Raw genomic sequence first — 56,428 nt, 5'->3', positions numbered from 1 at the left:
AGGCACTGCCATGACGGCCGCGGCTTCGATCCAGATCAAGATCCAGTACGTGTACTTCGTGTACGAGGAGGCTCGCTAAATGGCACGGCGATACGACACCAACGACGCCACGGACCGCACCACCGGTCTGCGTGAGGCCGCGTCCGCCGTCCGCCGTGGCGAGCTGGTCGTGCTGCCCACCGACACCGTGTACGGCATCGGGGCCGACGCGTTCAGCGCTGAGGCGGTCGCCGATCTGCTGGAGGCCAAGGGGCGTGGACGCAACATGCCCACGCCCGTCCTCATCGGCTCCCCGAACACCCTCCACGGGCTCGTCACCGACTTCTCGGAGAAGGCGTGGGAGCTCGTCGACGCCTTCTGGCCGGGCGCGCTGACGCTGGTCGCCAAGCACCAGCCGTCGCTCCAGTGGGACCTGGGTGACACCCGTGGCACCGTCGCCGTGCGCATGCCGCTGCACCCGGTCGCCATCGAGCTGCTGACGGAGGTCGGCCCCATGGCCGTGTCGTCGGCGAATCTCACCGGTCATCCGGCCCCCGAGGACTGCGACGCCGCGCAGGAGATGCTCGGCGACTCCGTCTCCGTGTACCTGGACGGCGGTCCGACGCCCGGCAACGTGCCGTCGTCGATCGTCGACGTGACGGGTGAGGTGCCGGTGCTGCTGCGTGCGGGTGCGCTGGACGCCGACGAGCTCCGCAAGGTCGTACCCGACCTCGAGGTGGCCAATTGACAGCCCCTGACGCGGGGCGTGGCATAGGCACGGGGGTCTTCGGGGACGGGGACACATTCCGCATCCTCCACGTCAGCACCGGCAACGTGTGCCGCTCGCCGATCACCGAGCGGCTGACCCGCCATGCCCTGGCGGTCCGGCTCGGTGACCGTCTGGCGGGCGGTCTCATCGTGGAGAGCGCGGGCACCTGGGGCCACGAGGGTGCGCCGATGGAGACCAACGCGGAGGCGGTCCTCGCGGAGTTCGGCGCGGACGCCAGCGGGTTCGTGGGGCGTGAGCTCCTCGACGACCACGTCATCCGGGCCGACCTCGTGCTGACCGCAACGCGCGACCACCGGGCGCAGGTCATCTCGATGGGGCACTCGGCGGGGCTGCGCACCTTCACGCTCAAGGAGTTCACGCGGCTCGTGCAGGCCATAGACCCCGCGACGCTGCCCGACCCGGACGAGGGCGTGGTCGCGCGTGCGCGGGCGCTGGTGCGGGCTGCCGCGGCTCTACGCGGGTGGCTTCTGGCGCCGAGTGTCGAGGCGGACGAGGTGTACGACCCTTATGGGGCGCCGTTGCCGTTCTTCCGGTCTGTCGGGGACGAGATTCATCAGGCGCTGGAGCCGGTGGTTACCGCCCTGACGGGCGTGCCGGCCCGCACGTAGCGCTGCGCTGGCTCCGCTGTGGGCATGCGTTCCGCCAGGGGCGGAACGGGTGGGCAGAGCGGAACCCGGCGACGCCGGTACCGCCTCGCTACACCCGGGCACCCCCGTACCTGGGTGCCCTGCCCCCGTAGTCCCGGGCACCCACCCATGAAGCGCACCCGCCGTCGTGGGCTGTGCCCACCCTCCCCCAGCTACCGCTGGGAGGTGCCCCCAGCCCTGCGGAACGATTGCCCACAGCGGTAGCGGCGGCCCACCCGCAGCGGTGGCGGCGTGTCCGCCCGCAGCGGTGGCGGCGTGCCCGCCCCACAGCGGTAGCAGCGTGCGTGCCCGCCCGCAGCGGTAGGGCGACGCGCGCCCCGCGGCGGGGGCAGCGCAGCGCACGGCGCGGGTGCGAACGGAGCGCGGGGTGGCGAGCCCCGCCCTACATTGGACGTAGCCCGCCGTCGAGGTCCGGAGCGTGCCATGTCGGTGACCGAAGCATCAGGGGTGTCAGGCGTCGTACGGCCCGTGGGGCCCGACTTCGAGGCGCTGCGGCGTCAGGACCCGGAGCTCGCCGAGGTGCTCCTGGGGGAGCAGGCACGCCAGTGCTCGGCGCTCCAGCTCATCGCCGCCGAGAACTTCACCTCGCCCGCCGTCCTCGCGGCCCTCGGCTCCCCGCTCGCCAACAAGTACGCCGAGGGATACCCCGGCGCCCGCCACCACGGGGGCTGCGAGCTCGTCGACGTCGCCGAGCGCCTCGCCATCGAGCGCGCGAAGGCCCTCTTCGGCGCCGACCACGCCAACGTCCAGCCGCACTCCGGCTCCTCGGCCGTTCTCGCCGCGTACGCGGCCCTGCTGCGGCCGGGCGACACCGTACTGGCCCTGGGCCTCCCGTACGGCGGGCACCTCACGCACGGGTCGCCCGCCAACTTCTCGGGCCGCTGGTTCGACTTCGTCGGCTACGGCGTCGATCCCGAATCGGGCCTCATCGACTATGACCAGGTGGACGCGCTGGCCCGCAAGCACCGGCCCAAGGCGCTTGTCTGCGGATCCATCTCGTACCCGCGGCACATCGACTACGCCGCCTTCCGGGAGATCGCCGACGAGGTCGGGGCCTATCTGATCGCCGATGCCGCCCACCCCATGGGACTCGTGGCCGGGGGAGCGGCGCCCAGCCCCGTGCCGTACGCGGACGTCGTCTGCGCGACCACGCACAAGGTGCTGCGCGGGCCGCGCGGCGGCATGGTCCTGTGCGGAGCCGGGCTCGCGGAACGGATCGACCGGGCCGTCTTCCCGTTCACGCAGGGCGGAGCGCAGATGCACACCATCGCGGCGAAGGCCGTCGCGTTCGGCGAGGCGGCCACGCCGGCGTTCGCGGCGTACGCCCGCCAGGTCGTCGCCAACGCGCGCGTGCTCGCCGACGGGCTGGCGGCCGAGGGGCTCGCCGTCACGACGGGCGGCACGGACACGCATCTGATCTGCGCGGATCCGGCCCCGCTCGGCCTTGAGGGGCGTGCGGCGCGCGGCCGCCTCGCCGCGGCCGGGATCGTGCTCGACACCTGCGCGCTGCCCCACGGGGATGCCCGGGGCCTTCGCCTGGGGACCGCGGCCGTCACCACACAGGGCATGGGGGAGGCGGAGATGATGCGGATCGGGGCGCTGCTCGCGGCGGTGCTGCGGGAGGAGGTCGACAACCGGCAGGCGCGCGAGGAGGTGCGCGAACTCACGCAGGCTTTCCCGCCGTACCGGAGCTGAGGACGCGCACCGCCCGCTGACCAGGGGCGGGCTCATCGCAGCCGCGTCGGCCGGTCCGCCGCGTCGGCCCGGAGATTCCGCCCGTATCGGCGCCGAAGACGGGTAGGCGCCCACGCGTGACCCGTCACTCGTGCAACCATTCTCGCTACCCGGAGGTCCTCCACCGTATGCGGGCGAAGCTAGGGTGTGGGGCTGTGATGGCCAGCGATACCTGTGGGGAAGCCTGTGCGTGAATACCTGCTGACGCTCTGTATCACGGCTGCGGTGACCTACCTGCTGACCGGCCCGGTGCGGAAGTTCGCCATCGTGGCCGGGGCGATGCCGGAGATCCGCGCCCGTGACGTGCACCGCGAACCGACGCCGAGGCTCGGCGGGATCGCGATGTTCTTCGGGCTCTGCGCAGGTCTGCTGGTCGCCGACCACCTGACGAACCTCAGCACGGTCTTCGAGAACTCCAACGAGCCGCGGGCGCTGCTCTCCGGCGCCGCGCTGATCTGGATCATCGGCGTCCTCGACGACAAGTTCGAGATCGATGCGCTGATCAAGCTCGGCGCGCAGATGATCGCCGCGGGCGTCATGGTCATGCAGGGCCTGACGATCCTGTGGCTGCCCGTTCCGGGCGTCGGCTCGGTCTCGCTGACCCAGTGGCAGGGCACCCTGCTGACCGTCGCTCTCGTGGTCATCACCATCAACGCCGTGAACTTCGTCGACGGCCTCGACGGCCTCGCCGCCGGCATGGTCTGCATCGCGTCCGCGGCGTTCTTCATGTACGCGTACCGCATCTGGTACGGCTACGGCCTCGAGGCCGCGGCCCCCGCGACGCTGTTCGCCGCGATCCTGATGGGCATGTGCCTGGGCTTCCTGCCGCACAACATGCACCCGGCCCGGATCTTCATGGGCGACTCCGGCTCGATGCTCATCGGGCTCGTGCTGGCCGCGGGTGCCATCTCCATCACGGGCCAGGTCGACCCGGACGCGCTCAAGCTGTTCGCCGGATCCGAGAAGGCGGCCGTGCACCAGACAGTGCCGGTCTACATCCCGCTCCTGATGCCGCTGACCATCATCGCGATCCCCGCCGCCGACCTGGTGCTGGCGATCGTGCGCCGCACCTGGCGGGGCCAGTCGCCGTTCGCCGCGGACCGCGGCCATCTGCACCACCGGCTCCTGGAGATCGGGCACTCCCACAGCCGCGCGGTCCTCATCATGTACTTCTGGTCCGCGCTGATCGCGTTCGGGGCTCTGGCGTACTCCGTGAACTCGGCGTCCATGTGGATCGTGCTCGTCATCGTGTTCCTCAGCGCGATCGGCCTGGTGCTCCTGCTGCTGCCCCGCTTCACGCCCCGCGCCCCGCGCTGGGCGGAGCGCTTCGTGCCGCCCCGCTACCGCCGCTCGTCGGTCGCCGACGCGGCGGCCGAGCCCGCCGTGGTCTGTGCGGTCGCGGCAGCCGCGAAGGCAGGTGCCGCAACCGGCGAGGCGGTGCCCGGCAGGCCTCTGGCGGACGAGCGCGTGGTGGCCGCAGGGAGCGCCGCCGGGAATTCCGCTGCGGGCGAAGCAGCCGTGGGTGCGGGGGACCACCGGACACCCGTGGCCGCAGGGCTCAACGGCGTCAACGGAGCGACGGCCATCGGCGCCCGTTCCCGCTTCCTGGACCGCCGTAAGGCGGAAACGCACCGCTGACCTGGGACGTTGAACGCACCGCAGACCACCCCGATACCAGACAAGCGGCCGCAATTTCTGCACAGACGCGCGGCATCCCACTCACGTGTGATGGTCTGCACACTTCCAAGGTAAAGACCTCATCAAATAGATTGTGATACCGTTCACGAGACCCGGGGATAGAGCCGAAGGACCGTGGTGCGACGGTCCATTGGCCCGAGATCTCTCGACCCGGGATGATGTTTCAAGCTCGTCCATGACGACACCTGCCCCCACCCGCGAGCGGAGTCGCCTCCATGCCGTCCAATGACGCCCGGATCGTCCTTCAGGCCGCTGTGCCCACAGCCGGCGTCGGCGCCGTTGCCGCCGTCGTCAGCGGTGTGGTCGCGGGCGGCAAGGGAGCGATCGGAGCGATCGTCGCGACGCTGGTCGTGATCCTGTTCATGGGGATCGGGATGGTCGTTCTGCAGCGCACTGCCAAATCGCTTCCGCACCTGTTCCAGGCGATGGGCCTCCTGCTCTATGCGACGCAGGTCCTGCTGCTGTTCGTCTTCGTGGCGGTGTTCAAGGACACCACCCTGTTCCACCCCAAGGCCTTCGCTCTCACGCTCCTCGTGGCCACCCTCGTGTGGATCGCGGCCCAGACGCGTGCACACATGAAGTCCAAGATCCTCTACGTCGAACCGGACTCCTCGACGGGCAGCAAGCCCGAAAAGACGGGGCCGTCGTCGTGAAGGGTAGGGCCGGGATAAAGACGCGGGTGAGAGCCTGCTATCGTCCGGTGCCAACTGCGGCACTGCGGGCGCGGGCATCTGAGCTGACGCCTGCTCTAGCGCGAGGCTTGATGCCGAACCGCCGCCCCCACATCCGTAACACCAGTCCAGTGCCGAACCGCGGCTGCGCGCCGCGCCGACACAACGAGGTTGCCGTACCTATGCGCCACGCTGAAGGAGCCCGCGGTGAGTGCTGACCCGACGCAGGTGCTCGCCTTCGAGACCGATTGCCACATCTTCGACGGTTGTGGATTCCCGGCTCCCGGCCTGCACTCGTTCCTGTTCGAGCCCCTGTGGGGCAACGCGGACAGCAACCTGTACTTCAACAAGACAATGCTGCTGGCGCTGCTCGGTTCGATCATCGTCGTCGGCTTCTTCTGGGCCGCTTTCAGCAAGCCGAAGGTTGTCCCGGGCAAGCTCCAGATGGTCGCCGAGGCCGGCTACGACTTCATCCGGCGCGGTGTCGTCTACGAGACGCTCGGCAAGCGCGAGGGCGAGAAGTACGTCCCGCTGGTCGTCGCGCTGTTCTTCTTCGTCTGGATGATGAACCTCTGGTCGATCATTCCGGTCGCCCAGTTCCCGGTGACGGCGATCATCGCGTACCCCGCGGTTCTCGCGCTGATCGTCTACATCCTGTGGGTCTCGCTGACCTTCAAGCGGCACGGTTTCGTCGGCGCCTTCAAGAACTTCACCGGCTACGACAAGTCGCTCGGCGCGGTGCTGCCGCTGTCGATGACGATCGAGTTCTTCTCGAACCTGCTCGTCCGGCCCTTCACCCACGCCGTGCGACTCTTCGCGAACATGTTCGCGGGCCACACGCTGCTGCTGCTCTTCACGATCGCCAGCTGGTACCTGCTGAACGGCATCGGGATCGCCTACGCCGGTGTCTCTTTCATCATGGTCATCGTGATGACGGCCTTCGAGCTCTTCATCCAGGCGCTGCAGGCGTACGTGTTCGTGCTCCTGACCTGCACCTTCATCCAGGGCGCGCTCGCCGAGCACCACTGAGCCAACCGCCCCAGCACCACCCCCCAGATCGTCCGGTGGCCAACCCCCGCCGGTCCGTACAGAGAAGGAAGAATCAGCATGGCTGCCACTGAGACCCTCGCCGCCGTCTCCGGCTCCCTCGGCTCCATCGGCTACGGCCTCGCCGCGATCGGCCCCGGCGTGGGCGTCGGCATCATCTTCGGTAACGGCACCCAGGCCCTGGCCCGTCAGCCCGAGGCTGCCGGTCTCATCCGTGCCAACCAGATTCTCGGCTTCGCCTTCTGTGAGGCGCTCGCCCTCATCGGCCTGGTCATGCCGTTCGTCTACGGCGTGTGATCACTGATCCACGACCAGTCCACTAGACGAAAGGCACTGATATGAGCCCACTGCTCAATATCGCGGCTGAGGAGATCCAGAGCCCCCTCATCCCGCCGATTCCCGAGCTCGTCATCGGCCTGATCGCCTTCGTCATCGTCTTCGGTGCTCTCGCCAAGAAGCTCCTCCCGAACATCAACAAGGTTCTGGAAGAGCGCCGCGAGGCCATCGAGGGTGGTATCGAAAAGGCCGAGGCCGCTCAGACCGAGGCCCAGAGCGTGCTCGAGCAGTACAAGGCTCAGCTCGCCGAGGCCCGGCACGAGGCCGCGCGCCTGCGCCAGGAGGCACAGGAGCAGGGCGCCACGCTCATCGCCGAGATGCGCGCGGAGGGCCAGCGGCAGCGCGAGGAGATCATCGCCGCCGGTCACGCGCAGATCGAGGCCGACCGCAAGGCCGCCGCGCTCACGCTGCGCCAGGACGTCGGCACGCTCGCCGTCACCCTGGCCGGCAAGCTCGTCGGTGAGTCCCTCGAGGACCACGCTCGGCAGAGCCGCACCATCGACCGCTTCCTCGACGAGCTCGAAGAGAAGGCCGAGGCAAGTCGATGACTGCGCACGGAGCGAGCCGCGAGGCCCTGGCTGCCGCACGTGAGCGTCTCGACGCGCTGACGGACAGCACGTCCGTCGACGCGGCCCGGCTCGCCGACGAGCTGGCCGCGGTCACCGCGCTGCTCGACCGCGAGGTGTCGCTGCGTCGGGTCCTCACCGACCCGGCGCAGTCCGGCGACGCCAAGGCGGAGCTGGCGGGGCGCCTGCTGTCCGGACAGGTGGGCGGCGAGACCGTCGACCTGGTCTCCGGCATGGTGCGCTCCCGCTGGTCGCAGCCGCGCGACCTGGTGGACGTGCTCGAGGAGCTGGCGAGCATCGCCGACCTCACCGCCGCGCAGAAGGCGGGCACGCTCGACAACGTCGAGGACGAGCTGTTCCGGTTCGGACGGATCGTCTCCTCGAACACGGAGCTGCGCGCCGCGCTGACCGATCGCGCCGCAGGCGCCCAGGCCAAGCGCGACCTGCTGCACAGGCTGCTCGGCGGCCGCGCCGAGGCCGTGACCGAGCGGCTGGTGGAGCGTCTTGTGGCCCAGCCCCGGGGACGTAGCCTGGAAGCGGGACTCGAGTCCCTCTCCAAGCTCGCCGCGGAGCGTCGGGACCGCCTGGTCGCCGTCGTCACCTCGGCCGTGCCGCTGTCGGACCGGCAGAAGCAGCGTCTGGGCGCAGCCCTGGCGAAGCTCTACGGCCGGCAGATGCACCTCAACCTCGACGTGGACCCCGAGGTCCTCGGCGGGATCCGGGTGCAGGTGGGCGACGAGATCATCAACGGCGGCATCGCGGACCGCCTCGAGGACGCGAACCGCCGGATGGCCGGCTGACCGCCGCCACCAACTCAACAAGCAGTGTTTTTACGGCCCGAGTTGGGCCGTGCAGAGAATGCAGAGTTTCTGGGGGGAGCCCCCAGAGCCCCCCAAAGAAACTTCGGGCCCAACAAGGAGAGCAGGGAACCCAGATGGCGGAGCTCACGATCCGGCCGGAGGAGATCCGGGACGCGCTGGAGAACTTTGTCCAGTCGTACAAGCCGGACGCGGCCTCGCGCGAGGAGGTCGGTACGGTCACCCTTGCCGGCGACGGCATCGCGAAGGTCGAGGGCCTGCCCTCGGCCATGGCCAACGAACTGCTGAAGTTCGAGGACGGCACCCTCGGCCTCGCCCTCAACCTCGAGGAGCGCGAGATCGGTGCCATCGTCCTCGGTGAGTTCAGCGGCATCGAGGAGGGTCAGCAGGTCACCCGTACCGGCGAGGTCCTGTCCGTCGCCGTGGGCGAGGGCTACCTCGGCCGCGTCGTCGACCCGCTCGGCAACCCGATCGACGGCCTCGGCGAGATCGCGACCACCGGCCGCCGCGCCCTCGAGCTGCAGGCCCCCACGGTCATGCAGCGCAAGTCGGTGCACGAGCCGATGGAGACCGGCTACAAGGCCGTCGACGCGATGACCCCGATCGGCCGCGGTCAGCGTCAGCTGATCATCGGCGACCGCCAGACCGGCAAGACCGCCCTGGCCGTCGACACGATCATCAACCAGCGGGAGAACTGGCGCTCGGGCGACCCGAAGAAGCAGGTCCGCTGCATCTACGTCGCCATCGGCCAGAAGGGCTCCACCATCGCGTCCGTGCGCGGCGCGCTGGAGGAGGCCGGTGCCCTCGAGTACACGACGATCGTCGCGGCCCCGGCGTCCGACCCGGCCGGCTTCAAGTACCTCGCCCCCTACACCGGCTCGGCCATCGGCCAGCACTGGATGTACGAGGGCAAGCACGTCCTGATCATCTTCGACGACCTGTCGAAGCAGGCCGACGCCTACCGCGCCGTGTCTCTGCTGCTGCGCCGTCCGCCGGGCCGCGAGGCCTACCCGGGCGACGTCTTCTACCTGCACTCCCGTCTGCTGGAGCGCTGCGCGAAGCTGTCGGACGAGATGGGCGCCGGCTCGATGACGGGTCTGCCGATCGTCGAGACCAAGGCGAACGACGTGTCGGCGTTCATCCCGACCAACGTCATCTCCATCACCGACGGCCAGTGCTTCCTGGAGTCCGACCTGTTCAACGCCGGTCAGCGTCCGGCCCTGAACGTCGGTATCTCGGTCTCCCGTGTCGGTGGCTCTGCCCAGCACAAGGCCATGAAGCAGGTCTCCGGCCGTCTCCGCGTGGACCTCGCCCAGTTCCGTGAGCTGGAGGCGTTCGCCGCCTTCGGTTCCGACCTGGACGCCGCGTCCAAGGCCCAGCTGGGCCGCGGTCAGCGCATGGTCGAGCTGCTGAAGCAGGCGCAGTACCAGCCGATGGCCACCGAGGACCAGGTCGTCTCCGTCTGGGCCGGCACCACCGGCAAGATGGACGACGTGCCGGTCGAGGACATCCGCCGCTTCGAGCGCGAGATGCTCGACTACCTGCACCGCAAGGAGCAGGGCCTCATGACCTCCATCAAGGAGGGCGGCAAGATGTCGGACGACACCCTGCAGGCCGTCGGCGAGGCGATCGCGGAGTTCAAGAAGCAGTTCGAGACCTCGGACGGCAAGCTGCTCGGCGAAGACACGCCCGCTGCTGCCGCCAAGTGACGACGGAAGGGACCTGACTCATGGGAGCGCAGCTCCGGGTCTACAAGCGTCGCATCCGATCCGTCACCGCGACCAAGAAGATCACCAAGGCGATGGAGATGATCGCCGCCTCGCGCATCGTCAAGGCGCAGCGCAAGGTGGCGGCCTCCACGCCGTACGCGGCCGAGCTCACCCGAGCGGTCACGGCGGTGGCGACCGGGTCGAACACCAAGCACCCGCTGACGACCGAGGTCGAGTCACCGGTCCGCGCCGCGATTCTGCTCATCACGAGCGACCGCGGTCTGGCCGGCGGCTACAACTCCAACGCCATCAAGGCGGCGGAGCAGCTCACCGAGCGGCTGCGCGGTGAGGGCAAGGAGGTCGACACCTACATCGTCGGCCGCAAGGGTGTCGCCTACTACGGGTTCCGTGAGCGTCCGGTCAAGGACTCGTGGACCGGCTTCACCGACGAGCCCTCGTACGCGGACGCCAAGAAGATCGCGGGCCCGCTGATCGAGGCGATCCAGCAGGAGACGGCCGACGGCGGCGTGGACGAGCTCCACATCGTCTTCACCGAGTTCCTCTCGATGCTGACGCAGACGCCGGTGGACAACCGCCTGCTGCCGCTCAGCCTCGAGAAGCTCGAGGAGGGCAAGGAGGAGCTGGCTGCCAAGCACGAGATCCTCCCGCTGTTCGAGTTCGAGCCGTCGGCCGAGGACGTCCTCGACGCCCTGCTGCCGCGGTACGTCGAGAGCCGGATCTACAACGCGCTGCTGCAGTCGGCCGCCTCCAAGCACGCCGCCACGCGGCGCGCGATGAAGTCGGCCACCGACAACGCGGGTGAGCTCATCAACACGCTCTCCCGACTTGCCAACGCGGCCCGCCAGGCCGAAATCACCCAGGAAATCAGCGAGATCGTCGGTGGCGCAGGAGCCCTGGCCGACGCGACCGCGGGGAGTGACAAGTAATGACGACCACTGTTGAGACGGCCGCCGCCACGGGCCGCGTCGCCCGGGTCATCGGCCCGGTCGTCGACGTGGAGTTCCCCGTCGACGCGATGCCGGAGATCTACAACGCGCTGCACGTCGAGGTCGCCGACCCGGCCAACGCCGGCGAGAAGAAGACCCTGACGCTCGAGGTCGCGCAGCACCTGGGCGACGGCCTGGTCCGCACGATCTCGATGCAGCCCACCGACGGTCTGGTCCGCCAGGCCCCGGTGACCGACACGGGCACCGCCATCTCGGTGCCGGTCGGCGACTTCACCAAGGGCAAGGTGTTCAACACCATCGGTGAGGTCCTGAACGTCGACGAGACCTACGACGGCGAGCGCTGGCCGATCCACCGCAAGGCGCCGAACTTCGACCAGCTCGAGTCCAAGACCGAGATGTTCGAGACCGGTGTCAAGGTCATCGACCTGCTCACCCCGTACGTCAAGGGCGGCAAGATCGGTCTGTTCGGTGGTGCCGGTGTCGGCAAGACCGTGCTGATCCAGGAGATGATCTACCGCGTCGCCAACAACCACGACGGTGTGTCGGTGTTCGCGGGCGTCGGTGAGCGCACCCGTGAGGGCAACGACCTCATCGAGGAGATGACGGACTCCGGCGTCATCGACAAGACCGCGCTGGTCTTCGGTCAGATGGACGAGCCCCCGGGCACCCGTCTGCGCGTGGCCCTCGCCGGTCTGACCATGGCGGAGTACTTCCGCGATGTGCAGAAGCAGGACGTGCTGTTCTTCATCGACAACATCTTCCGCTTCACCCAGGCCGGTTCCGAGGTGTCGACCCTGCTCGGCCGTATGCCCTCCGCGGTGGGCTACCAGCCGAACCTGGCCGACGAGATGGGTCTCCTCCAGGAGCGCATCACCTCGACCCGTGGTCACTCGATCACCTCGATGCAGGCGATCTACGTCCCCGCGGACGACCTGACCGACCCGGCCCCGGCCACCACGTTCGCCCACCTCGACGCGACGACGGTTCTGTCCCGTCCGATCTCCGAGAAGGGCATCTACCCGGCCGTGGACCCGCTGGACTCCACGTCCCGCATCCTGGACCCGCGCTACATCGCGCAGGACCACTACGACGCCGCCATGCGCGTCAAGGGAATCCTGCAGAAGTACAAGGACCTCCAGGACATCATCGCGATCCTCGGCATCGACGAGCTCAGCGAGGAGGACAAGCTGGTCGTCCAGCGTGCCCGCCGCGTGGAGCGCTTCCTGTCGCAGAACACCCACGTCGCCAAGCAGTTCACCGGCGTGGACGGTTCGGACGTGCCGCTGGACGAGTCGATCGCCGCGTTCAACGCGATCTGCGACGGCGAGTTCGACCACTTCCCGGAGCAGGCGTTCTTCATGTGCGGTGGTCTCGAGGACCTGAAGAAGAACGCGAAGGAGCTCGGCGTCTCCTGAGTCAGCCGGCTCGACAGAGTCGTGTGACTTTCTGAGGGGGACGGGCAGCGTCCCGTCCCCCTCGCCACGCCCACTGCTTCACCTTCCGGGGGCCATCCCCGGACCCCGGCCGAGAGGCACGGGGCGGGCCCGGACGCCTTGGCCGCCCGAGCCCTACTAGACTTATGACCCAACACCCGGCTGAACCGCCGGGTGGTGACCCGAGGAGCCACCCTTGGCTGCTGAGCTGCACGTCGAGCTGGTCGCCGCCGACCGCCAGGTCTGGTCCGGCGAGGCCACCCTGGTCGTCGCGCGCACCACGTCCGGCGACATCGGCGTCATGCCCGGTCACCAGCCGCTGCTCGGTGTGCTGGAATCGGGCCCGGTGACGATCCGTACGACCGACGGCGGGACCGTCGTGGCGGCGGTGCACGGCGGATTCATCTCGTTCGCGGACAACAAGCTGTCGCTGCTGGCCGAGATCGCCGAGCTCTCCGACGAGATCGATGTCCAGCGCGCGGAGCGGGCTCTCGAGCGTGCGCAGACGGAGGCTGACCGCTTCGCCGAGCGCCGCGCGGAAGTCCGGCTGCGTGCGGCGGCGGCGCGCTGAGCGGGCGCGCGACATTACGTGACTCAGCCGCGGCCAGGACTGGAGTGCCACTCCGGACCGGGCCGCGGCTGAGGCAATGCGGGTGCAATCTGTTTGAGCCGTTACTGATGGGGCGAGGAGGTCGGTGCCGATGATCCTCGCTCTGGTTGTGTGCGGTCTCGTGATCATCGCGCTGGTGCTGGTGGGGCTCTTTGCCTTCGGGCTGCGCCGACGGCTCATTCAGCGTTCGGGTGGCACCTTCGACTGCAGTCTGCGCTGGAGCGCCCCGGACACGGGCGCCCCGGTCGGCCCCGGCACCGTCTCCGGCGACGCCGGCGGGACCCCCTCCGGCAAGGGCTGGGGTTACGGCATCGCCCGGTACAGCGGCGACCGCGTCGAGTGGTTCCGCATCTTCTCGTACGCTCCCCGGCCCCGCCGTGTCCTCGAGCGCTCGGCGATCGAGGTGGTCGGCCGCCGCGCACCTGAGGGCGAGGAGGAGCTGGCGCTCCTCTCCGACGCGATCGTGCTGGCATGTACGCACCGCGGGACGCGGCTCGAGCTGGCGATGAGCGAGGACGCACTCACCGGCTTCCTGGCGTGGCTGGAGGCGGCGCCGCCGGGGCAGAGGGTCAACGTCGCCTGAGCCTTAAAAGGGGAGAAGCCGGGGAGACAGGGGGCGTTCCTGTCTCCCCGGCTTCGTCTGCGGGCGGTCGTACCGCCGGTCTCAAGGGATGACGCGACTACTTCAAGCCGTTGTTGATGGCGGCCACCAGCTCGCCGTTCGCGGTGTCGCCGCTGAACTCCCAGAAGAACGCGCCGCCCAGTCCCTTCTCCTTGGCCCAGCTCATCTTGGAGCGGATGGTGCTCGGGGTGTCGTAGCTCCACCAGTCCGTGCCGCAGTGCGCGTAGGCCGTGCCCGCGATGGTGCCGGTGGCCGGGCACGTTTTCTTGAGGACCTTGTAGTCCTCGAAGCCGTCCTCGTAGGTGCCCGCGGCGGGACCGGTCGCCGTGCCGCCCGGTGCCGACTGCGTGACGCCCGTCCAGCCGCGGCCGTAGAAGCCGATGCCGAGCAGCAGCTTGGAGGCCGGGACGCCCTGCGCCCTCAACTTGGCGATGGCGGCGGCCGAGTTGTACCCCTCGGCCGGGATGCCTGAGTACGACGTGAGCGGGGAGTGCGGGGCTGTGGGGCCGTTCGCCGCCCAGGCGCCGAAGAAGTCGTACGTCATCACGTCGTACCAGTCGACGTACTGCGACGCGGTTCCGTAGTCGACGGCGTCGATCTTGCCGCCGTCTGAGGCGTCCGCGGTGATCGCGGCCGTGACGAGGTTCTTGGCGCCGAACTTCGCGCGCAGCGCGGACATCATGTCCCCGAACGCCGCCGCGCCGCTGGTGTCGCAGGTCAGGCCGCAGGCGTTCGGGTACTCCCAGTCGATGTCGATGCCGTCGAAGACATCCGCCCAGCGCGGGTCCTCGACGAGGTCGTAGCAGGAGTCGGCGAATGCGGCCGGGTCCTTGGCGGCCTCCGTGAAGCCGCCGGACCAGCTCCAGCCGCCGAAGGACCAGAGCACCTTGATGTTCGGGTACTTGGCCTTGAGCTTGCGGAGCTGGTTGAAGTTGCCGCGCAGCGTCTGGTCGTCGGCGTCCGCGACGCCGTCCACGGACTGCTCTGCGGAGTACGGTTTCTCGTAGTCGGCCCAGCTGTCGCCGACGGTGCACTTGCCGCCCTCGACGTTGCCGAACGCGTAGTTGATGTGCGTGATCTTGCCGGCGGAGCCGGACGTCACCAGGTTCTTCACGTGGTAGTCGCGGCCGTAGACGCCCCACTCGATGAAGTAACCGAGCTTGACCTTGCCTGCCGCGGGCCCGGCGATCGCGTCCTTGTCCTGGGCCTTGGTGGTGTCGGTGGCGGCAGCGGTCGGGCTTGCCAGTGCTGCCAGGGCGGTGAGCGGCAGCAGCAGGGTTGCGAACCCTGCCACGGCTCTGAGCTTGAAGCGCATCCAGCGCCTCCTCGGGGTGCGGTCCGGTCGTAAGGGGGTGGAACCAGGCCTGCGACGCCCGTGAGCGCGCATGGTCGACGGCGCGCACGGTCAAAAGACACGTACGGACCGAGACTTGTCGTGAAATGACACGCTCACCGCAGTGCGGCGAGAATAGAAAGGTCTGGACCTTTGGTCAAGGGGTCTGGACCAATTGTGGCGCCTCCCGCGGGGGCCCGGGCAGCGCGGACTAGAGGCCCAACTCCTGCGCCAGCATGGCCGCCTGCACTCTGCTGCGCAGCTCCAGCTTCCCCAGCAGCCGGCTGACATGGGTCTTCGCGGTCGCCTCGGCCATCTCAAGGCGTACTGCTATCTCGGCGTTCGAGAGCCCTTCGCCGAGGCAGCAGAGCACCTCGCGCTCGCGGCGTGTGAGGGTGTCCAGGAGGGACGGGTCCGGGCCCGGCGCTGATACGGGCTTCGCGGCGAACTCGGCGATGAGCCGCCGCGTGACGGCCGGGGCGATCAGACCCTCGCCGCGTGCAACCGTACGGACGGCCTCCAGCAGGTCCTTCGCCTCGGCGCTCTTGAGCAGAAAACCGGACGCTCCCGCGCGCAGGGCGCCGAAGACGAACTCGTCGAGGTCGAAGGTCGTCAGCACGAGTACGTCCGCGAGCTGTTCGGCGACCACCTGACGGGTGGCCGACACACCGTCGAGCCGGGGCATCTGAACATCCATCAGGACCACGTCCGGGCGGAGCTCACGGGCCAGCGCGACCGCCTGCTCGCCGTCCGCGGCCTCGCCGGCCACCTCGATGTCGGGCGCGCTGCGCAGGATCAGCACCAACGCGGCCCGCACGGCGGCCTGGTCCTCGGCGACGAGCACGCGGATCATGCGGTACCTCCCTGCGGGCCTTGGGCGATCGGCGGTCCTTGGGCGATGGGCAGTGTGGCGCGTACGGACCAGACCTTGCCGTCGGGCGAGTCCTCGGGCCCGGCCTCGAAGCTGCCGCCCAGTAACGCGGTCCGCTCCCGCATGCCGACGAGCCCGGCCCCGGAGCCGGGTGCGCGAGGCGCGCCGCCGTCGCCGCCGTACGGGCTGGTCACCCGCACCGTGAGCGATGCGTCGAGTGGGGTGAGCGTCACGACGACCCGGCCGGCGGACGCGTGCTTGAGGGCGTTGGTCAGGGACTCCTGGACGATCCGGTACGCGGCGAGCTCCACCGGGGCCGGGAGCTTCCCGTGCGCGGCGTCGAGCGTGACGTCGAGGCCGTTGGTGCACGCGCCCTCCACCAGCGCGCCGAGACCATCGAGGGTGGGGGCCGCGGCCGGGGCCCTCTCGCCGCTGCCGTCCCGCAGGATGCCGATCAGCCGCCGCATCTCGGCCAGTCCCTCGACGCTGTTCTCGCGGATGACGGAGAGAGCCTCCTTCGAGGTGCCCGGGTCGTCCAGCGAGAGCGCTGCCGTGGAGTGGATGGCGATCGCGGACAGGTGGTTGGCCACCATGTCGTGCAACTCCCGGGCCATACGGGCACGTTCGGCGGTGACGGCCTGGGTGCGGTCCATCTCGGCGAGCAAAGCGGTCTGCTCGGCCCGCAGGCGCTCGGCGGCGGCCGTGTCGCGGTGGTTGCGGACGATCCAGCCGGTGGCGGCGGGCATCAGCGCGACCAGGCCCACGACCACGCCGACCAGCAGAGCCTCCGGCTCGCGCCAGACGGCCAGGGGCACCACCGTGCCCGCCACCGTCAGCAGTCCGGTGATCCACGGGATGCGCCGGGCGGAGGCCGGAGGGCCGTACAGCACCGCCGCGTACATGAGGTCCGTGAACATCAGGACCGTGGCCAGGCTGCCCCGGGTGAGGTAATCGGCGATCACCGCGGCCGTGCCGATCAGCAGACCCGTACGAGGCATGGTCCGGCGCAGCAGCTCGCAACCCGCCATCACCACGAGCGGCACCAGCAGCACCCGGCTGTCGGACCACAGCACGATCGGGTCGTCGGCGGCCCGGAGGCCGAGGCCGACGCCGTACAGAAGGAGTCCGCCGAGCAGCCCGCCGAGCGCGATCCGCACGTCGTGGCGGTGGGGGTGGGGGAGTCGTACGGCCATGACTCCATCCAACACGGCGTCTGCGCTCGTCGCCTGATCCTCCGGAACGGTTCGCGACTACATCGAAGGATGCAGTGCGACTTCGTCATCGGCGACGACGAGGCGGGCCCGGACGGACGGAAGTCTGGAGGGGTGACCGAGAGGAGCGCGTCGTGATCGTCGGACTGATCATCGCCTGTGAAATCGGATTCTGGGTGCTGCTGGCAGCGGGTCTGGCCACCCGCTACCTGCTACGGATGCCGCGTACCGGCCTCGCGCTGCTCCTCTGCGAGCCGCTCCTGGAAGTCGTCCTCCTGGTCGCCACGGCCATCGACCTGAAGAACGGGGCCGAACCGAGCTGGGAGCACGGTCTGGCCGCGCTCTACATCGGCTACACCGTCGGCCACGGCCACCGGACGGTGAAGTGGCTCGACGGCCACGCCGCGCACCGCTTCGGCGGCGCACCGCGCCCGGCCCGTCCGCCGCGCTACGGCATGGCCCGCGCCCGCCACGAGGGCAGGATCTGGCTCGGCACGCTCGCCGCCGCCGTCGTCGCGACCGCGCTGCTGCAGATCGCAATCTGGTACGTCGACGACGCGGACCGCACGAGCACGCTGCAGAGCTGGATGTTCACCGCCTGGCGGGCAGCCGTCATCCACGGCCTGATCGCGCTGACGTACGCGATCTGGCCGAAGAAGGCCCCGGCCGGGCCCGCACCGGAGAAGGAGGCCTCAGCGCTCCCCGCCCGGCACCCACAGCACGTCCCCGACGTCCTTGTTGGCCGTCCGGGCGAGGATGAACAGCAGGTCTGACAGCCGGTTCAGGTAGGTCGCCGTCAGCGGGTTCATCGTCTCGCCGTGCGCCTCCAGCGCCGCCCATGTGGAACGCTCCGCGCGCCGGACCACCGTGCACGCCTGGTGCAGCAGGGCCGCGCCCGGCGTACCCCCGGGGAGGATGAAGCTGCGCAGCTTCTCCAGCTGCTCGTTGAAGCGGTCGCAGTCCGCCTCGAGCCGGTCGACGTAGAACTGCTCGACCCGCAGCGGCGGGAACTTGGGGTTCTCCACCACGGGCGTGGACAGGTCCGCGCCCACGTCGAACAGGTCGTTCTGCACGCGGACGAGGACCTTGACGATCTCCTCGTCGAGGCCGCCCAGCGCGATCGCCGTGCCGATGACGGCGTTCGCCTCGTTGGCGTCCGCGTACGCCGCGATCCGCAGATCCGTCTTGGCGGTGCGGCTCATGTCGCCGAGGGCCGTCGTGCCCTTGTCGCCGGTCCTCGTGTAGATGCGTGTCAGGTTGACCATGTGGCTAGCCTAAGAACTCCTTACGCGATGACGCGAGCCGCCTCCAGCGGCTGAGTGCGCATCCGGGGCTGAGGAGGGCTTCGTGGATGTCGTCGCAGATCTCCCAGCGGATCCGCGGTCGCCTTGACGCCGGGCGGTCACAAGACAGTCCAGCCAGTGTCGGCCGCCCATCGCTCGGCAGCAGCCATCAAGACGTCGGTGGCGGGAGCCTTGATCTGTCCGTAGTCCATTAGGCCCGGCACACTCACCGCCAGCCGATGCTTGAACGCGCCCCATGCCCGGCGAGCAGGTTCATCGGCGCGGAGATAGTCGCGGAACAGCAGTGCATAACGAGCGTTGGGGCCGGTGCTCTCCCGAAGGTGGACATTGCACGAACGGGCGCCGATCGGCGGCGCGAAGACGAGCTTGCGACAGTGGATTCCACCTGAGGCTTCGGAGCGATTCCACGGCTCGGGCCGACACCGGAAGCCGATCGCGGCGAAGAGAGCAACGACACGCGCCTCGTCGATCGACCGCATCCGGACCTGCACGTCGATGCAGTCCTTGGCCGGCAGACCCGGCACCGAGGTCGAACCCACATGATCGATCGCAACCGGCAGGTCGCCCAGCGCCTCATGCAGCAGCTCGGCCAACCGCTCAAACTCCCTCGGCCACTCCGGCCGGTAGTCGACCACTGCAACTTGAATGCACTCATCGGGAAACGGCATACCGCCGCACGCTACCGTCCAGCCAATTCCGTGGGCCCTCGAAAACCGCCATCTTCGGTAGTTGTTGCGGCGACATATCCGGTAGGTCCTGACACCTGCAAACTTCGCAACCACTACTCACGGTGAGAACACAGCGAGGGACTCAACCGGCGCCGTGCTGGGCAAGTTGCGAGAAGGCCAACTCGCCTGCGCCCGGTGCGCGATCCAAGTACAGCTGATGAAGGTGCAGACGAGGTCTGATGGAGCGGTGGCAGGAAGACCGTGCCAATTTCTCCCTCCCGCAATCGTCATGTGCTGAGGTTCCTGCTGGTTGACCGTGTATCGTCCTCGGACTGCTGCTTCGGGACGCCTCGCCCCCGCATGCGGTCCATCTCGCGCCATTCCGGCCGCAGTCCAGTCAGGTTCGTGGTGAGGAAGTACATAGCCCCGCCAGCTAGCAGCACCGGCACCAGCCCGACGGAGGCCACGGCTGCCCCGGCGATCAGCCCGCCGAGGGGGATACCGGACCAGGCCAGCGAATCGCCGAGCGCGTTGACACGGCCCAGCATCGGGCGCGGCACTCGCTCGAAGAGGACGGCCCCGATGATCGGGTTGAGGAAGCCTGCACCGAGCCCGCTGAACACGAACACGGCCAGCACAACACCCATCGGCGCATCGGAGGCGAGGATCAGGAACCTCGGCGCCCCGGCGAAGAAGAACCCGGTGAAGAACACCGCCCGGCGCCGCAGCCGGTGCGCGATCGCTGCTGCCAGTAGGCTCCCGCCGGTCGCCGCGGCTCCCGCCATGCTGCCCATCAGGCCGATCGCTGCGGGCCCGTTGCCGGACTCCTTGGCCCAGACAGGAATGAGTACCGAGGTGAAAGCCGCATCCAGCAGGTTGGTAACCCCGACCATGACGATGATGGCGAAGAGTAACGGGTCTCTACGCAGGAAGGTGAAGCCCTCGCCGAACCGTCGCCAGTAGCCCGGCTCTGTCTCCCCGTCCGGCGATTTGGTTTGCGCAGGTGCGTGCCCCATATCCCGGGGCAGCGCCAGTGCGATGATCACCGATCCGGCCGCAAAGCAGACTGCGTTGACAACCAGACCCGTCAAGGGGCCGAGTAGCGCCACCAAGGAGCCGCCGACCGCCGGGCCGACGGTGGAAGCGAGTCGCTCGATAACGCCGGACAGTCCCGTGGCTCGCTCCAGCGGTATCCGGCTGTGGTCGGCCGCCTCCGGCACCATGACTTCCTTGGCGAGGTCGCCGGGGCCGCGGGCCGCGCCGATCAGCGCGACAAGGACCAGCAGCAGGGGAAAGGAGAGTAGGTCCAGGGCGTGGAGCAGGGGAACGACAGCGGCGGCGGTCGCGCTGGCCAGGTCGGTGGTCCAGGAGACGATGCGCGGGCCTATTCGGTCCACTAGCGGCCCGGTGAGCGCCTTGACCACCACATACGGAGTCATCTCGCAGAAGGCGACCAGCCCGGTCTGGGTGGCGCTGCCCGTCGTGACGAGCACGAACCAGGGCAGCGCGATGCCCGAGATCCGAGTGCCGGTCAGCGACACCGCCATCGCCGCGAGCACCCCGCCCAGCGGCCGTAAGGTACGCACGCTGGATGTGCCGTCGGTACCCGGGACGCTCTCCGTCACGGCTTCTCCGTCCCCGTCGCCTTCTCAGCACTGGAAGACACCGCCGATGAGGCGGACGGATCCGACTCGGGCAGAAGGTAGGTGATCACAGAGAACCGCTCGGCGCCCTCAGGAGCCTGCGCCGCTGCTTCCGGCGTGTCCTGCCGATAGCGGGTGATCACTCCCCGCAACTCCTCATACAGTGCGGAAGCCTCCTCGGAGGTGAGCCGCAGGGCCCAGTCGCTCATGTCGAAGGTGTCCCGCCACTCGCGGGGCATCGTCTGAAGCCCGTTGAGCGCCTGCTGAGTGCGCATGGTGTAGGTGGCGGCGACGGACTGCAGGTAAGCCAGTGCGGCCTCAGGCTCCCGCTCAGCGAGATCGTGGTCGTTGAACCACGTCGTCCGATGCACCGAACGCCACCAGCGCTCTCGCGCATTGCCGCGTTCCGTGTCCTCCTCGACGAAACCCGCCGCTCCGAGCTGGCGCAGGTGGTAACTGGCCGTGCCGGAATTGACGCCCAGCTGCTCCGCAAGCCGGGTGGCCGTCGACGGGCCATGCTTCCGCAGCAGTCCGACCAACTGCACCCGTACCGGGTGTGCGAGGGCACGCAGCCCCTTGGCATCCAGAACGACCGTGTTCGGATCAGGGTTCGTGCCCTGCGGGATCTCACTCGGTTCAGTCATACCGCGCACTGTAGACCGCAAACAGTTCTTCGCAAAGGGTTCTTCGCGAAGAACTCTTTGTGGTTGACTGCAGACGCTCGACGGCAGATCCACGCGGATCTTCGCCGGCGAGAAGTCCGGCAAGAGCGCCGAGCGCGAGGAACTGTGGAAGGCCCTCGATTACCTCCGTGAAGGTGACACCCTGGTCGTCCCGTCACTGCACCGGCTTGGCCGCTTCATCCAGGACCTCATCTCCATCGTGTCCGGCGTGCGCAAGCGCGGCATCGGCTTCACCTCGCTGCTCGAGGCACTCGACATCACCCCCCGGGCGGGCGCCTCGTCTTCCACGTCTTCGCCGCCCTCGCGGAGTTCATCCGCGAACTCATCGACCAACGCACCAACGAGGGCCTGGACGCCGCCCGCGCCTCGCCCGCGACCTGCTCACTTCGCCCGGAGGAACTGTCGCCTCGATCGCGAAGCTCCTCGGCGTCTCCCGCAGCACCATCTACAAGAACATGCCCGAACTGAAGGGTGGCCGCCTCGCGCTCGCCGAGGTAGTGCGCGCGCCCGGATTGCCCCGCCTTATGCCGTCGGCAGAGTGATCAGCGGCTCCCCGCCGAATTCCGCCCCGATACTCCCGGGGCCGCAAGTGGCAGCGTGACCTTTCATTCGACTGCTCGTTTGATACGCAGACAGGCGTTCAGGGTCTTTGCTGGGCTCGAGCGCGTCCGTCATGTGAGACGTCAGTCGCTCCCCGGCCGGTCTGGCTGGTGGCTGCACTTCCGACGAGGTGCACTCAGGGCTGACCAGCTCCAGTCATCAGTCAAAGGGGGTGCCTTGATGACTACGTTCGGTGTAAGCGAGCCCACCCACCCCGTCGTGCTTCCTCAGCGGCGGGCTCTGGAATCCGCGCCAGCAGACAACCCTGGGAGCAGGGACGAAACGGGACGCGGACTCCGTCGGCGATCGACCGACGGCACTGGCATCGGACATGAGCGAGGGGAGACTCCCGGTGGCAGCACCCAGCGCCGGGAGCGTCACCCCGAGGCGCTGGGCGCCCAAGAGGAGCCCAGCGCCGAGGGAGCAGTCGCCGCCCGTGAGGGCGGTACCACCGTTCGTACGCCCACGGCTGGGGCAGCCTGTGTGCCTGTGCTGGACCGCCGCGGCAGACCACTCATACCGACGCACCCGGCTCGGGCCCGGAAGCTCCTGGACCAGGGGCGCGCGGTCGTTGCCAACCACACCCCCTTCGCCATTCGGCTCAAGGACCGGCTCCTGGAGCAGTCCGAGGTGGCCGGCGTCGCGGTGAGGATCGATCCCGGGAGCAAGGGAACCGGCATCGCGATTACCGTGGATCAGGATGCGGTCGTCCCATCGACAGCACCCTTCCGCGTGCGCCGCGGCCTGTTCGCGGCTGAACTGGTGCATCGAGGGAGCTACATCAGTAAGCGGATGCAGCAGCGGGCGGCGTACCGGCGCCGTCGCCGCAGCTCGAATCTGCGGTACAGGGCCCCGCGCTTTGACAATCGCGCGAGGGAGCCTGGTTGGCTCCCGCCCTCCATTCAGCATCGCGTCGACAGTACGGTTTCCATCGTGCGGCGACTTGTACGGTTGTTTCCGGTGAGCGAGGCTCACATGGAGAGCGCGGCATTCGACACGCACGCTCTGTCAGCGGGGCGCCCACTGGAAGGGGCTGAGTATCAGCAGGGAACCCTGTACGGCTATGAGATTCGGGAGTACCTGCTTGCCAAGTGGGGCCGCGCCTGCGCCTACTGCGGTGCGGTCGGCGTCCCCTTGCAGATCGAGCACATCCGGCCTCGGGCGCGAGGCGGGAGCGATCGTGTCTCCAACCTGACCCTGGCATGCGGTCCATGCAACCAGGCCAAGGGCGTCATGCCTCTTGCTGAGTTCCTTGCGGACCAACCTGACCGGCTCGCGAGAGTCGAAGCGCAAGCTAAGGCGTCCCTCAGGGACGCCGCTGCGATGAACGCCACTCGCCAGCAACTGTGCCTGGCACTGTCCGAACTCAATATGCCCGTGCGGGCATGGTCCGGAGGGCGGACGAAATACAACAGAACCCGCATGCGTCTGGCCAAGACGCACACCCTGGACGCCCTGTGCGTCGGCGAGCTCCCCGAAGCGGCAATCGTGGTCCGGCACCCGGAAGCCGTGCTGGTCGTCACGGCCACGGGCAGAGGCCTTTATGCACGTACCACGCCTGACAAGTTCGGCTTCCCGCGGCTACTCCGCCCCCGTGACAAGCAGCACTACGGCTATTCCACGGGGGATCTGGTCTCCGCGTCGCTGCCCTCGGGCAGGTACCAGGGGAAGCACACGGGTCGAGTGGCCGTTCGGGCCACAGGCCGTTTCAACATCCGCACAGCAGCAGGGCTGGTCCAAGGAATCCACCATCGCCATCTCCGGCTCCTGCAGCGAGCGGACGGTTACGGCTACGGCCAACGTCCGGAAGGCGCCTCGGTGGGGCGCCGTACGTGACGATGTGATGTCCAGCATCCGGGACGTGACGCGCATCTCTAACCGCCCAATGAACACCCGGCGGACGCTAGTCTCCGCCGCAGGGCCGAAGATAAGCAGTGTGTAAGCCGTTCAGGGGAGTCGACACAGTGGCACGGAAGCTTGCCGTCATCGGAGCCGGACTCATGGGGTCCGGTATCGCCCAGGTCTCAGCCCAGGCGGGGTGGGACGTCGTTCTGCGCGATGTCACCGACGAGGCGTTGACCCGTGGCACGGACGGCATCAAGGCCTCGTACGACAAGTTCGTCGCCAAGGGCAAGATGGACGCGGAGGCTGCTCAGTCGGCGCTCGCGCGGATCACCGCGACCACCGATCTGGATGCGGCCGCGGACGCCGACATCGTCGTCGAGGCCGTCTTCGAGAAGCTCGAGGTCAAGCACGAGATCTTCCGGGCGCTCGACAAGCTCGTGGGCGAGCGGGCGGTGCTCGCCTCGAACACCTCCGCCATCCCGATCACCAAGATCGCGGCGGTCACCGAGCGCCCCGAGCGTGTCGTCGGCACGCACTTCTTCTCGCCGGTGCCGATGATGCAGCTCTGCGAGCTCGTCCGCGGCTACAAGACGAGCGACGAAACCCTCGCCACCGCGCGGGAGTTCGCCGAATCGGTCGGCAAGACCTGCATCGTCGTGAACCGCGACGTCGCCGGCTTCGTCACCACGCGCCTCATCTCGGCTCTCGTCGTCGAGGCGGCCAAGCTGTACGAGTCGGGCGTGGCGACGGCCGAGGACATCGACCTCGCCTGCAAGCTGGGCTTCGGCCACGCCATGGGCCCGCTCGCCACGGCCGATCTGACGGGCGTCGACATCCTGCTGCATGCCACGAGCAACATCTACACCGAGTCCCAGGATGAGAAGTTCGCTCCGCCGGAACTGATGCGCCGGATGGTTGACGCCGGTGACATCGGTCGCAAGAGCGGGCAGGGCTTCTACAGGTACTGACCGAGCACGGCGCACGGGCTGACAGCGCCTGGCTCGCCGGGGCGGCCTTTCCGCAATGTTGTGAGGGCCTGGGGCGCCCCCAGGTCGCGAGGGCGCTCCATCGGGGTCGTGGTATCGCCTCATCGAGTGAATTCGGTACCGGTTCGCTTACAAGCAGCAACGCTTCTGCCCGACCGGCAGTCAGTTGCAGTGACGAGTGACAAACGCAGACAAGATCACCTACTCAGGAAACTCAGGAATCTCGGGGAGCGCATATGCACATCAGGGGCGACCACGCCGAGCTGGTCGTCGGGGGCCGCCTCGACGTCCGCAGCGCGGCGGACGCCCGAACGGCCCTGCACACGGCTGTCGACGACGGTGTCGGCGATCTCGTGCTGGACCTGTCAGAGCTGGACTCCTGGGACGCCACCGGGCTCGGGGTCATCATGGGCGTACACCGGCGGGCCGGGCGCTGCGGCCGCCGGCTCGTGCTGCGCGGCGTTCCGCCCCAGATGCAGAGGCTGCTCGTGGCCACCCGGCTGCACCGCATCCTGGCCATCGAGGGCGGCATCGGGGTCGAATCCCTGCCCCGCGTCTGACGGGGACGACGGGGGCAGGGCTGCCGGTGTTTCCGCAGTTCGCCGGGTGACATCCGTGACGCCGGCGCGACAGGCCGTGACAGGCCCCTCGCGCGCAATCCTCACGAGACTGTGACGTCTCGGACGGCGCAGGACCCCGGCTGTTCGTACATACTGTGCGAAGGTCTAGGGTGCGGTCGCCCGTTCTGAACGACGGACCCACCGACGGGCACCGGACCAGAAGCGACAGCGCAGTGTGCACAAGGCCGGGAGGGGCTCCGCACACGACGCTTTTGGGGGGCTTGACCATGGACCCGACGAACAACGACGACTACGGCCATGACGGCCACACCGGCGAAGGCGCCGCACCCAAGCGCCCGCCGCGCGACCCGCTCACGCCCGACTTCGGGCAGCACGCAGCACCGGCGCTCGCCCGCACCGTCCAGCTCGTCTCGGGCGACTTCCTGCTCACCGTCAATCCCGTCGACGGCAGCGAGATCGAACCCTGCCCGCCGGGCGAACGGCCGCCGGGCCCCGTGAAGTTCACGGCCGCCGAGCGTGCCGAGCTGCGCCGCGCGAGCCGGCCGCCGGAGCCGCCCGGGCCCGCGCTGCCCAGAATGCCGCTCCTCGAGCGCCAGGAAGAGCGCGAGCGGCTCGCACGGCTGCTGCAGCGCGGCCGTTCCGTACGGCTGACCGGCCCCGCCGGTTCGGGGCGCACGGCCCTGCTCGACGCCGTCGCCGAGGACTGCGCGGACCTCGCCCCGGACGGCGTCGTCCGGCTCTCGGGCTACGGGCGCACGGCGGACGAACTGCTGTACGAGCTGTTCGCGGCCGTGTACAACGCGCCGCTCCACCGGCCCGAAGAGGCCCAAGTCCGCGACCATGTCCGTGAGATAGGCGCGGTCGTCGTCCTGGATGACCTCGAGTTCGGCGGCAGCGCGCTCGACGAGCTGCTCGAGGCGACGCCCGAGTGCGCCTTCCTCGTCTCGGCCACTCCCGATGTCGCCTCGCCCTCCGCGGACTCGCACCTCGAAGAGGTCTTCCTCGGCGGGCTGAGCCGCAGCGGTGGCCTGGAGCTTCTCGAGCGCGCCGTCGGCCGGGTCCTCACCGAGGACGAGGCGAACTGGGCCGGCGACCTGTGGTTCGAGTCCGAGGGGCTGCCGCTGCGCTTCGTCCAGGCGGGCGCTCTGCTGCGCCAGCGCGATGTGCTGCGCGCCGACCCGAACGCCTTCGACGCCTTCGGCTACTACGCCGACGCGCCGGTCGACGCGCCCTTCGACGCCGAGGACGGACACGACGTACCGCTGCCCTCGCTCGCCGAAGGCGCCGCGCCCGCCGCGCTGCTCGCGTCACGCCTGAGCAAGTCGGCCCGGGTCACGCTGCGGTTCGCCGTCGTGCTCGGCGGCGAAGTGCCGCACCAGGCACATCTGCCCGCCCTGGTGGGCGACACCCATGCCGACGCGGCCCTCGCCGAGCTCGTCGAGTGCGCCCTCGTCACGCCGGTCGGCTCCCGCTACCGGCTGGCAGCCGGTGTGGCGGCCCAGCTGGAGAGCGCCGGGTACGCCGCCGACGCCGACGACCGGGTCCGCACCGCCGCCCGGCACTACGCATGGTGGGCCAGTCACCCCTCGGTCACCCCGGAGCGGGTCTCAGCGGAGGCCGACGCCGTACTCACGGCACTGAGCCTCGCCGTGCCCCTCACCACGGCCGCCGAGCCGGACGCCGAGGAGCAGAGCGACGCCGTGCAGCTGGCGCGCGCCGCCGCGCCCGCGTTCGCCGCCGGGCTCGCCTGGGGCGCCTGGGAGCGGGCGCTGCGGTCCGGCTCCGAGGCGGCCAGGGCCTCCGGTGAGGTCGGCGAACAGGCCTACTTCCACCACGAGTTGGGGATCCTCGCGCTCTGCGGCGGTCACCTCGACCGCGCCCGCGTCGAGCTGGAGGCCTCCATAGGCCTGCGCGGGGCGCTCGCCGACAAGCGCGGCACCGTCGCGGGCCGCAGGGCCCTGGCGCTGGTCGCCGACCGCTCGGGCGCCACGCCGCCCGGCGGGCGGACGGCGGCGGGCGAGGAGGTGCCCGACGCGCGCTACGAGGAGTCCGCGTCGCCCCCCGGCGGCGTGCCGGCCGCGTATCCGCTCGCCCAGCCGGCGGCGGAGGCCACCCTCGTCACCCACCGCGACGGGGCCCGTCCAGGCGGCGAAGCCGAGCCCGCCGGCGCCCGGCGCACCATCCTCAGCGGCACCCGGCGCAATCTGGTGGCAGCGGGCGCGGGAGCCCTCCTCGTCGCCGTGCTCGGCACCGTGGTGACTCTCGGCGCCACGTCGGGCAACGACCCGGGGCCCTCGGAGAAGGTCGGCGTGAACCCGTCCGTGAGCGAGGGTACGGACGGCGGTGGCATCGGCGCCGACAAGGCGGACGAAGGGGACGACGGCGACACCGACTCGACGAAGCGTCCGACCGACCCGGGCGAGGACGGCATCCTCGGCACGGCCGACGACCCGACGCCGAGCGCGAGCGCGGAGCCGTCCGACGACGCCACGGGCTCCAAGGACCCGGACGACCCGACCAAGTCGCCGAGCAAGTCCCCGTCGAAGTCGCCCTCGAAGCCGCCGTCCGAGACGCCGGACGACCCGACGCCTTCGGACGACCCGACGCCTTCGGACGATCCGACGCCCTCGGACGACCCCACACCGTCGGACGACCCGACGCCGTCCGACGAACCCTCCACCCCGGACACCTCGGACTCGGCCAGCGGCCCGGCGCCGAGCAGCCCGGTGCAGAGCAGTCCCGTGGAGAGCAGCCCGGACGACAGCAGCGAACCCGCGTCGCCGAGCGGGGGCGCGTCGGATACGAGCGGCGCGTCGTCGGTCATCTGACGCGCGTACGGCGGTAAGGCGCCGCCGTACGGACCACGTACAACGACGGAACAGGCGTACGGCAGGCGTACGGGCAAGGGGACCGGATCCCGAACGGATCCGGCCCCCTTGCCCGTACTGCCGAGGGTCAGAACAGGCGCAGCTTGTCGTCCTCGATGCCGCGCAGTGCGTCGTAGTCCAGGACGGTGCAGCTGATGCCGCGGTCCGTGGCGAGCACGCGCGCCTGCGGCTTGATCTCCTGGGCCGCGAAGACGCCCTTGACCGGCGCGAGATGCGGGTCGCGGTTCAGCAGTTCCAGATAGCGCGTGAGCTGTTCCACACCGTCGATCTCGCCACGCCGCTTGATCTCCACCGCGACCGTGCCGCCGTCGGCGTCCCGGCACAGGATGTCGACCGGGCCGATGGCCGTCGGGTACTCGCGGCGGATGAGGGTGTAGCCCTCGCCGAGGGTCTCGATGCGGTCGGCGAGCAGCTCCTGCAGGTGCGCCTCCACACCGTCCTTGATCAGGCCGGGGTCCACGCCCAGTTCGTGCGAGGAGTCGTGGAGTATCTCCTCCATCGTGATGATGAGCTTCTCGCCCGCCTTGTTCACGACCGTCCACACGCCCGCGTCGTCCCCGTCACCCTCCTTCAGGGTGCACGGCGGCGACATCCAGTTGAGGGGTTTGTAGGCCCGATCGTCCGCATGGATCGAGACGCTGCCGTCGGCCTTCACCAGGATCAGTCGGGGAGCGGACGGGAGATGGGCCGTGAGCCGGCCCGCGTAGTCCACGGAGCAGCGGGCAATGACGAGACGCATGGTCGCCAACGCTACTCGACGCGGCGTGGTCCACGCGATTCTCGTCCCTTTCGTGTACCACGGCCCTCGACCCGGCCCTCCGGGTTGCCCCTTTTCTCCCCGTTCTCAGGTGGCCGGTTGTGCGTGCATTCTCCTGGTGCGGTCAGGATCCGATGTTTACCGTGGAAGCAGGAGGTCGCGAAACGCGCACACAGCGTGTTCGATATCGCGAACTCCTTCCCGGTCCGTCAGCCCCCACTTCCCGGGGGTCCGAGAGGAGAACTCATGTCGCTCGACGTCTCACCGGCCCTACTTGAACAGGCCGAGCGAGGCGAGGTCGACGAAGCAGCCTTCGTCGACTGCGTCCGGACCTCCCTGCCTTACGCATGGGAGATGATCAGCTCCCTGGTGGCCCAGCTGAAGGTCGACGGCGGTGCGTTCGCCGACAACCAGACGCCTCCGCCGGACGAGCAGGCACGTGGGCAGCTTCTGCGTGCACTCGCGAGTGACGCGATACGCGGCGCGCTGCAGCGGCACTTCGGTGTCCGCCTGGCGTTCCAGAACTGCCACCGCGTGGCGGTGTTCCCGCTGGATCCCGAGGTGGACGAGAAGCTGGCCCGGTTCACGTCGGTGCGGGCCCAGTTGCTGAACCAGTCGCCCGAATTCCGCGACTGCTGAAAGCTTTTGCTGCCGCTCCGTACGCGGGAGGTGTAAGCAGTGCCGGAGCGGCAGCTCCCCGCCAAGGTGCACGGGCGAGCGTGGGCGTGCGGCCTGGCCGGCCGGTCACATGCGACGGTGCGGGATGCGGCATTTTTGCGGCATTCTTCTGAGGCGGAATGCGGCATGTTCTTCTGAGGCTCGGACATCACACGGCGGGCGTGGCCGGCCGGCGTGGGCGCGCCCGCTCCCCTTCCGGCCTCATCCCAGCTGCGGCAGCACCTCCGCCCCCAGCCTCCGTACGTTCTCCTCGGTCGCCGCCAGATCGCCCGTGCCCTCCACGAGCAGGGCGAAGCGCGTGATGCCGGTGCGCTCCGCGGTCGCTGCGAGACTGTCGGCGCACTGCCGCGGTGTGCCCACGGGGTGCAGCCCGCAGAGCAGCTCCGTGTAGGCGAAGGGGTCGCGCATGCCGCGTACGCGGCCGTCCACCGTGACATGGGCGGCGAGGCCCTGCCGCAGCCAGCCGGGCATCGCTTTCGCCAGCGCCTCCTCGGCCTCCGCCCGGCGGTCCGCGATCTGCACGACACCGGCCGAGACATGGGCGGCTGCGGAGATCTCCTCCGGGGTGCGGCCGGCGTCGCGTGCCGCCGTGCGCCACAGGGAGACCATTTCGGCCTTCTCCTCGTCGCCGCAGTGCATGCCGAGCAGCATCGACAGACCGCGCTCGGCGGCGAGCCGGACGCTCGCCGGTGAGGTACAGGCGACGAGCACCTCGGGTCGTGCAGGTCCGGTCATCGCCTCGTCCGGCCGCGGTACGACGGGGACTTCGCGGAAGGAGAACCGCTCGCCCGTGCCCGCGACGCGCGGTTCGCTCAGCCAGCGCAGCAGCAGATCCAGGGACTCCGGGAACCCCTTCTCGTACGCCTCCAGGCCCGCGCCGAAGACCTCCAGGTCCACCCAGGGCCCGCCGCGGCCCACGCCCAGCGAGAACCGGCCGCCCGACGTCACGTGCAGCAGCGCGGCCTGTTCGCCGAGCGCCACCGGATGCGCCGTGGGCAGCACGCTCACCGCCGTGCCGACGTGGAGGCGGCGGGTGCGGCCGAGCAGCAGGGCGGCGAGCGTCACCGCCGAGGGGCACGTCCCGTACGGCACGAAGTGGTGCTCGGCGATCCACACCGAGTCCAGGCCGGCCTCGTCGGCCACCTCCGCCGTCCGTACGGCCCGGTGCAGGGCCTCTCCCTGACCCTGGCCGGGGAACTGGGCGGCCAGGACAAAGCTTCCTACGCGCATCGCACTCATGCCTCCTTGGCGCCGACGCGACGAACCCCCTTACCGGCAACAACGTATGACACGTGCCAAAGGCACGGGCACGTAAGGAGATTGGCCGATTGTCGGCGGAATGTGAGGGGTTTTGGGGTAGTTGGTGGCATGCGCCTACCCATGGGCGTGACGCGTAGGCTGGACACGGCCCGTGTTCCCTGTATAGCCCGTGAGGTGTGCCCGTGTCCCCGCGTCGAAACCGTGCGTCGTCCCGTCGGGGTGGAGGCTCCGGCGGCTGGGGCGCGGACGAGGACCGCAGCGACCGCTACGGCGGCTTCCAGTCCATGGAGAGCTGGCACGGCGAGGAGTGGTGCGTGCGCCATGTCGCCGGCGCGAGCGCGGCCGGCAAGACGTACCGCTGCCCCGGCTGCGACCAGGAGATCGCGTCCGGGATGGCGCACGTCGTGGCCTGGCCCGAGTACGCGGGTGTGGACGACCGGCGCCACTGGCACAAGGCCTGCTGGAACGCGAAGGACCGCCGCACCACGCGGGTGCAGCGGTCCCGTAACGCGCCCCGGTTCTGAGGTGTTGAGGCCGGCGTCAAGTGGCGGTCACACGTCGCGCTTCTCCAGCAGCGCGAAGGCGCCCGCGAGCGCGGCCACGGTCAGACCGATCAGCAGCCACAGCTGCGGGTTGCCGTGCCCGCTCTCGGTGTCGAGCCCGAAGATCTTGGCCAGTGAATTCGGGGCGTTGTAGTCCATCATCTTCTCGCCGATCTTTCGGGTGCTCTGCGAGATCATGAGGAACGCCGGCAGGATCGCGGGCACCAGCACCAGGCCCAGCATCGCGGTGATCGCACCCGCCGAGTGGCGCAGCATCGAGCCGACCGCAAGCGCCAGAACGCCCAGCAACGACACGTACAGCGCGCCCTTGAAGACGGTGCCGGCCCACTCCGTGCCCGTGGCCTCGGGCCCGCTGTGCATGGCCGACGTCGCCAGGCCCACCAGCCCGATGGCGACCGCGGACGTGACGTAGGCGACCGCGAAGTAGATCAGCACCTTCGCCGCCAGCACGCGGTGGCGCTGCGGCGACGCCGTGAAGGTGGTGCGGATCATGCCCGTACCGTACTCGGATGAGACCACCAGCACGCCGAGCGTGATCAGGCAGATCTGGCCGAGCACCAGGCCGAAGAAGGCCGGGAGACTGAACGGCACGTTCACGTAGTCCCTGTCGTTCGTCTGCGTTGCGACGAGCAGCCCGATCCCGATGACCAGGAACAGGAAGACGCCCAGCGTCCACATCGTGGAGCGCACGGACTTGATCTTCGTCCACTCCGAGCTGATCGCGTGGCCGAGATGCGTGCGTGTGACGGGGATCGGCGAGGTGTACAAACCGCCCGGTCCGGCCTGCCAGTTGCCGGCCGGGGCGGCGGCCGGTACCTGCGGGGCGGGGGCGTACGCCTGCTGGTTCACCTGCTGCGGGTGCGGCGTCGTCATCGGGGGTCCTCGCTGGTGCGCTGGGTCGTGTCGGGGGTGGCGGGGGCGGGGGCTGCCGGCGGCTGTGCGTAGGGGTTCGGTGCGGCAGCCGGCCCGGCGGCGTACGGACCGGCGGCCTGCCCGCCCGCGTACGGCGCACCGGCCGGAGCCTGCGGCATCGCGAAGGGCTGACCGCCCTGCTGGGGCGGCGGGGGCGCGTACCAGCCGGACTGCCCCTGGCCCGGCACCGGCATCGGCTGCGGCGGCGTCACACCCGGCGGGAGCGGCTGCTGGAGCCCGGCCCGCTGGTCGATCGTCGAGCGGTAGTCGACGGCGCCCTGCGTCATCCGCATGTACGCCTCCTCCAGCGAGGCCTGGTGCGGCGAGAGCTCCCACAGGCGTACGTCCGCTTCGTGCGCCAGGTCGCTGATGCGCGGCAGCGGCAGACCGGTCACGCGCAGCGCGCCGTCCTGCTCGGGCAGCACCTGGCCGCCGGCCTCGGTCAGCGCGGCCGTCAGCTTCTCCCGCTGCTGCGGCTCGGTGTCGGGCGTCCGCACCCGTGCGAAGTCCGCGGAGTTGTGCGAGATGAAGTCCTTGACGCTCATGTCGGCGAGCAGCTGCCCGCGGCCGATCACGATCAAGTGGTCGGCGGTGAGCGCCATTTCGCTCATCAGGTGAGAGGAGACGAACACCGTACGGCCTTCGGCGGCCAGGGACTTCATCAGATTGCGGACCCAGAGGATGCCTTCGGGGTCAAGACCGTTCACCGGCTCGTCGAAGAGCAGCACCTGCGGGTCGCCGAGCAGCGCGGCCGCGATACCGAGGCGCTGCCCCATACCGAGCGAGAAGCCCTTCGACCGCTTCTTCGCCACGTCCTGCAGGCCGACGACGCCCAGCACCTCGTCGACCCGCCGCGCCGGGATGCCCGACAGCTGGGCGAGGCACAGCAGGTGGCTGCGGGCGCTCCGGCCGCCGTGCACGGCCTTGGCGTCGAGCAGCGCGCCGACCTGGCGCGGCGCGTTCGGCAGCCTGCGGTACGGATAGCCGCCGATCGTCACCTGGCCCGACGTGGGCTGGTCCAGGCCGAGGATCATCCGCATCGTCGTCGACTTGCCCGAGCCGTTGGGGCCGAGGAAGCCGGTGACGGCACCCGGCCGCACCTGGAAGGAAAGGTTGTACACGGCCGTCTTGTCGCCATAGCGCTTCGTCAGGCCGACTGCCTCGATCATTCTCCGCACCCATCGAGAGGTCAGGACGTCGGGGCGCGCGCCCCCGTAAGGGTTAGGAGGATATCGGGGCGCTGACGGTTCCACCCAAAGGACGGCAGGGACGGGGGGCTGGTCAGGCGTCCCGTTTCTTGATCACCGCATAGCCGCCGACCAGCGCCGCCATCACCCACAGCACCATGATTCCGAGCCCGCCCCACGGCCCGTACGGGGTGTCGTCGCCGAACGGCGTGACCACCTGCATGATCTTGCTGCCCGCCTGGTCCGGCAGATACCGGCCGATTTTCTCGGTCGCCGAGACGTTCCCCAGGATGTTGGAGATCAGAAAGAAGAACGGCATCAGAATGCCGAGCGAGAGCATCGGGCCCCGCAGCATCGCGGCGACGCCCATCGAGAACATCGCGATCAGCATCATGTAGAGGCCGCCGCCGATGACCGCCCGCAGGACGCCCCGGTCGCTGAGGGACGCCGCGTGCTCGCCGAGCATCGCCTGCCCCAGGAAGAAGGCGACGAAGCTGGTGGCCAGTCCGACGACGAAGGCGAGGAGCGTGGCGACGGCGACCTTGCCGAAGAGGAAGGTGCCGCGCTGGGGGACGGCCGCGAGCGAGGTACGGATCATGCCGGTGCTGTACTCGTTGGAGACGACGAGGACGCCGAACACGATCATCGCCAGCTGACCGAGACTCATCCCGGCGAAACTGATGAAGGTCGGGTCGAAGGAGACCTGTTCCCGGGCTCCCAGGCTGTCGAACTCCCGCTTGGACAGGATGCTGATGAGCGTCCCGAGAGCGATGGTGACGACGGCGGCGAGACCGAGCGTCCACACTGTGGATGACACCGACCGGATCTTGGTCCATTCCGACCTGACGACCTGGATCGCAGACATGGTCAATGCCCCTTCCGCTGTTGCCACGTGGCACCCCATTCGGGCTGCTGCTCCGGCGGTGACGGAGTGGTACCACCGACGGTCTCCGCGTGCGCGTGGTACTCCACGGCCTCGGCGGTGAGCCGCATGAACGCCGCCTCGAGCGAGGCCTGCTGCGGGCTGAGCTCATGGAGGACGATCCCGTTCCGGGCGGCCAGCTCACCCAGCAGCTCCGGTTTGCCGCCGTCCACCTCGAGGGCGCCGTTGCCGACCTCGACGGCGCTGATCCCGGCCCGGCTCAACGCGTCGAGCAGCTGCTCGCGCTGGGGGGAGCGGAGCCGTACGTACGAGCGGGAGTTCTGCTGGATGAAGTCCGCCATGGTGGTGTCCGCGAGGAGCCGGCCCTGGCCGATGACGACCAGATGGTCGGCGGTCAGCGCCATCTCGCTCATCAGGTGCGAGGAGACGAAGACGGTACGTCCCTGGGCCGCCAGCGACTTCATGAGGTTCCGGATCCAGTGGATGCCCTCGGGGTCCAGGCCGTTGACCGGCTCGTCGAACATCAGGATCCGCGGGTCGCCGAGCAGCGCGGCGGCGATACCGAGCCGCTGCCCCATGCCCATCGAGAAACCCTTGGCCTTCTTCCTCGCGACGGCCGTGAGGCCCACCGTGTCGAGGACCTCGCGGACCCGGCTGCGGGGAATGCCGTTGCTCTGGGCGAGGCAGAGGAGATGGTTGTAGGCGCTGCGGCCGCCGTGCACGGCCTTCGCGTCGAGCAGTGCGCCGATGTACTTGAGCGGGTCTTTGAGCTGGTCGTAGTGGATGCCGTCGATGCGGACGTCGCCCGCGGTGGGGCGGTCGAGTCCGAGCACCATGCGCATGGTGGTGGACTTGCCGGCGCCGTTCGGGCCGAGAAAGCCGGTGACCATGCCTGGGCGGACGGTGAAGGTGAGGTTGTTGACGGCCAGCTTTTCGCCGTAGCGCTTGGTGAGTCCGGCGAGCTCGATCATGTCGACAACGCTAGGGCGCCGCCGAAGGCGGCGCCTGTTGTACGGCACCCTTGGGGTGCCGGTGCCCTCTGCCGGGCGGGCCAACGGTTTCACGGCGCCCGCCGTCGTGGGGTTGTGCCCACCCGTTCCGCCCTGCGGAACGATTGCCCACAACGGGAGCGGCTCGACTGCCCACAACGGTCGACCCCACCGGCCTGCAGGCGCCCTCCGGCCGAAGGGGACGTGGCGGGGTGTGCGCCCGCAGCGGCTGGCGCTACGTATGGGCTCGCCCGACGACGTACGGCCTGGCGCCAGACCGAGGACGTACACCCCGGCGCGGCCCCGACCCAGTCACCGGCCGTAGGCGCCCCAGCCGACGACGGCCGGAGGCCAACGCAACCGTGCCCCGCACCGCGAACCGCGGTGCGGGGCACGTACAACTCGCGTCAGCGCGTCTGCTGGGCGGGAACCCCGCGCGAGATCGGCTCGTCCTCCGTCGGCGAGCCGGCCGCGGCCACCGCCGCGCCCGTCAGCGTCGCGAGCATCTCGCGGACGTTGGTCAGCTGCGCGTTGATGGAGTCGCGGCGGTTCGTGAGGGCCGCCAGCTCCCGCTCGGATTCCGAGCGGATCCGGTCCGCCTTGGCGTTCGCGTCGGCGACGATGTCCTCGGCCTGGCGCTGCGCCGTCTCCACGGTCTGGCGCGCACGCCGCTCCGCGTCCGTCCGCAGCTTCTCCGCCTCGAGACGGAGCTGCTCCGCACGGTGCTCGATCTCCGCGAGCCGCTTCTCCGCCTTGGCCTGACGCGACGCAAGGTCGCGCTCGGACTGCTCGCGGCGCTTGGCCAGGTTCGTCTCGAAGTCGGCGGCCGCCTGCGCGGCCTTCGCCCGGGTCTCCTCGAAGAGGGCGTCCGCCTCCTCGCGCTTGGACTGCGCGTCCTTCTGCGCCTCGGCGCGCAGCGACGCCGCCTCGCCCTTGGCCTTCTCGACGATCCGAACGCCCTCGTCCTCGGCCTTGGCCTTGCGGTCTGCGGCGAACGATTCTGCGTCGTTGCGCACCTGCTGGGCCGCCGACTCGGCGAGCTCGCGGTGCTGCTCGGCCGCGCGCCGGGCCTCCTCGCGCAGGTCCTTCGCCTCCTCCTCGGCGAGGCGGAGGATCTTCTCGACGCGCGCGCCGAGACCCGCGTACGACGGCTCGGCGTCGTTCACCTGGGCCTGGGCGTTCTGCGTCTCGAGGTGCAGCTCCTCGATGCGCTTCTCCAGAGCGGTGATACGCGCAAGGGCACTGTCACGGTCGGAGACGAGCTTGGAAATGCGTTCGTCCACCTGCGCGCGGTCGTATCCACGCCGCACAAGCTCGAAGCCGTAGGGGGAAGTGTCGCTCATGGGGTTCCTGTCGAATGAGACCGGTGAGGTGATAGGGAGAATCCTAGGGGCCCAATCGGCGTGTCATCGAGCAGATGCCCGTTAGATCTGGAGAATGACACCCCTTTTGAGTGGCTAAGGCCCGGAGCACTTGCGGAGCAAGAGCACCGAAGCTCCCTACAAAGCACGGAAGGGGCCGTTCTGGCTAGTCCTCCGACGGCTTACCACCCGATCGTGGAGGGCCTACCGTCGCTCCCGCCTTGACGCCGGCGGCGCCCTGACCGCCGTTCGCCGCGGCCCTGCCGGCCGACGGCGCCTCGAAGGACTCCAGCGCCTCGAGCACGTCCTGGACGCGGGAGATCTCGGCGTTGATGTCCTCGCGGCGGCGGACCAGCACCTCCAGCTCGCGCTTGCCCTCCTCGACCATCCGCTTGGCCTCGGCCTCGGCCTCGCTCTTGACACGCTCGGCCTCGCGCCCCAGTTCGGCCTTCTTCTGCTCGGCCTCCTTGAGTAGGGCCTCCGCCTTCTTGACCGCGGCGATACGCACCTTGCTCGCCTCGGAGTTGGCCTCCGCCAGCAGGTCCTTGGCCTTCGCCTCGGCCTCGGCCAGCTGGTCCTCGGCGGCCTTCACCAGCGCGTCGCACCGCTCGCCCGCGGACTTCATGGCTTCCGCGGACTCCCGCCTGGCGCGCTCGTGCAGCTCCTCGATCTCGGTGGTGATGCGGTCGCGCAGCTCCTCGGCGCGCTCCCGGATGGCGACGGCGTCCCGGCGCGCGCCGACGAGGAGTTCGTCGGCGTCCGCGCGGGCCTTCTCCACCAGTGCGTTGCCCTCGACGGTGGCCTCGGTGACGAGCCGCTCGGCCTCGTTGCGGGCGGCGCCGACCATGGTGTCGGCCTGCGCCTCGGCGTCCGCGGTGGCCTTGAACGCCTTCTGCTGCGCCTCGGAGGTGAGCTTCTCGGCCTCCGCGGTGGCCTCCGTGATGAGCTTGTCGACCTGCGCGGCCGCCTCGGAGCGCCGCTTGTTGGCGTCCTGCCGGGCCTCGTCGAGGGTGCGCTCGGCCTCCTCACGGGCCGCGGACGTGAGGCGCTCGGCCTCCGCCTCTGCCTCGGCCTTGACGCGCTCCGCCTCGCTGCGCATCCGCTCGGCGTGCGCCTGCGCGGACCCGACGGTCTCGGCAGCCTCGGCACGCAGCCGCTCGGCCTCGCCGGCCGCGTCGGAGACGAGCTTCTCGGCCTTGGCGACGGACTCGGCGCGGACCCGCTCGGCCTCCGCGTTCGTCTCCGTGGTCAGCCGCTCCGCCTCACTGACGGCCTCACCGATCAGCGTGTCGGCCTGGGTCGCCGCGTCGGACCGGATGCGGTTGGCGTCCTCGCGGGCCTCGGCCCGGGTGCGCGCAGCGTCCTGCTCGGCGGTCGCGACGGTCTCGGACGCGTCCGTACGCACCCGCTGGGCATGCTCGGCGGCCTCGGAACGCAGCCGCTCCGACTCGGCGATCGCCTCCGAGACGGTGCGCTCGGCCAGGGACTTGGCGGCCTCGGTCTCCTCCGCCGCCTCGCGCCGCAGCCGGGCCGCGTCCTCGGCGGCCCGCTCCCGCTCGGCGTAGGCGTCGGCGCGGACTCGGTCCGCCTCCTCCTGCGCTTCCGTACGCGTGCGCTCCGCCGCGTGCTCGGCGGCGCTGCGCAGGCCCGAGATCTCCTCCTGGGCCTGCTCGTGCAGCCCGGCCACGGAGTCGCGCACCTGCTGGGCGGTCTGCTCGGCGTTCGCGACCATCTCGGTCGCCCGCCGGTCAGCCTCCTCGACGAGGCGTGCCGCTTCGGCCTGCGCCTCCTCGATACGGGCGCGCGCGGACGCCAGCAGCTCCTCGCTCTGCTCGCGGGCCCGCTCGCGCTCCTGGTCGGCCTCCTGGCGGGCCGAGCCCAGCGTCTCCTCGGCCTCGCGGCGGCGCCGGGCGGCCTCCTCCTGGGCGGCGGCCAGCGTCTCGGCGGCCTCGGCGGCGACGCGCTCGGCGGCGGCCGCGGCCTCGGCCCGTACGCGGTCGGCCGTCTCCTGGGCCTCCGTCTTCAGCCGCTCGGCCTCGGCGGCGGCCTCGCTGCGCAGCCGTACCGCCACGGCCTCGCCCTCGGCGCGGGACTGCGAGGCGTCCGCTGCGGCCTCGTTGCGCAGCCGCTCGGCCTCCGTCTCGGCCTGCGCCTGGAGGCTGCGGATGCGCTCCGCGGACTCGTTGCGCAGGCGGTCCGTCTCCTCGGCGGCCTCGCGGCGGATGCGCTCCGCCTCCGCCCGTGCGTCGCTGAGCGCCTGTTCGGCCGTGGCGAGCCGCTCCTCGGCCTCCGTGTGCAGCCGGGTCAGCTCCTCGGCGGCCTCGGACCGCCGTGCCTCTATGGCGCGCTCGGTCTCCTCGCGCAGCGCCTGCGCTGCCTGCTCCGCTTCGGTCTTGGTGGCCTCGGCCTGCTCGGCGGCCTCCGCGCGGTGCCGCTCGGCCTCGGCGCGGGTGCGCTCCAGGGTCTCCTCGGCCTGCCGGCGCAGCGTCGTGGCGCGCTCGATGGCCTCCGTACGCACGCGCTCGCTGTCGGCCGTCGCCGTGGAGCGCAGCTCGTCGGCGTCGGCCTTCGCCTTGGCAAGGAGCTCCTCGGCGCTCTTCGCCGCCTCCTCGATCTGCTGGATCGCCTCGCGCCGCGCCTCGCTGCGGATCCGCTCGCCCTCGGCGACCGCCTCGGCCCGCAGCTGCTCGGCCTCGCCGCGCAGCCGGCGCGCCTCCTCCTGCAGCTCGACCGTCTTGGCGCGGTACTCCTTGGTGTCGTCCTTCGCCGCGCCCTTGAGCTCCTCGGCGATGTCGTGCGCCTCCGCGCGCAGCCGGTCCGCCTCGGCCTCCGCCTCGCGGCGGATCCGCTCGGCTTCCTCGGTCGCGGCCTTCGTGGTCGCCTTGGCGTCCTCGGACGCCTTGTTCAGCACGTCCTCGGCGGTGCGCGCGGCCTTGGACAGCTGCGACGCGGTCTCCTCGGCCGTGATCGTACGGGCCTTCTCGGCGGCCTCGGCGATCAGCTTCTCGGCCTCGGCCTTGGCGTCCGCCACGACCTGCTCGGCCTCCGCCTTGGTGGACTCGGCCTCCTTCGTGGCCTCGCTCACCAGACGGGCGACCTGCTCCTTGGCGGTGCGGGTGCGCTGCTCGTTCGTCGACTCGGCGTTCGCCAGCGCCTTGACCGCGGCGTCCTTCGCCTCCGCGAGGACCTTCTCGGCCTCGGCGCGGGCCTCGCGCAGCGCGGTCTCGGCCTCGGCCATGCGCTGCTCGGCGGCGCGGCTCAGCTCGGTGGCCTGCCGTCGCGCCGCCTCGGACTCGCTCGCCGAGGAGCTGCGCAGCTGCTCCGCGTGGTCGGTGGCCTCCTGGGCCTGTGTGGACGCCGCGTTCAGCAACCGCTCGGCGTCGGTGCGGGCCCGGCGCAGGATCGCTTCCGCTTCGGCACGGGCGGTCTCCGCCTCCGTACCCAGCCGCTGACGTGCCTCGTCGGTGAGGCGCTGGGCCTCGGCACGGGCGGCGGCGAGCGCCTGCTCGGCCTCGGCCCGCGACTCCTCCAGCAGCCTGCGTGCCTGCTGCTCGGTGCGGGCGCGCAGCTGCTCGGCCCAGGCCACGTTCTCGTTGACGTGCGACTCGACCGTCGCGCGGCGCTCGGCGAGCTCCTGGTCGAGCTGCTGGCGGCGGGACACGGCCTCGGCGTGCAGCTCGGCCTGGAGGCGGGCCGCCTGCTCGGCGTGCTCCTGGAGGATGCGCTGGTTCTGGGCGCGGGCCTCGCGCAGCTCGCGCTCGGCGTCGGCGCGCAGCTGCTCGGCCTGGATCTGGGCGTTACGAAGGAGCTGCTCGGCCTGGTAGCCGATGTCGGCAGCGTCGTAGGCAGGACGGGACGCCAGGTTCCGGCGCGCCTCGTGGAGCTTGGCGCGCAACACCTCCACCTGGTAGCCGAGATCCTCGGCGTGCTGGACGGCCTTCTCACGCTCGGTCTTCAGCCGCTCCATCTCGGCCTCGAACCGAGAGAGATGATCGGCCTCAGGCCGTCGCCCGCTCTCCTGGCTTTCGTAGCCCCGCACTGCGCGGTCCCATCCGTCCCCTGGTCGCAAGTCTCTCCACACGAGCACCGTCCATCCGCCGAACGGGGCCCCCGGGGAATGGTGTCAGATCAACGGCGGAGCATGGGCTGCTGCCCCGACGCTCGTCCCCCGAAACCTGGACCCCGGCCCGCGACCCCCCGGCGAGCGGGGAGCCGCTCCAACCCTACCCGCCCAGCTCATCCGCTTGGCCGGGCCGAGCTGCCTTTTTCGGCCGGGGGTCCGGGGGTTGGCCTCCCCGGCCGGCCGGGGGACCGGGGGGCCGGGGGGCCGGGACGATGCAGTCCCGCGGACATGCAGTACGGACGTCAGTGCCCGGACGGCTCAGCGGGCGCCGAGGTGACCAGCTCCGTGAGGACTCCGTGGCAGTCCTTGGGGTGCAGGAACGTGATGCGCGAGCCCATCGAGCCGCGGCGGGGCTCGTCGTACAGGACGCGGACGCCCTTGTCCTTGATGTCCGCGGCATCGCCGTCCACGTCCGCGGTGCCGAAGGCGATGTGGTGCACGCCCTCGCCGTTCTTGGCCAGCCATTTGGCCACCGTGGAGTCCTCGCGGGTGGGTTCGAGCAGCTGGAGGTAGGAGGCGCCGCCGTCGGAGGTCTCGTTGATCTTGAGCATGGCCTCCCGTACGCCCTGCTCCTCGTTGACCTCGGAGTGGAACACCTCGAAGCCGTACGTGGCACGGTAGAACTCGACAGTCTTGTCGAGGTCGAAACAGGCGATCCCGATGTGGTCGATTCGCGTCAGCATGAATTCAGTGCAGCGCTCCGGCGTTGGTTACGCAACGTGCGCGCGATCACACCGTCTGCCGGATGACGGGGTGGGTACCGGTCAGTACATTCAAGTAAACCCTCGTTCACTCCTCGGCGCTGTCGCCGGAAGGGGATCTGTCTCATGTCTGGAACGAACGGCACCACCTCAGTGATCGTCGCGGGCGCGCGCACGCCCATGGGGCGGCTCCTCGGCTCGCTCAAGTCCTTCTCGGGTGCGGACCTGGGGGGCTTCGCCATCAAGGCCGCGCTGGACCGGGCCGGGATCGGCGGGGACCAGGTGCAGTACGTGATCATGGGCCAGGTGCTGCAGGCCGGGGCGGGGCAGATCCCGGCACGCCAGGCCGCGGTCAAGGCCGGCATCCCCATGAACGTCCCGGCGCTCACGATCAACAAGGTCTGCCTCTCCGGGCTCGACGCCATCGCGCTCGCCGACCAGCTCATTCGTGCGGGTGAGTTCGACGTGATCGTCGCGGGCGGCCAGGAGTCCATGACCAACGCTCCGCATCTGCTGCCGAAGTCCCGCGAGGGCTTCAAGTACGGCGCGATCGAGATGCTCGACGCGATGGCGTACGACGGCCTGACCGACTCCTTCGAGGGCATCGCCATGGGCGCGTCCACGGAGAAGCACAACACCCGGCTGGGGATCGCCCGCCCGGAGCAGGACGAGTTCTCCGCCCTGTCGCACCAGCGTGCCGCCGCCGCGCAGAAGAACGGCGTCTTCGAGGCGGAGATCACGCCCGTGGAGATCCCGCAGCGCAAGGGCGAGCCCGTCGTCTTCAGCAAGGACGAGGGCATCCGCGGCGAGACGACCGTCGAGTCGCTGGCAAAGCTGCGCCCGGCCTTCGCCAAGGACGGCACGATCACGGCCGGTTCCGCCTCGCAGATCTCGGACGGTGCGGCCGCGGTCGTGGTGATGAGCAAGGCCAGGGCAGAGGAACTGGGCCTGGAGTGGCTCGCCGAGATCGGCGCCCACGGCAACGTGGCCGGTCCTGACAACTCGCTGCAGTCGCAGCCGTCGAACGCCATCGCGCACGCGCTGAAGAAGGAGGGGCTCGAGGTCGAGGACCTCGACCTGATCGAGATCAACGAGGCCTTCGCCGCCGTCGCGGTGCAGTCAATGAAGGACCTCGGGGTGTCTACCGAAAGGGTGAACGTCAACGGCGGTGCGATCGCCCTGGGTCACCCGATCGGGATGTCCGGTGCCCGACTCGTCCTCCACCTCGCGCTCGAACTGAAGCGGCGCGGTGGCGGCGTGGGCGCGGCCGCGCTGTGCGGTGGCGGCGGGCAGGGAGATGCGCTGATCGTGCGGGTGCCCAAGGGCTGACCTCTCCTTTCGGTCGGGGTAGGTCCCCTTACGCGTCACGTCGTACGTGCCCGGTTCGCCCGGCACGCACGTACGTCGCGTACGAACACGTCTTGTCGGTACGACCCGGAACGGAGCTGTGATGCAGGACGTCGCCTCGCTGGTGGCCCAGGCCAGGGAAGGGCGGCCGCGGGCCGTGGCCCGGCTGATCTCCCTGGTGGAGGGGGCGTCCCCGCAGCTGCGGGAGGTCATGGAGGCGCTGGCGCCGCTGACGGGGCACGCGTACGTGGTGGGGCTCACCGGGTCGCCGGGCGTCGGGAAGTCCACGTCCACGTCCGCGCTCGTGACCGCGTACCGCAAGGCCGGGAAGCGGGTCGGCGTGCTGGCCGTCGACCCGTCGTCCCCGTTCTCCGGCGGCGCGCTGCTCGGGGACCGGGTGCGGATGTCCGAGCACGCGTCGGATCCCGGGGTGTACATCCGGTCGATGGCCACGCGCGGCCATCTGGGTGGGCTCGCGTGGGCCGCGCCGCAGGCGATCCGGGTGCTCGACGCCGCCGGGTGCGACGTCGTGCTCGTGGAGACCGTGGGGGTCGGCCAGTCGGAGGTGGAGATCGCCTCGCAGGCGGACACGTCCGTGGTGCTGCTCGCGCCCGGGATGGGCGACGGGATCCAGGCCGCCAAGGCCGGGATCCTCGAGATCGGCGACGTGTACGTGGTCAACAAGGCCGACCGGGAGGGGGCCGACGCGACCGCGCGCGAGCTGAACCACATGCTGGGGCTCGGGGAGTCCCGCGCGCCCGGTGACTGGCGCCCGCCGATCGTGAAGACGGTGGCGGCGCGCGGGGAGGGCATCGACGAGGTCGTCGAGGCGCTGGAGAAGCACCGGGCGTGGATGGAGGAGCGGGGCGTCCTCGCCGAGCGGCGGCTGGCCCGGGCCGCCGGGGAGGTCGAGACGATCGCGGTCACGGCACTGCGGGAACGGATCGGCGACCTGCACGGCGACCGACGCCTGAGCGCGCTGGCGGAACGGATCGTGGCGGGGGAGCTGGATCCGTACGCGGCGGCGGACGAACTGGTGGCGGGGCTAACGGAGCGCTGACGCGGCGCCGCCTGTCGGTGGTGGGTCGGGGTACGCGCGCGGCTCACGCCCGGCGGGTGGTTCGCCACCCGCCGGGCGTGGGTCCAGGTCCGCACGCGGCTCCTGGCCGGTGGTCGGTCGCCACCTGCCGGTACGTGGGTCGGGGCCGCGCCGGGATGTACGCCTCGGTCTGGCGCCGACCCCTCATCGTTCGGGGAGCCCGGAGTTTGCGCCAGCCGCTGCGGGCGCACATCCCGCCACGTCCCCTTCGGCGCGTGGGCGGCTACCGGCCGGTGGGGGGCGATCGTCACCGTTGTGGGCAATCGTTCCGCAGGGCGGAACGGGTGGGCACAACCCACGACGGCGGGCGCCCCTGCGTACGGCCTCAGCGCAGCTTCCCGTGGGCGCAGCCCGAGACGGGGCGACGGGTCAGTCGTCGTCGCCGTCGTCGTCCGGGCGCTCCGCCGTAACGGCGCCGGACCGCAGGTCCACGCCCCAGTCCCGCTCGACGCCGGAGGCGACCGTCTCCACCTCCCAGGCACGCCCCGTCCCGTCGTCGTCCACGTCGACAGACGTGACCGTTCCCCGCCCGGCAAGGGCCTTCGCCGCCTCCGAGGCGGACACGGACGCCCCGTCCAGAGCGGCCCGCACCCGCGCAGCGTCATCATCGTCCTCGTGCTCGACATGCGAGCCGAGGACCTTTCCCGTACGCGGATCGACCTGGACGCTCCGCCACTCGTCACCCTTGGTGAGCACGTCGACGTCCCAGACCAGGCGGTGGTGCTCGTCCTCGAGGTCGGCGGAGACCGCGGTCCCCGGCGTGTGTGCGAGCGCCGAGGCGATGGCCTCGCCGGCCGACACGCGCGCGGTCTTCACCTCGGCGGCGTCGTCCCGCTCGTCGTCCCCGACCCGCTCGTCGTCCCCGACCCGCTCGTCGTCCCCGACCCGCTCGTCGTCCCCGACCTGCTCGTCGTCCCTGATCTGCACGTTCGACGCGCGAGCCGGCGCCTCGTCCTCGCCCGTGATGGCGAAGGCCGTCACGGTCCCGCCGGCGATGAGGGCCGCGGCGGCGCCGGCGATGACGATGGTGCGCTTCATGATGGATCCTCCCGTTGTCGTACGGCTTCGTGCCGTTCGTTGCGACGAGGACCAATCTGGACGATCGATGCTGAAGCCCCGCTGAAGGGAACCTGAAGAAGCCTTCAGGTTCCCTTTGCGAAGCTGTGCGCATGCGGCTGCTGATTGTTGAGGACGAGCGGCGGCTGGCCCTGTCGCTCGCCAAGGGCCTGACCGCCGAGGGCTACGCCGTGGACGTCGTCCACGACGGGCTCGAGGGACTGCACCGGGCGGGCGAGGGCGCGTACGACCTCGTCGTGCTCGACATCATGCTGCCCGGCATGAACGGCTACCGGGTGTGCGCGGCCCTGCGCGCCGCCGGGCACGACGTGCCGATCCTCATGCTGACAGCGAAGGACGGCGAGTACGACGAGGCCGAGGGGCTCGACACGGGAGCCGACGACTACCTCACCAAGCCGTTCTCGTACGTCGTGCTGGTCGCCCGTATCAAGGCGCTGCTGCGCAGGCGCGGCCGGGCGGGCGGCTCGCCCGTGCACCGGGTGGGGGAGCTTCGGGTCGACACCGCGGCCCGCCGGGTGTTCCGCGGTGAGGATGAAGTGCCGCTCACCGCAAAGGAGTTCGCCGTGCTGGAGCACCTGGTGGTGCGGGTGGGCGAGGTCGTGTCCAAGGCCGAGATCCTCGAGCACGTCTGGGACTTCGCGTACGAGGGCGATCCGAACATCGTCGAGGTGTACGTGAGCGCGCTGCGGCGCAAGCTGGGGGCCCGGTTCATCAGGACCGTGCGCGGCGCCGGATACCGGCTGGAGGCCGCGCAGTGAGTGAGCCGAAGGGGCGCGTCGGTGTCGAGAGTGCGACCGCGCGGAGGCGTGACGAAGGAGGGCTGAGCACGGTCGCACTCTCGACACCGGCTGTGGCGCCCCGGAGGCGAACGGAGCCAAGAAGGGTGAGGCGGCTCCTGGGGTCCGTACGGTCGAGAGCCACGCTCGGGGCGACGCTGGTCGTCGCGGTGGCGCTGGTCGCCGCGGGTGCTGCCGTCGTCCTCGCACTGCGCGCGAATCTGACCGGTCAGGCGGACGGCCAGGCCGAGTCGGCCGCGCGCAGGGTGGCCGCTGATCTGGCGGGGCACACGCCGTTCGACCAGCTGGACCTCGAGGGCGACAACCCCGTGCAGGTCTTCGACCAGGACGGGCGGTTGCGCGCCGTCAGCGAGGATCTGGAGCGCATCAGCGGTACGGGCCGCGGCGCCGTGCGGCCGGAGGCGGTTCCGGCGTCGGATGATGACGACGAAGAGCATGACGACTCCCTCGAAGCGGGTGAGATCTCCGAGGAGGCCGCCTTCAGCGAGGGTTCGGCGACGGTCGACGGCGAGACCGAGGACTACCGGTTCGCCGAGGTCCAGGTGGAGGTGGACGGCCAGGGCACCCTCACGGTGTATGCGGGCGCGTCCCTCTCCGCCGAGCAGAGCGCCGTCCGCACCGCGTTGACCGCCATGCTCGTCGGCTTCCCGCTGCTGCTCGCCGTCGTCGCCGCCGTGACCTGGCTGGTGACCAGGCGCGCCCTGCGGCCGGTGGAGGACATTCGCCGCGAGATGGCCGCCATCACGGCCTCTGAGGACCTTGCGCGGCGCGTGCCGCAGCCGGACACGCACGACGAGATCGCCCGCCTTGCGCGGACCACCAATGAGACGCTCGCCGCGCTGGAGGCCTCCGTGGAGCGCCAGCGCCGGTTCGTCGCGGACGCCTCGCACGAGCTGCGCAGCCCCATCGCCTCGCTCCGGACGCAGCTCGAAGTGGGTGCCGCCCACCCGGAGCTGCTCGACGTCGACGGCGCGGTCGCGGACACCGTACGCCTGCAGCAGCTGGCCGCCGACCTGCTGCTCCTCGCCCGCCTTGACGCGGGGGAGCGGCCCGGCGCGATGCGCCTCGACCTGGCGGCACTGGTACGCGAGGAGCTCTCGCAGCGGACGGCCGACCGGATCCGTGTGGAGGCGGACCTGGAGCAGGTGGAGGTGGCCGGGTCGCGCGGGCAGCTGGCCCGTGTTCTGGGCAATCTGCTGGACAACGCACAGCGGCACGCACGCTCGCGGGTCACGGTCACCGTACGGGCTGAGGGGTCCTGTGCCGTGGTCGAGGTCGCCGACGACGGGGACGGCGTCCCGGAGGCCGAGCGGGAGCGCATCTTCGAACGCTTCGTACGCCTCGACGACGCCCGGACCCGGGACGATGGCGGCGCGGGCCTGGGCCTGGCGATCGCGAGGGACGTGGCCCTGCGCCACGCCGGAGCCCTAACGGTCGCCGACGCCCCTGAAGGAGGCGCACTCTTCGAACTCCGGCTCCCCGCCGACTAGTTCCCGTTGTGGGCAATCGTTCCGCAGGGCGGAACGGGTGGGCACAACCCACGACGTACGGTGCCCTGGCACATTACCCAGGCCGCGCGGAGCGCTACGGCTTCCCCCGCTGCACCCGCAAATGCTCCGCCACCGGCCGCAGCGACTTATGGAGCTCCTCGAGCGCCTCGGGCGAGAGGAGCTCGATGAAATGCCGCCGCACCGACGCGACATGGTGCGGCGCGACCCGCCGCATGGTCTCCATGCCGTGCTCGGTCAGCACGGCGAACAGCCCCCGGCGGTCCGACTCGCAGTTCTCGCGCCGCACGAGCTGTGCGCTCTCCATGCGCGTGATCTGGTGCGAGAGGCGGCTCTTGGACTGGAGGGTCGCGGCGGCCAGATCGCTCATGCGCATGCGGTGGCCCTCGGACTCGGACAGGTTGACGAGGATCTCGTAGTCGTTCATCGTCAGGCCGAACGGCTGCAGATCCCGCTCCAGCTGGTACGTCAACAATCTGTTGACTTCCAGGTGGGTGCGCCAGGCGCACTGCTCCGCATCCGTCAGCCAGCGCGTGGCCGTCTCGGTCTCCATGAGTCGATTCTACCTAAGAAGTTGAAATGCGGACGAGTGTGTGGGGTGTGACAGCGTGCACGCGTTCGATGTCACACTCCGCAGACTACCGCTCACAGGCCGAAGCGCCGCTGGAGATCCCCCAGCTGTCCGGGAAATCGCGGTACGCCAGCCTGGGGGCCGTGCTGTCCCTGGTGACCGGATACCCCGTGGCCGCCGGGCACACCTGCCTCGTGCGGGACGGCTCCCGTCGCCTGATCGGCCATGAGGGTTTCCGTCGACTGCAGCAGGACCGTGCCCGCCCCCACGAACTCGAACTGGTGCTCCTCGCCGGAGGTCCCGCCGATGCCCGTCATCGCACGTAGACCGCCCATCACGCCGGTCATGTACTCGTGGTCGTAGTGGTGGCACGGCGACGGGCAGTCGGCCCAGCCGACGAGTGCCTGCGGGTCGACCCGGATGGGGGGCTCCATGAACACCACGGGGCCGTTGGACGCGGCCACGAACTTGCCTGTCCCGATCAGCGTCAGAAAGCCGGGAACGATCGACTGCTTCAGCGAGAGACTTGGCTGAAAAGCGAGGAGGTTGCCTGAGCGAATGGTCAGGTTGCCGTCCTCCAGGTCGTACGAATTGACGTCGAAGGCCCGGTCCGCGAGCAGCATCTTGCCCTGGCCCTCGGCGACGACCCAGTCGCTCGCGTGCAGCGGCGAGTGGAAGGACGTACGGACGAGCCGGTCCAGGCGGCCGTGCCCGATGCCGTTGAAGTCGATCGACCCGTAGTAGGCGATCATCTTGCCCTTCTGCAGGAACCACTGGCTGCCCTTCAGTTCCACGCAGAAGGTGTACGCGTTGACGTTGTCGTCGGACGGCAGCGTCATCGGGTCGTGGATCACCGGGCCCGGGGCCCCGTAAGCGCTCACAGCTTCTCCTCCGAGGCCTGTACGTACACCGCGCCGCTGCCGGAGAGCTCCAGCTGGAACGCCTCACCGGAGCCGCGCCCCACCATGTCGCGCCAGCCGAGCGCCGTGGACAGCTTGTTGCGCACGTCGCCATGGTGGGCCACGTATGCCTGCGGGTCCACGTGGACGGGCCGCTGGGGTGTGATCGGGACCTCGATGACCCCGCCGTGCGCCATGACGGCGACCGAGCCGTGGCCCTTCAGGGTGGTGGTGAAGAGCCCCTGGCCCGTCACCTGGCCGCGGACCATGCCCATGACCCCGCCCTGCGAGCCCATGAACATCGTGCCCTGCTGCAGGGTTCCGTCGAAGGCGAGCAGCCGGTCCGCCTCCACGTAGAGCGTGTCGCCGGTCAGGCTGATCACCTGGATGTGGTGTCCGCCGTGGCCGAACAGCACGGTGCCGCTGCCCTCGACCGTCATCAGCGGGGTGGCCTCGTTCGCGACGCGCCTGCCGATCATCGACATCAGGCCGCCCTGGCCGCCCTGCATGTTGGGCGTGAAGCTGACCTCGCCCTTGTACGCGAGCATGGCGCCGCGCTGGCTGAACATCCGCTGGCCGGGCATGACCGTCGCCTCGACCATCTTGGAGTTGATCTCACGGAAGGGCATGTCAGACGTCCCCTGCGATCGTGTTGCGCTCACTGGGCTGTACGTAGACCAGTCCGTCGCCCTCGAAGCGGATCTGGAAGGCCTCGCCACCGCCCTCGCCCATGAACGTGCGGAAGGTCACGCCGGACTGGAAGCTCTGGCGTACGTTCCCTTGGTGCGCAATGTAGGCCCCGGGGTCGACGGTCAGGGGGTACTGCGAGGTCACCCGCAGCACCACCGCCGGCCCGTCGGACATGATCGCCGCCTGGCCGTGGCCCTCGACCGTGGTCGTGAACAGGCCGTTTCCCTGGGAGGCGCCGCGCAGCCCGGTGAACGACGTGCCGGTGCGCAGGCCGGCGTCGGTGCAGAGCAGATTGCTGGACTCGACGTACAGCTTGTCGCCCTGCAGATTGACGAGGTTGATCTCGGAGGCGCGGTCGGCGAACCAGCAGGTGCCGTGCCCCTTCACCTCCATCACGGTCATCTGCTCACCGGTGATGCGACGGGTCACCATGCCCCGGATGCCCTCGCCGCCACCGCTCAGCTTCTTGAACGCCATCTGGCCGTCGTAGGCGACCATCGAGCCGTTCTTCGCCTTGACGGCGTCGCCGGTCATGTCGACGGCGAGCACCTTGCTGCCCTGGAGTCGGAACGTTGCCACGGAAGCGACCGTAGCGGGGCAGAGCGGGGCGCGCACAGGGCCCACCGGATGATGCGGACCCTGATGCGACCCCTAGTACCTGCCGGATGCCACAATGGGCCCGCTTGTGCTCGCATTCACAAGATCAACGTTCAGGGCATCGTGCCCGGGCAGCCGCCCCCCGTCGTACCCCACCGAAGGTGACCCCCGTGGACATCAAGACCGCATCCGCACTCCGCCGCCTCCGACTGGTCTCCGCACCGGAGGCCGTCTCGTTCCTGCTGCTGCTCGTCTGCTCGGTGCTCAAGCGGACCACGGACTTCAACGCCGTCCCCGTGATGGGCATGATCCACGGCGTGCTGTTCATCCTCTACGTGATCTTCTGGCTGGACGCCTGGAACCGCACCAAGTGGGGGATCGGCACGGCTGCCCTCTACTTCGTCCTGTCGGTCCTGCCGACCGGCGGCTTCTTCGCCGACCGCAAGCTGAAGCGGGCGGCCGAGGACGAGGTGATCGCCTCCCGCGCCCGCAAGGAAGGGATCGTCAACGCATGATCGTCGCCTTCTCCGTGACCCCGCTCGGGGTCGGCGAGGACGTGGGCGAATACGTCGCCGACGCCGTGCGCGTCGTCCGCGAATCCGGGCTCCCGAACCGCACCGACGCCATGTTCACGTCCATCGAGGGCGAGTGGGACGAGGTCATGGACGTCGTCAAGCGCGCCGTCGCCGCGGTCGAGGCGCGTGCCCCGCGCGTATCGCTCGTCCTGAAGGCCGACATCCGCCCCGGCGTGACGGACGGCCTCACCTCGAAGGTGGAGACGGTGGAGCGGCACCTTTCTGCCTGACATCCGTGTGACACCCGTCCCGAGGGTCGCCTCGGACGCCGTGACGCCGTACCTGGTTCCCGGAAAGCCCCGGCCCGCGCGGGCCGGGGCTTTCTCGTGCCTCACTGTTTGAGCAACTGCTCAAAACCGTGTAGCTTCACCCGCAGAAGGTGTTGAGCAGTCGCTCAAAAGCTTCTCTGACCGGGGGTTTGGCGTGGGGCTGTACGTAGAGGCACGCATACGGGCCGATCTGGACGCGCTGTGGGCGCTCACCCAGGAGCCCGCGCACCATCAGCGCTGGGATCTGAGGTTCACCGAGATCGACTACCTGCCGCGCGCGGAGGGCGAGTCGCAGCACTTCCGGTACGCCACGCGCGTACTGCCCTTCCTGACGGTCGCGGGCACGGGCGTCTCCGCGGGCGAGAAGGAGCGCCCCGACGGCACGCGCACCTCGGCGCTGCGGTTCGCCTCGCCGCATCCGCTGTCGCTGCTGGCCGAGGGCAGCGGCTACTGGCGGTACGTGCCGACAGCCGACGGCATCCGCTTCCTCACCGGATACGACTACCGGCCCCGGTGGGGCCGCTTCGGCCGGGTCGCCGACCGGTTCGTGTTCCGCCCTCTGATGGGATGGGCGACGGCCTGGTCGTTCGACCGGCTGCGGCTGTGGCTGGAACACGGGATCACGCCGGAGCGCGCGCGGCTGCACTGGCTGGCGGAGACGGTCGCACGGGCCCTCACGGTCGCCGCCGCCTGCACGGGCCTCGCCCTGCGCCCCTTCGTGGAGCTCGCCGAACCCGTCACGGCACCCCTCGTGTACCTCCTCCCGCTCCTCTGCGTGATCGCCGTCCCCCTCGCCCTCTTCGCACCGCCCCTGCCGTGCACCCCGGCGGCCCGCCGCTGCGTGCGCACCGCCCCGGCACGCACGCGTGCACCCCGGCTGGCGGCCACACTCGAACTCAGGGAGCAGTCATGACCTCGACGGCCTTCCGCGTCTCGATCTTCCGCACCGCGATGGGCGCCGACTTCGAACGGCTCCACCCGCAGCTGCAGCGCCGCTTCTCCGTGGGGCTCGACAGCGGCGAGGCCTGCACGGGACGCGGAGTGATGGACCGGATCTGGCACGGCGGCGCCTTCGTGAAACCGTTCCTGGCACTGGGCTCCGCCCGCCACATACTGGTGCCGCGCACCGGCCGGAACATCCCCTTCACCATCGAGAACGTTCCCTACGCGGACACCTTCGGCCGCGAAACCGTCAGCTTCGTCCGCACCTTCGCCTTTCCCGGCGGGCGCCCCCGGCGCTTCGACGCGCAGATGGTCCTCGATCCCCGCGGCGACCGCATCCTCGACTATCTCGGCACCCACCAGCATCTCGCCTCCGACCTCCACCTCTCCGCGGACGGCCGGGGCGGACTCGTCATCCGCTCCGGCGAGCACCGCTTCCGCGAGGGCCCGGTGGACCTGCGCGTGCCCGGCCTCATCGGCGGCGACGCCGAGGTACGCGAGTGGTACGACGAGACGGCCCGGCGCTTCCGTGTCCGCGTCCGGGTCACCAACCGCTGCTTCGGCCCGCTCTTCGGCTACGAGGGGTCGTTCACCGCCGGATACACCGACGTACGCTCGCACGGGGTGCGCGCCGGGCTGCGCCCCGTACGGGAGGAGAGCCGCATGAGCCGGGACGCCCGCCGTATGGCGCGCCACACGATGCGGGGCGCCGCGTGAGCCAGGACACCAAGGTCAGGCTGCTGGAGGGCGCCCTGCGGACGCTCACCGAGCAGGGCATCGCCAAGACCTCGGCGCGCACCGTCGCAGCCGCCGCCGGGGTGAACCAGGCGCTGGTCTTCTACCACTTCGGCTCGGTCGACGAGCTGCTCGCCGCGGCCTGCCGGCACGCGACCGAGCAGCGCGTCGCCCGCTACCGCGGACGCCTCGAGCAGATCACCTCCCTCGCCGGGCTCCTCGAGTTCGGCCGGCAGCTGCACGCGGAGGAGCGCGCCGCCGGCCATGTCGCGGTGCTCGGCCAGCTGCTCGCCGGCGCCCAGACCCATCCGCGCCTCGGACCCGCCACCGCGGCGGGGCTCGACCTGTGGATCGCGGAGATCGAGACGGTGCTGCGGCGGGTGCTCGCGGGGACGCCGCTCGCGGAGTTCACCGACCCCGCCGGGCTGGCGCGGGCCGTCGCGGCGGCGTTCGTCGGGATCGAGCTGTACGAGGGGGTCGACCCGGAGGGGGCGGGGCAGGCCCTCGACGCGCTGGAGCAGCTGACCGTGCTGGCCGCGGCGCTCGAGGAACTGGGGCCCGTGGGCCAGCGTGCCGTACGGCATCGCCTGCGGCGGGCCGGACGGTGAGCCCGTCCCGCCTGCGGTGAGCCTGGGTGAGCCCGTGGTGAGGCGCACGCCCGTAACGGCCACGGAACCGCGAGACAGGGCTGACCGGGTTATAACCGGCCGGTAAGGTCAAGCACGTGCCGAAGCCGCTCAGCCTTGCCTTCGATCCCATCGCCCGCGCCGACGAACACTGGAAGCAGCGCTGGGGCAATGTACCGTCCATGGCCGCGATCACCTCGATCATGCGCGCGCACCAGATCCTGCTCGCCGAGGTCGACGCGGTCGTCAAGCCGTACGGCCTGACCTTCGCCCGCTACGAGGCGCTGGTGCTGCTCACGTTCTCGAAGTCGGGCGAGCTGCCGATGTCGAAGATCGGCGAACGCCTGATGGTCCACCCGACCTCCGTCACCAACACCGTGGACCGCCTCGTGAAGTCCGGCCTCGTCGACAAGCGGCCGAACCCGAACGACGGCCGCGGCACGCTCGCCTCCATCACGGACAAGGGCCGGGAGGTCGTCGAGGCGGCCACGCGCGACCTGATGGCCATGGACTTCGGCCTCGGCGTGTACGACGCGGAGGAGTGCGCCGAGATCTTCGCCATGCTGCGGCCGCTGCGGGTCGCGGCACACGACTTCGAGGACTGAGCGGCCTCGGGGAGGTTCCGGCACGCCCCCGAGGCCGATCGGCACGTCGAGGAGCAGGGCGCCGCAAGATCTCCACGTGCGCCCGGTTACGCTCGTAGCCATGAATCGAAGCGTGCTGACCCGCTACCGCGTCATGGCCTACGTCACCGGTGTCCTGCTGGTCCTCCTCACCCTCGGTGTGATCGCCAAGTACGTCCTGGACCTGAACGGCGCCGCGGACTTCACGCGGATCGTCGGCATCGCGCACGGCTGGTTGTACGTCGTGTATCTGGTCTTCGCCTTCGACCTCGGCGCCAAGGCCAAGTGGCCGGTCGGCAAGCAGCTGTGGGTGCTCATCGCCGGCACCATCCCGACCGCCGCCTTCTTCGTGGAGCGCAAGGTCTCCCGTGAGCTCGAGGCCAAGATCGCCGAGGACGGCGCGGCGGTCGCCAAGGCCTGATGAGGTCCCGGCCGGCGAGCGCATCCCCGGCCGGCTGCGGTTCCACGACGCGTGGTGCCGCAGGGCCAGACGGCTGACGTACGCGCCGCACATCTCGCGGCACTGTGGTCCTGACCTGCAGCTATGCGGTGTACCTGGGACTGGTGGCAGCCTGGCCGTCGACACTTACTTGGACGTCCTAGTAACTTCGACGTATGGACGCTGACGCCATCGAGGACGGCCGCCGCCGCTGGCAGGCCCGCTACGACGCTGCGCGTAAGCGCGAAGCGGCCGGGGGTTTGGGGACGAAGCCCCCAAGGGATTGGACACGTTCGACGCTCTCCGGGGACCCCGTGGAGCCGGTGTACGGGCCGCGGCCCGGGGACACGTACGAGGGCTTCGAGCGGATCGGCTGGCCGGGCGAGTACCCGTTCACGCGCGGCCTGTATGCGACGGGCTACCGCGGCCGCCCCTGGACGATCCGCCAGTTCGCGGGCTTCGGCAACGCCGAGCAGACCAACGAGCGGTACAAGATGATCCTGTCGAACGGCGGCGGCGGACTCTCGGTCGCCTTCGACATGCCGACCCTCATGGGCCGCGACTCGGACGACCCGCGCTCGCTCGGCGAGGTCGGCCACTGCGGTGTGGCGATCGACTCGGCGGCGGACATGGAGGTCCTGTTCAGGGACATCCCGCTGGGCGACGTGACGACCTCGATGACGATCAGCGGCCCGGCGGTGCCCGTCTTCTGCATGTACCTCGTCGCCGCCGAGCGCCAGGGCGTCGACACGGCCGTCCTCAACGGCACGCTCCAGACCGACATCTTCAAGGAGTACATCGCGCAGAAGGAGTGGCTCTTCCAGCCCGAGCCGCATCTGCGCCTGATCGGCGACCTGATGGAGTACTGCGCGCGGAACATCCCCGCGTACAAGCCGCTCTCGGTCTCCGGCTACCACATCCGCGAGGCGGGCGCGACGGCCGCGCAGGAGCTGGCGTACACGCTCGCGGATGGCTTCGGGTACGTCGAGCTGGGGCTCAGCCGCGGTCTGGACGTGGACACCTTCGCGCCGGGGCTTTCGTTCTTCTTCGACGCGCACGTCGACTTCTTCGAGGAGATCGCCAAGTTCCGCGCGGCACGCCGGATCTGGGCGCGCTGGATGAAGGAGGTGTACGGCGCTCGGACGGAGAAGGCGCAGTGGCTGCGGTTCCACACACAGACCGCGGGCGTCTCGCTGACTGCCCAGCAGCCGTACAACAACGTCGTACGCACGGCCGTGGAGGCGCTCGCGGCGGTCCTCGGAGGCACCAACTCCCTGCACACCAACGCCCTCGACGAGACCCTCGCGCTGCCGAGCGAGCAGGCGGCGGAGATCGCGCTGCGCACGCAGCAGGTGCTGCTGGAGGAGACCGGCGTCGCCAACGTGGCCGATCCGCTGGGCGGTTCCTGGTACGTCGAGCAGCTCACCGACCGTATCGAGGCGGACGCCGAGCGGATCTTCGAGCAGATCAAGGAGCGGGGGCGGCTGGCTCACCCCGACGGGCAGCATCCCATCGGTCCTGTCACGTCGGGCATCCTGCGCGGTATCGAGGACGGCTGGTTCACCGGGGAGATCGCCGAGTCCGCGTTCCGGTACCAGCAGGCGCTGGAGAAGGGCGAGAAGAAGGTCGTCGGCGTCAACGTCCACCAGGGGTCGGTGACCGGGGATCTGGAGATTCTGCGGGTCAGTCATGAGGTGGAGCGGGAGCAGGTACGCACTCTTGCGGAGCGCAAGGGGCGACGCGACGAGGGCCGCGTGAGCGCGGCTCTGTCCGCGATGCTCGCGGCCGCGCGGGACGGCTCCAACATGATCGAGCCGTTGCTCGGTGCGGTGCGGGCCGAGGCCACGCTCGGGGAGGTCTGTGACGCCCTTCGGGCTGAGTGGGGGGTGTACACGGAGCCGCCCGGGTTCTGAGGGCGCCCCGCCGTCGTGGGTTGTGCCCACCCTCCCCCAGCTACCGCTGGGAGGTGCCCCCAGCCC

The 56,428-nt window shown here is 70.2% G+C and carries 55 protein-coding genes and 1 pseudogene (1 of these 56 cut by a window edge); 35 read left to right on the top strand and 21 right to left on the bottom strand.

Going from position 1 to position 56,428, the window contains the following annotated elements; all coding sequences use genetic code 11:
* From prmC to STSP_RS06485, 15 genes are all read left to right on the top strand, one after another.
* On the top strand, positions 1-14 hold the 3' end of the coding sequence (gene prmC / locus STSP_RS06555) for a peptide chain release factor N(5)-glutamine methyltransferase (RefSeq protein WP_067273370.1). The gene continues 832 nt to the left of window position 1, outside the view; 14 of the gene's 846 nt are visible here — the last part of the coding sequence; its start codon lies off the left edge, out of view; it ends in the stop codon at positions 12-14.
* Between the two features lie 65 nt (positions 15-79).
* Positions 80-727 carry an L-threonylcarbamoyladenylate synthase gene (locus STSP_RS06550; RefSeq protein WP_067273367.1) on the top strand — a complete coding sequence of 216 codons (648 nt, stop codon included), beginning with the start codon at positions 80-82 and terminating at the stop codon, positions 725-727.
* On the top strand, positions 724-1,377 hold the full coding sequence (locus STSP_RS06545) for an arsenate reductase/protein-tyrosine-phosphatase family protein (RefSeq protein WP_067273364.1): 654 nt from the start codon (positions 724-726) through the stop codon (positions 1,375-1,377). The genes STSP_RS06550 and STSP_RS06545 overlap by 4 nt, the downstream gene beginning before the upstream one ends.
* A 462-nt stretch (positions 1,378-1,839) precedes the next feature.
* Positions 1,840-3,111, top strand: a complete 1,272-nt coding sequence (locus tag STSP_RS06540) for a serine hydroxymethyltransferase (RefSeq protein WP_067273357.1) — start codon at positions 1,840-1,842, stop codon at positions 3,109-3,111.
* 225 nt (positions 3,112-3,336) lie between these two features.
* Complete coding sequence (locus tag STSP_RS06535; protein WP_067273355.1) at positions 3,337-4,788, top strand: MraY family glycosyltransferase; 1,452 nt, start codon at positions 3,337-3,339, stop codon at positions 4,786-4,788.
* 275 nt (positions 4,789-5,063) lie between these two features.
* Positions 5,064-5,501, top strand: a complete 438-nt coding sequence (locus STSP_RS06530) for a hypothetical protein (RefSeq protein ID WP_067273354.1) — start codon at positions 5,064-5,066, stop codon at positions 5,499-5,501.
* A gap of 210 nt (positions 5,502-5,711) precedes the next feature.
* Complete coding sequence (gene atpB / locus STSP_RS06525; RefSeq protein ID WP_067273394.1) at positions 5,712-6,548, top strand: F0F1 ATP synthase subunit A; 837 nt, start codon at positions 5,712-5,714, stop codon at positions 6,546-6,548.
* A 78-nt stretch (positions 6,549-6,626) separates the two neighbouring features.
* Positions 6,627-6,863 (top strand): ATP synthase subunit c family protein, encoded by a 237-nt coding sequence (locus tag STSP_RS06520; protein WP_067273352.1) that lies wholly within the window; start codon positions 6,627-6,629, stop codon positions 6,861-6,863.
* A gap of 41 nt (positions 6,864-6,904) precedes the next feature.
* Positions 6,905-7,450, top strand: coding sequence for a F0F1 ATP synthase subunit B (locus STSP_RS06515; protein WP_067273344.1), 546 nt, complete (start codon positions 6,905-6,907; stop codon positions 7,448-7,450).
* Positions 7,447-8,268, top strand: a complete 822-nt coding sequence (locus STSP_RS06510) for a F0F1 ATP synthase subunit delta (protein WP_067273343.1) — start codon at positions 7,447-7,449, stop codon at positions 8,266-8,268. Before STSP_RS06515 ends, STSP_RS06510 begins: the two co-directional genes overlap by 4 nt.
* 134 nt (positions 8,269-8,402) lie before the next feature.
* Positions 8,403-9,995 carry a F0F1 ATP synthase subunit alpha gene (gene atpA / locus STSP_RS06505; protein WP_067273340.1) on the top strand — a complete coding sequence of 531 codons (1,593 nt, stop codon included), beginning with the start codon at positions 8,403-8,405 and terminating at the stop codon, positions 9,993-9,995.
* Between the two features lie 20 nt (positions 9,996-10,015).
* Positions 10,016-10,942: a F0F1 ATP synthase subunit gamma gene (locus tag STSP_RS06500; protein WP_067273337.1), complete on the top strand. Its 927-nt coding sequence runs from the start codon at positions 10,016-10,018 to the stop codon at positions 10,940-10,942.
* Positions 10,942-12,378: a F0F1 ATP synthase subunit beta gene (gene atpD / locus STSP_RS06495; protein ID WP_067273335.1), complete on the top strand. Its 1,437-nt coding sequence runs from the start codon at positions 10,942-10,944 to the stop codon at positions 12,376-12,378. Before STSP_RS06500 ends, atpD begins: the two co-directional genes overlap by 1 nt.
* Before the next feature lie 214 nt (positions 12,379-12,592).
* Positions 12,593-12,967, top strand: a complete 375-nt coding sequence (locus tag STSP_RS06490) for a F0F1 ATP synthase subunit epsilon (protein WP_067273333.1) — start codon at positions 12,593-12,595, stop codon at positions 12,965-12,967.
* A gap of 130 nt (positions 12,968-13,097) precedes the next feature.
* On the top strand, positions 13,098-13,589 hold the full coding sequence (locus STSP_RS06485; RefSeq protein ID WP_067273328.1) for a DUF2550 domain-containing protein: 492 nt from the start codon (positions 13,098-13,100) through the stop codon (positions 13,587-13,589).
* A gap of 97 nt (positions 13,590-13,686) precedes the next feature.
* Here the strand turns inward: STSP_RS06485 and STSP_RS06480 are convergent, their stop codons facing one another.
* From STSP_RS06480 to STSP_RS06470, 3 genes are all read right to left on the bottom strand, one after another.
* Positions 13,687-14,922, bottom strand: a complete 1,236-nt coding sequence (locus STSP_RS06480) for a glycoside hydrolase family 18 protein (protein ID WP_332835349.1) — start codon at positions 14,920-14,922, stop codon at positions 13,687-13,689.
* Positions 14,923-15,172: 250 nt separating this feature from the next.
* Entirely contained in the window at positions 15,173-15,814 is a 642-nt protein-coding gene (locus tag STSP_RS06475; RefSeq protein ID WP_067273326.1) for a response regulator, read from the bottom strand.
* Positions 15,811-17,025, bottom strand: a complete 1,215-nt coding sequence (locus STSP_RS06470; RefSeq protein ID WP_067273321.1) for a sensor histidine kinase — start codon at positions 17,023-17,025, stop codon at positions 15,811-15,813. The genes STSP_RS06475 and STSP_RS06470 overlap by 4 nt, the downstream gene beginning before the upstream one ends.
* Positions 17,026-17,177: 152 nt before the next feature.
* Between STSP_RS06470 and STSP_RS06465 the strand changes: the two genes are divergently transcribed.
* Positions 17,178-17,816, top strand: a complete 639-nt coding sequence (locus tag STSP_RS06465; RefSeq protein ID WP_067273318.1) for a hypothetical protein — start codon at positions 17,178-17,180, stop codon at positions 17,814-17,816.
* Here STSP_RS06465 and STSP_RS06460 read toward each other — a convergent pair.
* The 4 genes from STSP_RS06460 to STSP_RS06445 all read right to left on the bottom strand — a co-directional run bounded on the left by STSP_RS06460 (position 17,736) and on the right by STSP_RS06445 (position 21,302).
* Positions 17,736-18,308 carry a cob(I)yrinic acid a,c-diamide adenosyltransferase gene (locus tag STSP_RS06460; protein WP_067273311.1) on the bottom strand — a complete coding sequence of 191 codons (573 nt, stop codon included), beginning with the start codon at positions 18,306-18,308 and terminating at the stop codon, positions 17,736-17,738. The two genes, STSP_RS06465 and STSP_RS06460, sit on opposite strands and share 81 nt — an antisense overlap.
* Positions 18,309-18,445: 137 nt before the next feature.
* Positions 18,446-19,015 carry a GrpB family protein gene (locus tag STSP_RS06455; RefSeq protein WP_067273308.1) on the bottom strand — a complete coding sequence of 190 codons (570 nt, stop codon included), beginning with the start codon at positions 19,013-19,015 and terminating at the stop codon, positions 18,446-18,448.
* Between the two features lie 287 nt (positions 19,016-19,302).
* Positions 19,303-20,640 carry an MFS transporter gene (locus STSP_RS06450; protein ID WP_067273303.1) on the bottom strand — a complete coding sequence of 446 codons (1,338 nt, stop codon included), beginning with the start codon at positions 20,638-20,640 and terminating at the stop codon, positions 19,303-19,305.
* Entirely contained in the window at positions 20,637-21,302 is a 666-nt protein-coding gene (locus STSP_RS06445) for an ArsR/SmtB family transcription factor (protein ID WP_067273301.1), read from the bottom strand. Before STSP_RS06445 ends, STSP_RS06450 begins: the two co-directional genes overlap by 4 nt.
* A gap of 67 nt (positions 21,303-21,369) precedes the next feature.
* On the opposite strand from STSP_RS06445, the pseudogene STSP_RS41140 reads away from it, so the two are divergent.
* The 5 genes and pseudogenes from STSP_RS41140 to STSP_RS06420 all read left to right on the top strand — a co-directional run bounded on the left by STSP_RS41140 (position 21,370) and on the right by STSP_RS06420 (position 28,181).
* A pseudogene (locus STSP_RS41140) lies at positions 21,370-21,809 on the top strand (recombinase family protein).
* 621 nt (positions 21,810-22,430) lie between these two features.
* Positions 22,431-23,777, top strand: a complete 1,347-nt coding sequence (gene iscB / locus STSP_RS06435) for an RNA-guided endonuclease IscB (RefSeq protein WP_232789540.1) — start codon at positions 22,431-22,433, stop codon at positions 23,775-23,777.
* 128 nt (positions 23,778-23,905) lie between these two features.
* Positions 23,906-24,754, top strand: coding sequence for a 3-hydroxyacyl-CoA dehydrogenase family protein (locus STSP_RS06430; RefSeq protein WP_067273293.1), 849 nt, complete (start codon positions 23,906-23,908; stop codon positions 24,752-24,754).
* Positions 24,755-25,008: 254 nt separating this feature from the next.
* Positions 25,009-25,332, top strand: a complete 324-nt coding sequence (locus STSP_RS06425) for an STAS domain-containing protein (protein ID WP_067273291.1) — start codon at positions 25,009-25,011, stop codon at positions 25,330-25,332.
* 287 nt (positions 25,333-25,619) lie between these two features.
* Positions 25,620-28,181: an ATP-binding protein gene (locus STSP_RS06420; RefSeq protein ID WP_067273289.1), complete on the top strand. Its 2,562-nt coding sequence runs from the start codon at positions 25,620-25,622 to the stop codon at positions 28,179-28,181.
* A gap of 127 nt (positions 28,182-28,308) precedes the next feature.
* On the opposite strand, the gene nucS is transcribed toward STSP_RS06420, so the two are convergent.
* Positions 28,309-28,980 (bottom strand): endonuclease NucS, encoded by a 672-nt coding sequence (nucS, locus tag STSP_RS06415; RefSeq protein WP_067273391.1) that lies wholly within the window; start codon positions 28,978-28,980, stop codon positions 28,309-28,311.
* Between the two features lie 264 nt (positions 28,981-29,244).
* On the opposite strand from nucS, the gene STSP_RS06410 reads away from it, so the two are divergent.
* Positions 29,245-29,637, top strand: a complete 393-nt coding sequence (locus tag STSP_RS06410) for an SCO5389 family protein (protein ID WP_067273287.1) — start codon at positions 29,245-29,247, stop codon at positions 29,635-29,637.
* A gap of 240 nt (positions 29,638-29,877) precedes the next feature.
* Here the strand turns inward: STSP_RS06410 and STSP_RS06405 are convergent, their stop codons facing one another.
* A complete protein-coding gene (locus STSP_RS06405; RefSeq protein WP_067273284.1) occupies positions 29,878-30,906 on the bottom strand; it encodes an LLM class flavin-dependent oxidoreductase in 1,029 nt (342 codons plus the stop codon).
* Positions 30,907-31,118: 212 nt separating this feature from the next.
* Between STSP_RS06405 and STSP_RS06400 the strand changes: the two genes are divergently transcribed.
* The gene (locus STSP_RS06400; RefSeq protein WP_067273279.1) at positions 31,119-31,460 is read left to right on the top strand and encodes an ATP/GTP-binding protein; all 342 of its coding nucleotides are present in this window, start codon (positions 31,119-31,121) and stop codon (positions 31,458-31,460) included.
* A 27-nt stretch (positions 31,461-31,487) separates the two neighbouring features.
* On the opposite strand, the gene STSP_RS06395 is transcribed toward STSP_RS06400, so the two are convergent.
* The 7 genes from STSP_RS06395 to mce all read right to left on the bottom strand — a co-directional run bounded on the left by STSP_RS06395 (position 31,488) and on the right by mce (position 41,637).
* Positions 31,488-32,372 (bottom strand): ABC transporter permease, encoded by an 885-nt coding sequence (locus STSP_RS06395; protein ID WP_067273276.1) that lies wholly within the window; start codon positions 32,370-32,372, stop codon positions 31,488-31,490.
* Positions 32,369-33,580 (bottom strand): ABC transporter ATP-binding protein, encoded by a 1,212-nt coding sequence (locus STSP_RS06390; RefSeq protein WP_067273264.1) that lies wholly within the window; start codon positions 33,578-33,580, stop codon positions 32,369-32,371. The genes STSP_RS06395 and STSP_RS06390 overlap by 4 nt, the downstream gene beginning before the upstream one ends.
* Positions 33,581-33,692: 112 nt before the next feature.
* Positions 33,693-34,463: an ABC transporter permease gene (locus STSP_RS06385; RefSeq protein ID WP_067273261.1), complete on the bottom strand. Its 771-nt coding sequence runs from the start codon at positions 34,461-34,463 to the stop codon at positions 33,693-33,695.
* Between the two features lie 2 nt (positions 34,464-34,465).
* Complete coding sequence (locus tag STSP_RS06380) at positions 34,466-35,452, bottom strand: ABC transporter ATP-binding protein (RefSeq protein ID WP_067273260.1); 987 nt, start codon at positions 35,450-35,452, stop codon at positions 34,466-34,468.
* Between the two features lie 425 nt (positions 35,453-35,877).
* Positions 35,878-36,813, bottom strand: a complete 936-nt coding sequence (locus STSP_RS06375; protein WP_067273258.1) for a coiled-coil domain-containing protein — start codon at positions 36,811-36,813, stop codon at positions 35,878-35,880.
* A gap of 184 nt (positions 36,814-36,997) precedes the next feature.
* Positions 36,998-40,870, bottom strand: a complete 3,873-nt coding sequence (gene scy / locus STSP_RS06370) for a polarized growth protein Scy (RefSeq protein WP_067273255.1) — start codon at positions 40,868-40,870, stop codon at positions 36,998-37,000.
* A 326-nt stretch (positions 40,871-41,196) separates the two neighbouring features.
* Positions 41,197-41,637: a methylmalonyl-CoA epimerase gene (gene mce, locus STSP_RS06365; RefSeq protein WP_067273252.1), complete on the bottom strand. Its 441-nt coding sequence runs from the start codon at positions 41,635-41,637 to the stop codon at positions 41,197-41,199.
* Positions 41,638-41,781: 144 nt separating this feature from the next.
* Between mce and STSP_RS06360 the strand changes: the two genes are divergently transcribed.
* Both STSP_RS06360 and meaB read left to right on the top strand, forming a co-directional pair.
* A complete protein-coding gene (locus STSP_RS06360) occupies positions 41,782-42,984 on the top strand; it encodes an acetyl-CoA C-acetyltransferase (RefSeq protein WP_067273250.1) in 1,203 nt (400 codons plus the stop codon).
* A 121-nt stretch (positions 42,985-43,105) separates the two neighbouring features.
* A complete protein-coding gene (gene meaB, locus STSP_RS06355; RefSeq protein ID WP_067273247.1) occupies positions 43,106-44,062 on the top strand; it encodes a methylmalonyl Co-A mutase-associated GTPase MeaB in 957 nt (318 codons plus the stop codon).
* 408 nt (positions 44,063-44,470) lie between these two features.
* On the opposite strand, the gene STSP_RS06350 is transcribed toward meaB, so the two are convergent.
* Positions 44,471-45,139 carry a PepSY domain-containing protein gene (locus tag STSP_RS06350; RefSeq protein ID WP_067273246.1) on the bottom strand — a complete coding sequence of 223 codons (669 nt, stop codon included), beginning with the start codon at positions 45,137-45,139 and terminating at the stop codon, positions 44,471-44,473.
* 131 nt (positions 45,140-45,270) lie between these two features.
* Between STSP_RS06350 and STSP_RS06345 the strand changes: the two genes are divergently transcribed.
* On the top strand, positions 45,271-45,936 hold the full coding sequence (locus tag STSP_RS06345) for a response regulator transcription factor (RefSeq protein ID WP_067273389.1): 666 nt from the start codon (positions 45,271-45,273) through the stop codon (positions 45,934-45,936).
* A 125-nt stretch (positions 45,937-46,061) separates the two neighbouring features.
* Positions 46,062-47,465 (top strand): sensor histidine kinase, encoded by a 1,404-nt coding sequence (locus STSP_RS06340; RefSeq protein WP_067273243.1) that lies wholly within the window; start codon positions 46,062-46,064, stop codon positions 47,463-47,465.
* A 94-nt stretch (positions 47,466-47,559) separates the two neighbouring features.
* Here STSP_RS06340 and STSP_RS06335 read toward each other — a convergent pair whose 3' ends face one another.
* The 4 genes from STSP_RS06335 to STSP_RS06320 form a co-directional block, all read right to left on the bottom strand.
* Positions 47,560-48,036 (bottom strand): MarR family winged helix-turn-helix transcriptional regulator, encoded by a 477-nt coding sequence (locus STSP_RS06335; protein WP_067273241.1) that lies wholly within the window; start codon positions 48,034-48,036, stop codon positions 47,560-47,562.
* Positions 48,037-48,128: 92 nt separating this feature from the next.
* The gene (locus STSP_RS06330) at positions 48,129-48,935 is read right to left on the bottom strand and encodes an AIM24 family protein (protein ID WP_067273238.1); all 807 of its coding nucleotides are present in this window, start codon (positions 48,933-48,935) and stop codon (positions 48,129-48,131) included.
* The gene (locus tag STSP_RS06325) at positions 48,932-49,582 is read right to left on the bottom strand and encodes an AIM24 family protein (protein ID WP_067273235.1); all 651 of its coding nucleotides are present in this window, start codon (positions 49,580-49,582) and stop codon (positions 48,932-48,934) included. The genes STSP_RS06330 and STSP_RS06325 overlap by 4 nt, the downstream gene beginning before the upstream one ends.
* 1 nt (position 49,583) lies before the next feature.
* The gene (locus STSP_RS06320; RefSeq protein ID WP_067273384.1) at positions 49,584-50,177 is read right to left on the bottom strand and encodes an AIM24 family protein; all 594 of its coding nucleotides are present in this window, start codon (positions 50,175-50,177) and stop codon (positions 49,584-49,586) included.
* 233 nt (positions 50,178-50,410) lie between these two features.
* Between STSP_RS06320 and STSP_RS06315 the strand changes: the two genes are divergently transcribed.
* The 8 genes from STSP_RS06315 (at position 50,411) to STSP_RS06280 (ending at position 56,362) form a co-directional block, all read left to right on the top strand.
* Complete coding sequence (locus STSP_RS06315; RefSeq protein WP_067273232.1) at positions 50,411-50,755, top strand: DUF3817 domain-containing protein; 345 nt, start codon at positions 50,411-50,413, stop codon at positions 50,753-50,755.
* Positions 50,752-51,045, top strand: coding sequence for an MTH1187 family thiamine-binding protein (locus STSP_RS06310; protein WP_030672233.1), 294 nt, complete (start codon positions 50,752-50,754; stop codon positions 51,043-51,045). Before STSP_RS06315 ends, STSP_RS06310 begins: the two co-directional genes overlap by 4 nt.
* A 193-nt stretch (positions 51,046-51,238) precedes the next feature.
* Entirely contained in the window at positions 51,239-51,997 is a 759-nt protein-coding gene (locus tag STSP_RS06305; protein WP_067273229.1) for a hypothetical protein, read from the top strand.
* The gene (locus STSP_RS06300; protein WP_067273227.1) at positions 51,994-52,743 is read left to right on the top strand and encodes a DUF4166 domain-containing protein; all 750 of its coding nucleotides are present in this window, start codon (positions 51,994-51,996) and stop codon (positions 52,741-52,743) included. Before STSP_RS06305 ends, STSP_RS06300 begins: the two co-directional genes overlap by 4 nt.
* Positions 52,740-53,369 carry a TetR/AcrR family transcriptional regulator gene (locus STSP_RS06295; protein WP_067273225.1) on the top strand — a complete coding sequence of 210 codons (630 nt, stop codon included), beginning with the start codon at positions 52,740-52,742 and terminating at the stop codon, positions 53,367-53,369. Before STSP_RS06300 ends, STSP_RS06295 begins: the two co-directional genes overlap by 4 nt.
* A 116-nt stretch (positions 53,370-53,485) precedes the next feature.
* Positions 53,486-53,992, top strand: coding sequence for a MarR family winged helix-turn-helix transcriptional regulator (locus STSP_RS06290; RefSeq protein ID WP_067273222.1), 507 nt, complete (start codon positions 53,486-53,488; stop codon positions 53,990-53,992).
* A 100-nt stretch (positions 53,993-54,092) separates the two neighbouring features.
* On the top strand, positions 54,093-54,431 hold the full coding sequence (locus STSP_RS06285) for a DUF3817 domain-containing protein (protein ID WP_067273219.1): 339 nt from the start codon (positions 54,093-54,095) through the stop codon (positions 54,429-54,431).
* A gap of 194 nt (positions 54,432-54,625) precedes the next feature.
* Entirely contained in the window at positions 54,626-56,362 is a 1,737-nt protein-coding gene (locus tag STSP_RS06280) for an acyl-CoA mutase large subunit family protein (protein WP_067273217.1), read from the top strand.
* The last annotated feature ends 66 nt before the right edge of the window (positions 56,363-56,428 follow it).

Source organism: Streptomyces jeddahensis, assembly GCF_001642995.1.
GTDB lineage: Bacteria > Actinomycetota > Actinomycetes > Streptomycetales > Streptomycetaceae > Streptomyces > Streptomyces jeddahensis.
The sequence above is the reverse complement of the archived record's forward strand: the minus strand, read 5'-3'. Positions and strand labels throughout refer to the sequence as shown.

Excerpts from the sequence above, each read along its gene's own strand:
- STSP_RS06550 (WP_067273367.1), top strand. The coding sequence starts at position 80 with ATGGCACGGCGATACGACACCAACGACGCCACGGACCGCACCACCGGT.
- STSP_RS06540 (WP_067273357.1), top strand. The coding sequence starts at position 1,840 with ATGTCGGTGACCGAAGCATCAGGGGTGTCAGGCGTCGTACGGCCCGTG.
- STSP_RS06530 (WP_067273354.1), top strand. The coding sequence starts at position 5,064 with ATGCCGTCCAATGACGCCCGGATCGTCCTTCAGGCCGCTGTGCCCACA.
- STSP_RS06520 (WP_067273352.1), top strand. The coding sequence starts at position 6,627 with ATGGCTGCCACTGAGACCCTCGCCGCCGTCTCCGGCTCCCTCGGCTCC.
- STSP_RS06515 (WP_067273344.1), top strand. The coding sequence starts at position 6,905 with ATGAGCCCACTGCTCAATATCGCGGCTGAGGAGATCCAGAGCCCCCTC.
- STSP_RS06510 (WP_067273343.1), top strand. The coding sequence starts at position 7,447 with ATGACTGCGCACGGAGCGAGCCGCGAGGCCCTGGCTGCCGCACGTGAG.
- atpA (WP_067273340.1), top strand. The coding sequence starts at position 8,403 with ATGGCGGAGCTCACGATCCGGCCGGAGGAGATCCGGGACGCGCTGGAG.
- STSP_RS06500 (WP_067273337.1), top strand. The coding sequence starts at position 10,016 with ATGGGAGCGCAGCTCCGGGTCTACAAGCGTCGCATCCGATCCGTCACC.
- atpD (WP_067273335.1), top strand. The coding sequence starts at position 10,942 with ATGACGACCACTGTTGAGACGGCCGCCGCCACGGGCCGCGTCGCCCGG.
- STSP_RS06485 (WP_067273328.1), top strand. The coding sequence starts at position 13,098 with ATGATCCTCGCTCTGGTTGTGTGCGGTCTCGTGATCATCGCGCTGGTG.
- STSP_RS06475 (WP_067273326.1), bottom strand. The coding sequence starts at position 15,814 with ATGATCCGCGTGCTCGTCGCCGAGGACCAGGCCGCCGTGCGGGCCGCG.
- STSP_RS06470 (WP_067273321.1), bottom strand. The coding sequence starts at position 17,025 with ATGGCCGTACGACTCCCCCACCCCCACCGCCACGACGTGCGGATCGCG.
- STSP_RS06460 (WP_067273311.1), bottom strand. The coding sequence starts at position 18,308 with ATGGTCAACCTGACACGCATCTACACGAGGACCGGCGACAAGGGCACG.
- STSP_RS06455 (WP_067273308.1), bottom strand. The coding sequence starts at position 19,015 with ATGCCGTTTCCCGATGAGTGCATTCAAGTTGCAGTGGTCGACTACCGG.
- STSP_RS06445 (WP_067273301.1), bottom strand. The coding sequence starts at position 21,302 with ATGACTGAACCGAGTGAGATCCCGCAGGGCACGAACCCTGATCCGAAC.
- STSP_RS06425 (WP_067273291.1), top strand. The coding sequence starts at position 25,009 with ATGCACATCAGGGGCGACCACGCCGAGCTGGTCGTCGGGGGCCGCCTC.
- STSP_RS06420 (WP_067273289.1), top strand. The coding sequence starts at position 25,620 with ATGGACCCGACGAACAACGACGACTACGGCCATGACGGCCACACCGGC.
- nucS (WP_067273391.1), bottom strand. The coding sequence starts at position 28,980 with ATGCGTCTCGTCATTGCCCGCTGCTCCGTGGACTACGCGGGCCGGCTC.
- STSP_RS06410 (WP_067273287.1), top strand. The coding sequence starts at position 29,245 with ATGTCGCTCGACGTCTCACCGGCCCTACTTGAACAGGCCGAGCGAGGC.
- STSP_RS06405 (WP_067273284.1), bottom strand. The coding sequence starts at position 30,906 with ATGCGCGTAGGAAGCTTTGTCCTGGCCGCCCAGTTCCCCGGCCAGGGT.
- STSP_RS06395 (WP_067273276.1), bottom strand. The coding sequence starts at position 32,372 with ATGACGACGCCGCACCCGCAGCAGGTGAACCAGCAGGCGTACGCCCCC.
- STSP_RS06390 (WP_067273264.1), bottom strand. The coding sequence starts at position 33,580 with ATGATCGAGGCAGTCGGCCTGACGAAGCGCTATGGCGACAAGACGGCC.
- STSP_RS06385 (WP_067273261.1), bottom strand. The coding sequence starts at position 34,463 with ATGTCTGCGATCCAGGTCGTCAGGTCGGAATGGACCAAGATCCGGTCG.
- STSP_RS06380 (WP_067273260.1), bottom strand. The coding sequence starts at position 35,452 with ATGATCGAGCTCGCCGGACTCACCAAGCGCTACGGCGAAAAGCTGGCC.
- STSP_RS06375 (WP_067273258.1), bottom strand. The coding sequence starts at position 36,813 with ATGAGCGACACTTCCCCCTACGGCTTCGAGCTTGTGCGGCGTGGATAC.
- mce (WP_067273252.1), bottom strand. The coding sequence starts at position 41,637 with ATGCTGACGCGAATCGACCACATCGGGATCGCCTGTTTCGACCTCGAC.
- STSP_RS06360 (WP_067273250.1), top strand. The coding sequence starts at position 41,782 with ATGTCTGGAACGAACGGCACCACCTCAGTGATCGTCGCGGGCGCGCGC.
- meaB (WP_067273247.1), top strand. The coding sequence starts at position 43,106 with ATGCAGGACGTCGCCTCGCTGGTGGCCCAGGCCAGGGAAGGGCGGCCG.
- STSP_RS06350 (WP_067273246.1), bottom strand. The coding sequence starts at position 45,139 with ATGAAGCGCACCATCGTCATCGCCGGCGCCGCCGCGGCCCTCATCGCC.
- STSP_RS06345 (WP_067273389.1), top strand. The coding sequence starts at position 45,271 with ATGCGGCTGCTGATTGTTGAGGACGAGCGGCGGCTGGCCCTGTCGCTC.
- STSP_RS06335 (WP_067273241.1), bottom strand. The coding sequence starts at position 48,036 with ATGGAGACCGAGACGGCCACGCGCTGGCTGACGGATGCGGAGCAGTGC.
- STSP_RS06325 (WP_067273235.1), bottom strand. The coding sequence starts at position 49,582 with ATGCCCTTCCGTGAGATCAACTCCAAGATGGTCGAGGCGACGGTCATG.
- STSP_RS06320 (WP_067273384.1), bottom strand. The coding sequence starts at position 50,177 with ATGACCGGCGACGCCGTCAAGGCGAAGAACGGCTCGATGGTCGCCTAC.
- STSP_RS06310 (WP_030672233.1), top strand. The coding sequence starts at position 50,752 with ATGATCGTCGCCTTCTCCGTGACCCCGCTCGGGGTCGGCGAGGACGTG.
- STSP_RS06300 (WP_067273227.1), top strand. The coding sequence starts at position 51,994 with ATGACCTCGACGGCCTTCCGCGTCTCGATCTTCCGCACCGCGATGGGC.
- STSP_RS06285 (WP_067273219.1), top strand. The coding sequence starts at position 54,093 with ATGAATCGAAGCGTGCTGACCCGCTACCGCGTCATGGCCTACGTCACC.
- STSP_RS06280 (WP_067273217.1), top strand. The coding sequence starts at position 54,626 with ATGGACGCTGACGCCATCGAGGACGGCCGCCGCCGCTGGCAGGCCCGC.